The organism is Methanoculleus taiwanensis, from assembly GCF_004102725.1.
Classification (GTDB): Archaea; Halobacteriota; Methanomicrobia; order Methanomicrobiales; family Methanoculleaceae; genus Methanoculleus_A; species Methanoculleus_A taiwanensis.
Map to the genome: position 1 here is coordinate 1 of NZ_LHQS01000004.1, position 57,671 is coordinate 57,671.

General features: G+C 58.0%; 51 protein-coding genes (1 of these 51 running past the window's edge). 29 read left to right on the plus strand and 22 right to left on the minus strand.

Going from position 1 to position 57,671, the window contains the following annotated elements:
- The first annotated feature begins 51 nt into the window (after positions 1-51).
- From ABH15_RS12610 to ABH15_RS12620, 3 genes are all read left to right on the plus strand, one after another.
- Positions 52-1,290, plus strand: coding sequence for a Coenzyme F420 hydrogenase/dehydrogenase, beta subunit C-terminal domain (locus tag ABH15_RS12610; RefSeq protein WP_128694832.1), 1,239 nt, complete (start codon positions 52-54; stop codon positions 1,288-1,290).
- A 187-nt stretch (positions 1,291-1,477) separates the two neighbouring features.
- On the plus strand, positions 1,478-3,535 hold the full coding sequence (fdhF, locus tag ABH15_RS12615; protein ID WP_128694834.1) for a formate dehydrogenase subunit alpha: 2,058 nt from the start codon (positions 1,478-1,480) through the stop codon (positions 3,533-3,535).
- Between the two features lie 2 nt (positions 3,536-3,537).
- Entirely contained in the window at positions 3,538-4,809 is a 1,272-nt protein-coding gene (locus ABH15_RS12620) for a Coenzyme F420 hydrogenase/dehydrogenase, beta subunit C-terminal domain (RefSeq protein WP_128694836.1), read from the plus strand.
- A gap of 6 nt (positions 4,810-4,815) precedes the next feature.
- On the opposite strand, the gene ABH15_RS12625 is transcribed toward ABH15_RS12620, so the two are convergent.
- Positions 4,816-6,684 carry a chloride channel protein gene (locus ABH15_RS12625; protein ID WP_128694838.1) on the minus strand — a complete coding sequence of 623 codons (1,869 nt, stop codon included), beginning with the start codon at positions 6,682-6,684 and terminating at the stop codon, positions 4,816-4,818.
- Between the two features lie 374 nt (positions 6,685-7,058).
- On the opposite strand from ABH15_RS12625, the gene ABH15_RS12630 reads away from it, so the two are divergent.
- A complete protein-coding gene (locus ABH15_RS12630) occupies positions 7,059-7,928 on the plus strand; it encodes a formate/nitrite transporter family protein (RefSeq protein WP_128694839.1) in 870 nt (289 codons plus the stop codon).
- Between the two features lie 12 nt (positions 7,929-7,940).
- Positions 7,941-8,465 carry a nucleotide-binding protein gene (locus ABH15_RS12635; protein WP_128694842.1) on the plus strand — a complete coding sequence of 175 codons (525 nt, stop codon included), beginning with the start codon at positions 7,941-7,943 and terminating at the stop codon, positions 8,463-8,465.
- A gap of 96 nt (positions 8,466-8,561) precedes the next feature.
- Here the strand turns inward: ABH15_RS12635 and ABH15_RS12640 are convergent, their stop codons facing one another.
- From ABH15_RS12640 to ABH15_RS12655, 4 genes are read right to left on the minus strand one after another with little or no spacing between them, the layout of a single operon-like run.
- Entirely contained in the window at positions 8,562-10,175 is a 1,614-nt protein-coding gene (locus ABH15_RS12640; RefSeq protein ID WP_128694845.1) for an ATP-binding protein, read from the minus strand.
- Positions 10,153-11,190, minus strand: coding sequence for a DNA double-strand break repair nuclease NurA (locus ABH15_RS12645; RefSeq protein WP_128694848.1), 1,038 nt, complete (start codon positions 11,188-11,190; stop codon positions 10,153-10,155). The genes ABH15_RS12640 and ABH15_RS12645 overlap by 23 nt, the downstream gene beginning before the upstream one ends.
- Complete coding sequence (locus tag ABH15_RS12650) at positions 11,190-14,372, minus strand: AAA family ATPase (RefSeq protein WP_128694851.1); 3,183 nt, start codon at positions 14,370-14,372, stop codon at positions 11,190-11,192. The genes ABH15_RS12645 and ABH15_RS12650 overlap by 1 nt, the downstream gene beginning before the upstream one ends.
- Positions 14,359-15,507 (minus strand): metallophosphoesterase family protein, encoded by a 1,149-nt coding sequence (locus ABH15_RS12655; protein WP_128694854.1) that lies wholly within the window; start codon positions 15,505-15,507, stop codon positions 14,359-14,361. Before ABH15_RS12655 ends, ABH15_RS12650 begins: the two co-directional genes overlap by 14 nt.
- A gap of 126 nt (positions 15,508-15,633) precedes the next feature.
- Here ABH15_RS12655 and ABH15_RS12660 point away from each other — a divergent pair, with 126 nt between their 5' ends.
- Entirely contained in the window at positions 15,634-15,816 is a 183-nt protein-coding gene (locus ABH15_RS12660; RefSeq protein ID WP_128694856.1) for a hypothetical protein, read from the plus strand.
- Positions 15,813-16,991, plus strand: coding sequence for an O-phospho-L-seryl-tRNA:Cys-tRNA synthase (gene pscS, locus ABH15_RS12665; RefSeq protein WP_128694859.1), 1,179 nt, complete (start codon positions 15,813-15,815; stop codon positions 16,989-16,991). The genes ABH15_RS12660 and pscS overlap by 4 nt, the downstream gene beginning before the upstream one ends.
- On the opposite strand, the gene thiI is transcribed toward pscS, so the two are convergent.
- Both thiI and larE read right to left on the minus strand, forming a co-directional pair.
- Positions 16,984-18,162, minus strand: a complete 1,179-nt coding sequence (gene thiI / locus ABH15_RS12670) for a tRNA uracil 4-sulfurtransferase ThiI (RefSeq protein ID WP_128694862.1) — start codon at positions 18,160-18,162, stop codon at positions 16,984-16,986. The genes pscS and thiI overlap by 8 nt on opposite strands.
- Positions 18,150-18,920: an ATP-dependent sacrificial sulfur transferase LarE gene (larE, locus tag ABH15_RS12675; protein ID WP_128694865.1), complete on the minus strand. Its 771-nt coding sequence runs from the start codon at positions 18,918-18,920 to the stop codon at positions 18,150-18,152. The genes thiI and larE overlap by 13 nt, the downstream gene beginning before the upstream one ends.
- A 115-nt stretch (positions 18,921-19,035) precedes the next feature.
- Between larE and ABH15_RS12680 the strand changes: the two genes are divergently transcribed.
- The 3 genes from ABH15_RS12680 to ABH15_RS12690 all read left to right on the plus strand — a co-directional run bounded on the left by ABH15_RS12680 (position 19,036) and on the right by ABH15_RS12690 (position 20,752).
- A complete protein-coding gene (locus ABH15_RS12680) occupies positions 19,036-19,662 on the plus strand; it encodes a DUF2150 family protein (protein ID WP_164913757.1) in 627 nt (208 codons plus the stop codon).
- Positions 19,659-20,111: a DUF5814 domain-containing protein gene (locus ABH15_RS12685; protein WP_128694868.1), complete on the plus strand. Its 453-nt coding sequence runs from the start codon at positions 19,659-19,661 to the stop codon at positions 20,109-20,111. The genes ABH15_RS12680 and ABH15_RS12685 overlap by 4 nt, the downstream gene beginning before the upstream one ends.
- Before the next feature lie 122 nt (positions 20,112-20,233).
- Positions 20,234-20,752 (plus strand): aminotransferase class I/II-fold pyridoxal phosphate-dependent enzyme, encoded by a 519-nt coding sequence (locus tag ABH15_RS12690; protein ID WP_128694871.1) that lies wholly within the window; start codon positions 20,234-20,236, stop codon positions 20,750-20,752.
- On the opposite strand, the gene ABH15_RS12695 is transcribed toward ABH15_RS12690, so the two are convergent.
- Positions 20,703-22,181: a flippase gene (locus tag ABH15_RS12695; protein WP_128694874.1), complete on the minus strand. Its 1,479-nt coding sequence runs from the start codon at positions 22,179-22,181 to the stop codon at positions 20,703-20,705. The two genes, ABH15_RS12690 and ABH15_RS12695, sit on opposite strands and share 50 nt — an antisense overlap.
- A 448-nt stretch (positions 22,182-22,629) precedes the next feature.
- Here ABH15_RS12695 and ABH15_RS12700 point away from each other — a divergent pair, with 448 nt between their 5' ends.
- From ABH15_RS12700 to pseI, 9 genes are all read left to right on the plus strand, one after another.
- A complete protein-coding gene (locus ABH15_RS12700) occupies positions 22,630-23,481 on the plus strand; it encodes a glycosyltransferase family 4 protein (RefSeq protein ID WP_241648120.1) in 852 nt (283 codons plus the stop codon).
- The gene (locus ABH15_RS12705; protein ID WP_128694877.1) at positions 23,478-24,647 is read left to right on the plus strand and encodes a glycosyltransferase family 4 protein; all 1,170 of its coding nucleotides are present in this window, start codon (positions 23,478-23,480) and stop codon (positions 24,645-24,647) included. The genes ABH15_RS12700 and ABH15_RS12705 overlap by 4 nt, the downstream gene beginning before the upstream one ends.
- A gap of 272 nt (positions 24,648-24,919) precedes the next feature.
- Positions 24,920-26,035, plus strand: coding sequence for a glycosyltransferase family 4 protein (locus tag ABH15_RS12710; protein ID WP_241648121.1), 1,116 nt, complete (start codon positions 24,920-24,922; stop codon positions 26,033-26,035).
- A 443-nt stretch (positions 26,036-26,478) separates the two neighbouring features.
- The gene (gene pseB, locus ABH15_RS12715; protein WP_128694881.1) at positions 26,479-27,480 is read left to right on the plus strand and encodes a UDP-N-acetylglucosamine 4,6-dehydratase (inverting); all 1,002 of its coding nucleotides are present in this window, start codon (positions 26,479-26,481) and stop codon (positions 27,478-27,480) included.
- Positions 27,477-28,640 (plus strand): UDP-4-amino-4,6-dideoxy-N-acetyl-beta-L-altrosamine transaminase, encoded by a 1,164-nt coding sequence (gene pseC / locus ABH15_RS12720; protein WP_128694883.1) that lies wholly within the window; start codon positions 27,477-27,479, stop codon positions 28,638-28,640. The genes pseB and pseC overlap by 4 nt, the downstream gene beginning before the upstream one ends.
- On the plus strand, positions 28,633-29,508 hold the full coding sequence (locus tag ABH15_RS12725) for an aldo/keto reductase (RefSeq protein ID WP_277749835.1): 876 nt from the start codon (positions 28,633-28,635) through the stop codon (positions 29,506-29,508). The genes pseC and ABH15_RS12725 overlap by 8 nt, the downstream gene beginning before the upstream one ends.
- Positions 29,505-31,538: an aminotransferase class III-fold pyridoxal phosphate-dependent enzyme gene (locus ABH15_RS12730; protein ID WP_206633457.1), complete on the plus strand. Its 2,034-nt coding sequence runs from the start codon at positions 29,505-29,507 to the stop codon at positions 31,536-31,538. Before ABH15_RS12725 ends, ABH15_RS12730 begins: the two co-directional genes overlap by 4 nt.
- 15 nt (positions 31,539-31,553) lie before the next feature.
- Positions 31,554-33,104, plus strand: a complete 1,551-nt coding sequence (pseG, locus tag ABH15_RS12735; RefSeq protein ID WP_128694887.1) for a UDP-2,4-diacetamido-2,4,6-trideoxy-beta-L-altropyranose hydrolase — start codon at positions 31,554-31,556, stop codon at positions 33,102-33,104.
- A 74-nt stretch (positions 33,105-33,178) separates the two neighbouring features.
- The gene (pseI, locus tag ABH15_RS12740) at positions 33,179-34,222 is read left to right on the plus strand and encodes a pseudaminic acid synthase (RefSeq protein WP_128694889.1); all 1,044 of its coding nucleotides are present in this window, start codon (positions 33,179-33,181) and stop codon (positions 34,220-34,222) included.
- A 303-nt stretch (positions 34,223-34,525) separates the two neighbouring features.
- Here pseI and ABH15_RS12745 read toward each other — a convergent pair whose 3' ends face one another.
- The 9 genes from ABH15_RS12745 to ABH15_RS12785 all read right to left on the minus strand — a co-directional run bounded on the left by ABH15_RS12745 (position 34,526) and on the right by ABH15_RS12785 (position 44,183).
- On the minus strand, positions 34,526-35,998 hold the full coding sequence (locus ABH15_RS12745) for a flippase (protein WP_128694891.1): 1,473 nt from the start codon (positions 35,996-35,998) through the stop codon (positions 34,526-34,528).
- 30 nt (positions 35,999-36,028) lie between these two features.
- The gene (locus ABH15_RS13735) at positions 36,029-36,784 is read right to left on the minus strand and encodes a glycosyltransferase family 4 protein (protein ID WP_164913760.1); all 756 of its coding nucleotides are present in this window, start codon (positions 36,782-36,784) and stop codon (positions 36,029-36,031) included.
- Positions 36,785-37,320: 536 nt separating this feature from the next.
- Complete coding sequence (locus tag ABH15_RS12755) at positions 37,321-38,103, minus strand: class I SAM-dependent methyltransferase (RefSeq protein ID WP_164913761.1); 783 nt, start codon at positions 38,101-38,103, stop codon at positions 37,321-37,323.
- Positions 38,104-38,110: 7 nt separating this feature from the next.
- A complete protein-coding gene (locus ABH15_RS12760) occupies positions 38,111-39,934 on the minus strand; it encodes a hypothetical protein (protein WP_128694899.1) in 1,824 nt (607 codons plus the stop codon).
- 111 nt (positions 39,935-40,045) lie between these two features.
- A complete protein-coding gene (locus ABH15_RS12765) occupies positions 40,046-41,062 on the minus strand; it encodes a glycosyltransferase family 2 protein (RefSeq protein WP_128694902.1) in 1,017 nt (338 codons plus the stop codon).
- Positions 41,063-41,064: 2 nt separating this feature from the next.
- Positions 41,065-41,973: an SDR family oxidoreductase gene (locus ABH15_RS12770; protein ID WP_128694905.1), complete on the minus strand. Its 909-nt coding sequence runs from the start codon at positions 41,971-41,973 to the stop codon at positions 41,065-41,067.
- A complete protein-coding gene (locus ABH15_RS12775) occupies positions 41,966-42,415 on the minus strand; it encodes a dTDP-4-dehydrorhamnose 3,5-epimerase family protein (RefSeq protein ID WP_128694908.1) in 450 nt (149 codons plus the stop codon). Before ABH15_RS12775 ends, ABH15_RS12770 begins: the two co-directional genes overlap by 8 nt.
- The gene (locus tag ABH15_RS12780; RefSeq protein ID WP_128694911.1) at positions 42,412-43,413 is read right to left on the minus strand and encodes a GDP-mannose 4,6-dehydratase; all 1,002 of its coding nucleotides are present in this window, start codon (positions 43,411-43,413) and stop codon (positions 42,412-42,414) included. Before ABH15_RS12780 ends, ABH15_RS12775 begins: the two co-directional genes overlap by 4 nt.
- Positions 43,392-44,183, minus strand: coding sequence for a sugar phosphate nucleotidyltransferase (locus tag ABH15_RS12785; RefSeq protein WP_128694914.1), 792 nt, complete (start codon positions 44,181-44,183; stop codon positions 43,392-43,394). Before ABH15_RS12785 ends, ABH15_RS12780 begins: the two co-directional genes overlap by 22 nt.
- A 298-nt stretch (positions 44,184-44,481) precedes the next feature.
- Here ABH15_RS12785 and ABH15_RS12790 point away from each other — a divergent pair, with 298 nt between their 5' ends.
- From ABH15_RS12790 to ABH15_RS12815, 6 genes are read left to right on the plus strand one after another with little or no spacing between them, the layout of a single operon-like run.
- Complete coding sequence (locus ABH15_RS12790) at positions 44,482-45,636, plus strand: glycosyltransferase (RefSeq protein WP_128694917.1); 1,155 nt, start codon at positions 44,482-44,484, stop codon at positions 45,634-45,636.
- The gene (locus ABH15_RS12795) at positions 45,566-46,555 is read left to right on the plus strand and encodes a GDP-mannose 4,6-dehydratase (RefSeq protein ID WP_128694920.1); all 990 of its coding nucleotides are present in this window, start codon (positions 45,566-45,568) and stop codon (positions 46,553-46,555) included. The genes ABH15_RS12790 and ABH15_RS12795 overlap by 71 nt, the downstream gene beginning before the upstream one ends.
- Positions 46,556-46,567: 12 nt before the next feature.
- Entirely contained in the window at positions 46,568-47,272 is a 705-nt protein-coding gene (locus ABH15_RS12800) for a nucleotidyltransferase family protein (RefSeq protein ID WP_128694923.1), read from the plus strand.
- Entirely contained in the window at positions 47,269-48,219 is a 951-nt protein-coding gene (locus ABH15_RS12805; RefSeq protein ID WP_128694926.1) for an NAD-dependent epimerase/dehydratase family protein, read from the plus strand. The genes ABH15_RS12800 and ABH15_RS12805 overlap by 4 nt, the downstream gene beginning before the upstream one ends.
- Before the next feature lie 28 nt (positions 48,220-48,247).
- On the plus strand, positions 48,248-48,934 hold the full coding sequence (locus ABH15_RS12810; protein WP_128694928.1) for an HAD family hydrolase: 687 nt from the start codon (positions 48,248-48,250) through the stop codon (positions 48,932-48,934).
- 24 nt (positions 48,935-48,958) lie between these two features.
- Positions 48,959-49,276 carry a hypothetical protein gene (locus ABH15_RS12815; protein WP_128694932.1) on the plus strand — a complete coding sequence of 106 codons (318 nt, stop codon included), beginning with the start codon at positions 48,959-48,961 and terminating at the stop codon, positions 49,274-49,276.
- Between the two features lie 7 nt (positions 49,277-49,283).
- Here the strand turns inward: ABH15_RS12815 and ABH15_RS12820 are convergent, their stop codons facing one another.
- From ABH15_RS12820 to ABH15_RS12835, 4 genes are read right to left on the minus strand one after another with little or no spacing between them, the layout of a single operon-like run.
- Positions 49,284-50,372 carry a DNA topoisomerase IV subunit A gene (locus ABH15_RS12820; protein ID WP_128694935.1) on the minus strand — a complete coding sequence of 363 codons (1,089 nt, stop codon included), beginning with the start codon at positions 50,370-50,372 and terminating at the stop codon, positions 49,284-49,286.
- Positions 50,365-52,167 carry a DNA topoisomerase VI subunit B gene (locus tag ABH15_RS12825; protein WP_128694938.1) on the minus strand — a complete coding sequence of 601 codons (1,803 nt, stop codon included), beginning with the start codon at positions 52,165-52,167 and terminating at the stop codon, positions 50,365-50,367. Before ABH15_RS12825 ends, ABH15_RS12820 begins: the two co-directional genes overlap by 8 nt.
- Positions 52,154-53,386, minus strand: a complete 1,233-nt coding sequence (gene hisS / locus ABH15_RS12830) for a histidine--tRNA ligase (RefSeq protein ID WP_128694941.1) — start codon at positions 53,384-53,386, stop codon at positions 52,154-52,156. Before hisS ends, ABH15_RS12825 begins: the two co-directional genes overlap by 14 nt.
- Positions 53,387-53,408: 22 nt before the next feature.
- Positions 53,409-53,726, minus strand: a complete 318-nt coding sequence (locus ABH15_RS12835; RefSeq protein WP_128694944.1) for an ABC transporter permease — start codon at positions 53,724-53,726, stop codon at positions 53,409-53,411.
- 48 nt (positions 53,727-53,774) lie between these two features.
- On the opposite strand from ABH15_RS12835, the gene larB reads away from it, so the two are divergent.
- The 4 genes from larB (at position 53,775) to ABH15_RS12855 (ending at position 57,329) form a co-directional block, all read left to right on the plus strand.
- On the plus strand, positions 53,775-54,554 hold the full coding sequence (gene larB / locus ABH15_RS12840; protein ID WP_128694947.1) for a nickel pincer cofactor biosynthesis protein LarB: 780 nt from the start codon (positions 53,775-53,777) through the stop codon (positions 54,552-54,554).
- Positions 54,547-55,056, plus strand: a complete 510-nt coding sequence (locus ABH15_RS12845) for a nicotinamide-nucleotide adenylyltransferase (protein ID WP_128694950.1) — start codon at positions 54,547-54,549, stop codon at positions 55,054-55,056. The genes larB and ABH15_RS12845 overlap by 8 nt, the downstream gene beginning before the upstream one ends.
- Before the next feature lie 75 nt (positions 55,057-55,131).
- A complete protein-coding gene (locus ABH15_RS12850) occupies positions 55,132-56,433 on the plus strand; it encodes a hypothetical protein (protein ID WP_128694952.1) in 1,302 nt (433 codons plus the stop codon).
- A 56-nt stretch (positions 56,434-56,489) separates the two neighbouring features.
- The gene (locus tag ABH15_RS12855; protein ID WP_128694955.1) at positions 56,490-57,329 is read left to right on the plus strand and encodes a hypothetical protein; all 840 of its coding nucleotides are present in this window, start codon (positions 56,490-56,492) and stop codon (positions 57,327-57,329) included.
- 91 nt (positions 57,330-57,420) lie between these two features.
- On the opposite strand, the gene ABH15_RS12860 is transcribed toward ABH15_RS12855, so the two are convergent.
- Positions 57,421-57,671 carry the 3' portion of a hypothetical protein gene (locus ABH15_RS12860; RefSeq protein ID WP_128694958.1) on the minus strand. The gene runs 70 nt beyond the window's last position, so the window shows 251 of its 321 coding nt (coding positions 71-321); its start codon lies off the right edge, out of view; it ends in the stop codon at positions 57,421-57,423.

The following is a 57,671-nucleotide window of genomic DNA, read 5'->3' on the forward strand; positions in this document are numbered from 1 at the left end:
CGAGTTCAAGGCATGTGCCGTTAAGGTCGAGAAGATTACGGAGGCCTGAATATGGCAGCACAAGGCGACAAGATCTACGCATGGGCAGCCGACGCCGCCTGCCAGGAGAAGGGCGAGTGCGGAGGCGCAGTCTCCGCTCTCCTGAAGTACGCCCTCGAGAGCGGCACCGTCGACGCCGTCCTTGCCATCAAGAAGGGACAGGACATCTACGATGCCGTCCCCACGCTCATCACCGACCCCGCACAGATTGCAGAGACTTCCGGATCGCTCCACTGCGGAACGCTCCTGCTCTCAAAGCTCTTCAAGAAATACTTTGACGGAGCAAAGAACATGAAGATCGCCGTCCCGGTGAAGGGCTGCGATGCAATGGGTCTCTACGAGCTTGCAAAGCGCAACCAGGTCAACCTCGACAACGTCTACATGATCGGTCTCAACTGCGGCGGGTCGGTAAGCCCGGTCTCCGCCCGCAAGATGATCACCGAGAAGTTCGGCATCAGCCCCGACGACGTCGTCAAGGAAGAGATCGACAAGGGTCAGTTCATCGTCATCACCAAGGATGGCCAGCACAAGGGCATCTCGATCGACGAACTCGAAGAGGAAGGCTACGGCCGCCGTTCCAACTGCCGCCGCTGCAAGATGAAAGTCCCCCGCCAGGCAGATCTTGCCGCAGGCAACTGGGGTGTCATCGGCGACAAGGCCGGCAAGGCAACCTTCATCGAGGTCTGCTCCGAGAAGGGTGCGAACCTCCTCTCCGGCGCAGAGAAAGCAGGCGCTGTCAAGACCGAAGCGGCACCCGCAAAGGGTATCGAGATCCGCGGCAAGGTCGAGAACGCGATGCTCAAACTCGGCGACAAGTGGCGTGCACACGACTTTGGCGCCCTCGGCGAGGGACGCGACCGTCTCCAGACAATCATGGAGGCAACGAGCCGCTGCATCAAGTGCTACGCCTGTATCGAGAACTGCCCGATCTGCTACTGTGTGGAGTGCAGCACCAAGAAGGCCGACATGGTCGAGCCCGGCAAGGTGCCCCCGGACTTCATGTTCCACCTGATCCGGTTCGCTCACATCTCCGACTCCTGCGTCAACTGCGGCCAGTGCGAAGAACTCTGTGCGATGGACATCCCGAACGCACTCTTCATGCACGCCCTGCAGGTCGACCTCGAGGAGATGTTCGGCCAGAAGCCCGGTGTTGACATGACCCTGCCGATTCTGGCACTCGTCGATGAGAAGAGTGAGCGCAAGCGCTTAAACGACACCGGCGACGACCAGATCTTCAACATCTTCAAATAAACCAACCCATTTTCCCATCCTCGCGCTTTCGGGGATGGGGGCACATGGTATCACCGGCACCAGATCTGGCCGGGACCCCCTCCCGGCTTCCCCCGGTTAGTTTCCACTATTATTCATCGGATTTTTTGCAGAAACCACGGGTATTAAATATTACAAGACGGGTAGTTCCTCGCGTTGAGGAACAGCCATGGATATCAAGTACGTATCTACGACGTGCCCGTACTGCGGCACCGGGTGCGGCTTCAATCTTGTCGTCCGCAACGGCAGGGTCGTCGACACTGCACACTGGCAGCGTGCCCCGGTGAACGGAGGCAAACTCTGCCCGAAAGGCCGCTACGCCCACGAATTTATCAACAGCCCCGACCGGCTCACCAGGCCCCTCATCAAGAAGGACGGCCAGTTCGTCGAGGCAACCTGGGACGAGGCCTACGACCTGATCGCCCAGAAGTTCAAGTCCTACAAGCCCGAGGAGATGGCCTGCCTCTCGTCCGCCCGTGTCTCCAACGAAGAGAACTACCTGATGCAGAAGTTCGCCCGCAGCGTCCTGAAGACCCCGCATATCGACCACTGCGCCCGGCTCTGCCACGCATCCACCGTCGCCGGCCTTGCAATCGTCTTCGGTTCCGGTGCGATGACGAACTCGATCGGCGACATCGCCGAATCGAAGTGCCTCTTCATCATCGGCAGCAACACCTTCGAGCAGCACCCCCTGATCGGACGCAGTATCATCCGTGCGAAAGAGAACGGCGGAAAGGTTATCTATGCAGACCCGCGTGACACGGCGACGGCCAAACAGGCCGATCTCTACATGCCGTTCACCTCAGGTACGGACGTCGCTGTCCTGAACGGCCTGATGCAGGAGATCATCAGGAACGGATGGGAAGACAAGGAGTTCATCGAGAAACGGACGAAAGACTTCGATAAGATGAAAGAAGTCGTCATGAAGGAGGACTACAGCCTCGAGAACGTCTCGAAGATCTCCGGCATCCCGGTCGAGAGCCTCAAGACCGCTGCCGAGTGGATCGCAAAGGCCGAGGTGGCATCATTGATCTACTCGATGGGCATCACCCAACATACCGTCGGTGTCGACAACGTCAAATCCACCGCGAACCTGATGATGCTCACCGGCAACATGGGCAAAGCCGGCGGCGGCGTAAACCCGCTCCGTGGCCAGAACAACGTCCAGGGCGCCTGCGACATGGGCTGCCTCCCGAATGTCTACACAGGCTACCAGAAGGTCACCGAAGAAGCTGCCCAGAAGAAATTCGCGAGCGCCTGGTGCTGCGGCATCGCGGAGGGTAAAGTCGGCTATACCGTCACCGAGATGATAAACGTCCTTGCCGATGAACCCGGCAAACTCAAAGCCATGTACATCATGGGCGAAAACCCCATGCTATCCGACCCCGACCTTCACCACGTAGAGGAGGCCTTCGGGAACCTCGAGTTCCTCGTCGTCCAGGACATCTTCATGAGCGAGACGGCAGAGCTCGCCGACGTCGTCCTTCCGGCCTCCTGCTACGCCGAGAAGGACGGCACCCAGACCAACACCGAGCGGCGCGTCCAGCGGCTGCGGAAAGCCCAGGAACCGCCCGGCGAGGCGAAAGAGGACTGGAAGATCATCTGCGAACTCGCCGGGCGGATGGGCATGGGCGACCAGTTCGCCTTTGCAGATCCGGAAGAGGTCTTCAACGAGATTGCCGCCGTCACGCCGTCCTACCACGGGATGAACTACGCACGCCTCGACCCGGACGGCCTCCACTGGCCCTGCCCGAGCATTGACCACCCGGGAACCCCGATCCTGCACACCGAGAAGTTCGCCACCCCCGACGGCCTCGGCATCTTCTCACCCATAGAGTGGAAACCACCGGCGGAGGTTCCGGACGCGGAGTATCCGTTCGTCCTCACCACCGGCCGCATCATCTGGCAGTGGCACACCGGGACTATGACCCGGAGGTCGTGGAGCCTTGAGAAAGAGGCCCCGACCGGCTGGATCGAGATCAATCCCGAGGACGCAGAGCAACTCGGTATCAAGGACGGTGAACTGGTGACGGCGAGCACACGTCGCGGCAGCGTCGATGTGCCTGCGAAAGTGACCGGTGAGATCAAGAAAGGGGTGATGTTCATGCCGTTCCACTACAAGGAATGCGCGGCGAACGTCCTGACCAACAACGCGCTCGATCCCATCGCCAAGATCCCCGAATTCAAGGCGTGTGCCGTCAAGGTAGAGAAGATTACGGAGGCCTGAAGATGACGGCAAAAGGCGATTTACTCTATGCGTGGACGACCGACGACACCCTTCGGGAGAAGGCCGAGACCGGCGGCGCCGTCTCTGCTCTCCTGAAGTACGCCCTCGAAAGCGGCACCGTCGATGCGGTCTTCGCCGTCCGGAAAGGTGCCGACGTCTATGACGCGGTACCGACGCTCATCACCGATCCGGCGGAGATAGGGGGGGCGGCAGGATCGCTCCACTGCGGGACCCTCCTCCTCCCGAAACAGATGAGACGGTGTCTGCTCGCAGTCGAGCCCGATATGAAAGTGGCTGCGGTGCTGAAAGGCTGCGATGTAAAGGCGATGTACGAGATGGCCAAGCGCAACCAGATTAACCTCGACAACGTCATCATGATCGGTCTCAACTGCGGCGGGACAATCAGACCGGAAACGGCCAGAATCATCGTTCGGGAGAAACTCGGACTCGATCCCGACGACGTCGTCAAGGAGGAGATCGACAAAGGAAAGTTCATCGTCATCACGAAAGACGGCGAACACAAGGGCATCTCCATCGACGAACTCGAAGAGGGAGCCGAGAACCTGCTCGGTGACGAGGGGCTCGGCCGCCGTTCCAACTGCCGCCGCTGCAAGATCAAGATACCCCGGCAGGCCGATCTTGCCTGCGGAAACTGGGGTGTCATCGGCGACAAGGCAGGAAACGCTACGTTCGTCGAGATAGGCTCGGAAAAAGGTGCAAACCTCGTGAACGGAGCAGTGAACGCCGGTGCTCTTGCGACCGAAGCCCCACCTGAGAAAGGGATCGCGATCCGCGGCAAGGTCGAGAACGCAATGCTCAAACTCGGTGATGCGTGGCGTGAGCGCTACTTTGGTGCACTTGGGGAAGGGAAAGAGCGCCTCCAGACGATTATGGAGGAGACGAGCCGCTGCATCAAGTGTTACTCCTGCATTGAGAACTGTCCGGTCTGCTACTGCCAGGACTGCAGCACAAAGCAAGACTACTTTGTCGAACCAGGGAAGGTGCCGCCGCCGTTTATGTTCCACCTGATCCGGTTCACCCACATCTCCGACTCCTGCGTCAACTGCGGCCAGTGCGAGGAACTCTGCCCGGTGGAGATCTCAAACTCGGTCTTTATGCATGCCCTGCAGGTCGACCTCGAGGAACTCTTCGGGTTCCACCCCGGCGAAGATATGACGCCGCCTGTCCTCGCACTCGTTGACGAAAAAGCGGAAAGGAAGCGCCTTGACGCAACCGGCAGCGACCAGATCTTCGATATCTTCACCAAATCCTGACACTTTTTAGAGGCCGATCCGGCTGTGCCCGCCTCCATCCTCACGGGTGAACCGGCCGCCGGTCTGCTCCGGAAGATACTCCTGCCCGGCTATCTGCGCAGAACGCCTGACGTACGCCTTCATGATATCGGTTCTCGTGAGAAAGCCGACGAGTACCCGGCCGTCATCGGGAGAAACGACGGGGAGATGGTGGATCTCATGCCGAATCATCGTGCTCAGTGCCTCTTCAAGGGTAGCCGTCGGCTGTACGGCTACGACCGGCGACGTCATTATCTCCTCAACGCAAACAGCAGTGAGACCGTCCACCCCCCTGACATCCCGAGTAGCCACGATGCCGATGAGCGATCCTTCCTGATTCAGCACGGGAAAACCGGTGTGCAGGGTCTCATCGATCAGCCGGAGCACCCGTCCCACAGGATCGGCTGGTGAGACCGCCACAATCCGGTCACGCGCCACCATAACCTCCCCCACCCGGATATCACCGAGGATCTCTATCGTATACTCGTCCCGGTGCGCTGCAGACTCTGCCCGGGTTAAGACCTGTTCGCGGAAGATCGTTGATTCACCGATCAGGAGATGTGCAATCGAAACCGCCCCCATCGCAGGTACGAGCAGGGAGAAGTCGCCGGTCATCTCTACGACCATTATCATAACGGCAATCGGGGCATGTGAGATCGCACCGAAGAGAGCGATCATCCCGACGACGACGAATGCCGGTACCGATTCGAGTGGGACGAGGCCGGGGAGGAGAAGGTGGAGCAGCGAACCAAGAGCACCCCCGGTCGCTCCCCCGATCATCAGACCCGGGGCGAAGACACCACCACTCCCCCCGGAGCCGATGGTGAATGATGTCGTCAGGATCTTCGTGAACGGGAGGAAAAGGAGCACACTGAGCGGGAGCATATTGTAGAGCGCGAGCTGTGCAAAGCCATACCCGGTTCCAAGGCTGGCAAACCCGATGATCGCCGCATCCGGCGAGAGAGACGCAAGACCGATAACGAGTATGCCGGTCAGAAACGCCCCGATCAGGGGCTTTATGTGGTTCGGCAGGTTGTAGCGGGAGAAAACGTCTTTGAATACCCGCTGTGTGCCGTAGAAGAGAAAGATATACAGGAGGCCGACTGCGGTCGAGACCACGCCCAGGAGGAGGAAGAGGGGTATCTGGTAAACATTCCAGGTGATCGTCGCTGCACCGAATACCGGCTCAAACCCCTCCACAAGACCAAATATGGCATACCCGATGACGGAAGCGAGGAATGCAGGGATAATGGCCTCGGTCTCGAAATCCTGCTTATACAGAATTTCAGCGGCGAGGATTGCTCCGCCGAGGGGAGCCATGAAGATCGTGCCGATCCCGGCGCCGACACCGGTCGCGATGGCTATTCGCCGCTCCTGCGCCGAGAGCCCCAGGAGGTCGGCGGCGATTGAGCCAAAACCCGCGGAGATCTGGGCGGTGGGGCCTTCACGCCCGGCACTTCCGCCCGTGGAGATGGTCAGGATGGCAGTAACCGCCTTGAGGAGAGGAACGCGCCACCGCATTCTGCCTTTCCCATGGAATGCCCTGATGGCCGCATCGGTCCCATGTCCTTCAGCCTCCGGTGCCAGGGTATAGACAAGCAGACCGGAAACAAGGCCTCCGAAGCAGATGACGGGAAGAATCATCCAGAGATGATCCGGAGGCGCCCACTGCGCTATATCCGCAACGGTCTGCCCTTCTTCAGGCAGGTGGAACCCCACCACATCTCCCATAAAAAAAGCGGTTCCGATCTTTAGCCCCTCAAAAAAGAAGAGAGCCCCGATGCCGGATATAACACCAATGAGAACGGCAATGAGGATGATCTTCTTATACGGGGTGACGACGGTCTCAATCAGCATGCCTATGTACACATTTGCCCCTCCTCCACTTATGAACAGCGATTCCAGCCACGTTGCAGATGCAGAATACCCGCGTATCACCGCGAGAAAATACGGGCGCGCCTATCGATTCGTACGCATCAAACATCTTCAGAAATGAGCCGAATCTGCGTGTAGGAGAATACGCACCCAGGAACGTAATTAACCTTTCGATACTATTTATGAAAATAGGTTTACCACAAGTATACCGGGGGGCGGGAAACGGGGAAAATTCACGTTTCTGATGTGCACGATTCGAAAGATATTAATAGCATTCTCCATTTACTCTAATTTGAACCTATACAGATAAAATTACTCGCTGGTATAGGTAGGACGTTTAGAGAGGTGTAAAGAAAATGGTGTTCCATCCTCCAGTTGCTATTGTGGCAAAAGCCGCAGATGCCGGTAAGTACAAGACCGGTCTGCCGGCATGGAATATGCTCCTCCGTGGACTCATGGCAGGATCATACATCGCCATGGGCGGTGCTCTTGCAACGGTCTGTAGTACCGGTGTAGCGGCATTCCTTGGTGCAGGTTTCGCAAAGCTGATTCTCGGTGCGGTCTTCCCTGTTGGGCTTATTATGATCGTCCTGACCGGTGCGGAGCTCTTCACCGGTGACGCGATGCTCGCCCCGATGGCTGCATTTATTCACAAGATCAGCTGGGTAAGCGTGCTTAACCTGTGGGTCTGGGTATACATCGGAAACCTTATCGGTTCCCTCCTGTTCGCATACATCATGGCCTACGGCCCGCTCGTAGGCTTCGATGCAGCAGGCGCAGCAACCGTCAATGCCTTCGGCCTCGCCGCCGTGAACATCGCCATCGGCAAGGTCTCCTACGTAGGCTTAGTCGCACAGTGGTCGCTCTTCCTGAAGGCTATCGCCTGTAACTGGCTCGTCAACCTGGCAGTGCTGCTGGGTATCTGTGCCGACGACCTGATCGGCAAGTTCTTCGGAATCTGGTTCCCCATCATGGCCTTCGTTTCCACCGGATTCGAGCACTGTGTCGCCAACATGTACTTCATCCCCACCGGCATCATGGTCAGCGGAATGTTAAGCCCTGAGCAGATCGCCGACATCGGTGCCAAGCTTGCAAACCTGTCCTGGGTGACCATGTGGACGAACAACGTCATCATGGCAACCATCGGCAACATCGTCGGCGGTCTCTTCTTCGTCGGTGTCGTCTACTGGGTCGCCTTCCGGAAGGAGATTGCAGCACTGAAGTAAAAGAGATACCAGATGAAAATCGGAAACATCAATGTGAAGATATCGGTCATATCACTGGCCGTTTTTGGTATCTTCACCATTATTTTACTCGGTACGGTCATCACCACGGGAGAGACATCGCTCCTGATCTGGGGAGTCCCGATTCTCGCAATGCTTCTGATCATTCCCGCAGTACTCAACTACATGAGCCAGCAGCAGTATGCGTCGCTGGTTCCGATGTACGAACAGGAGGCGAGAGATGTCCGGATTAGGGAGATAAACCTGAACATGCTCAGCGAACCGGTTCGGATCGTCGGCATCGTGGAGCGGGTGCATTTCCAGTTCCTCAACCGGCCGCAGTACCTCGTTGCCGATCGTACCGGCGAGATATCGGTGAAGATGTTCACCAATCCGCAGGAAGACGTACAGGTGAACGATAAGGTCGAGGTGCTCGGAACAGTCGTGAAGCGATACCTCCTGAGCGGAGATGCGGTCATAAACTGCGTCTCGATACGGAAGACCACCGAAGTGACAGCTCCCGAAAAGAAAAAGAAATAATCCTGATCAGAATCAGGATCTCCGTGTTATCCGGGGAATGACCAGCGCGGATCAACCCGATCCCGACAGATTATCCCCCCTTCTACTGCCGACATCTCAGAAGCTGGTGTCGAGCCCGTCATCTATCGGCCTTCTGACCGGTTTTCTGCCAAGTTCGTCAATATACTCCTCGAAGAGATGGATGCGTGTACTCACCGGGAAGGGAATACGCAGCGTGCTGATAACCGCTTCACCGGGTTCGAGCGTCTGAATCTCCGTATCGAGGCGTGAGAGATCCTGTTTTGCGCTGCTGGCGATGGTATCGCGGTCGCCCCTGTCCGAGAGCCCCATAACGACGAATGTGTTCAGCTGGGCAAGCACACGGGCATCGATATTCTTCGGCTGCTGGGTCACGACGCAGATGCCGACACCAAACTTTCTCCCTTCCATCGCACATTCACGGAAGATACGGGTGCTCTGACCACCGGAACCGAGTACCCGCTGTGCCTCCTCGATCGCTATCAGCACCTGCTTCTGCTCGCCTGACCCGCCGCCGCTCCCGCACATTGCGTCTTCCCCCTGGTGGCGGCGCATAATCTCACGGGTGAGTATCGAGAGAACGAAGAGTTCGCTCTGTTCGCTCATCCGGGGGATATCAATCAGCACAACCTTGTTTTCATGGAGCGCTTTGATGATCTCGGGTATCGACGAACCCTTCGAACGGAGAAACGACCGGTTCCGGGAGACCATACTCTCGACATGCCGCTGCACCACCGGGAGCGTCTTCGTTGAAAAATTTCGAAGATCCCACGCAATATCCCGATACTCCCCCGTATAGGCGTTGGCATCGAAGTCGGAGAGATCCTCGTTCTCCTCAAAAAAGCCGATAACATCGGAGCCCGGATACTTCTCCAGTTTCTCGATGACGTCACGTTGGGCATCCGAGTGTTCGTACAGGAGCAGAAGATCCGGCGACCTGAAGTCATCGTACTCGAGCCAGAGGCGGTTGAGGCCGTACTTCTTCCGTCTCGATTCGTCTATCGTGAAGACCGCGAGACCCTCGCGCCCGGCCTGGTAGTGGACAAGACCCTTGGTGGGTAGTCCGCTCGACGACCGACCGCCCGCAACGTACTCGCCGTGGGGATCGACGATCAGGAGGCCGAACTGTCTGGCAGCCATACAGGATGCACAGAAGACTTTCATGAAATTACTCTTCCCCATACCGGTCGTTGCAAAAACGCCCATGTGCTGGCGCATGACGGCTGCGTGGAGAGAGACCTTCACATCCTGCAGGACACCCTGGCCGCTCTTCATCACGCCGACCTCGATCTCTCCCATCACCTGCCGCAGGAAGTGGAAGTCCTCTGCGCTCGGCCGTTCGACCCGCGCAAACTTCGCCGGGATCGTCCGGGGCTTTCGAAAGCGCTCGTCGTCTCCCACATAGCCAAGCGGCAGCGCCTCGACGAGAATGTAGACGTCCTCTCCAAGACCGTAGAAGTGTTCGGTATGGGGGCGTGTATCCCACCGCGGGTCGGAGAAGTTGCTGTCGTGAATGAGATCGCTCACTTTCGCAAAGAAGACCAGTCCCTTGACCGTATCGGTGATCTTCAGGATGTCCCCGATGTAGAACTCCTCATCGTGAGGAACTGCGAAGCGGTAGCTGAGCACCCGATCCCCGATCAGGCGGTACTTCGAGGTATCGTTCAGGTTAATATCGATCAAACTCGTCATGGTAATCTCCAAAGAGGCGTACATACTCGCGGTGGCTCATGCCCTGCTCGGCCATCCCCCGCATGAGATCCTGGCGTATCTGATCGACGGCATCCTTCCCTATCTTCGTCGTCAGATGTGCATCCAGGAGGGGGTAGGGGTATCCGGTGATCCTCCCGTCATCGGCATAGGCGGCAAGGCCCGAGAATACCGTCGCCACCGTCTCACAGCTGTCGTAGCGGGGGAGTTCGACCTTGAACGCTCTCTGGGAACGGTGATGGAGTCGTGCAATATACTGGTCGCCACGCTGCTTCCAGGGACGTGACTGCTGGCGGTCGAGGATGGCCTCGAGCCCCGATACACGGACGAACCATGGTTCGGGAACTCCATACTTCTTCGCCAGCCCCTCGGCCGCAGGGACGATCGGGTACCCGCCTCCCCAGGTAAGCGAGGTACGTTTCGTGACCGCAGCCAGGAGAATACCGCGGAGGTTGCAGAGGTTCATCAGCCGGACCAGGATCTCATCGTGGCTGGCATGGCTGACCCGCAAGGTACCGTCGATCAGAATCAGATCACCGGCATCGAGTGTCCCGGCCATCTCCAGCGCTACCCAGTACTCGAGGGTATCGCGCATCACGGCGGCGTTCTGGAGCGGGTCGTCGTGGTAAAGCAGCGCTTTCGGCGAAGATGCGAAACAGTCCGAGAAGAGCGCTTCAAACTCGTCGTTGCACCCATCCGGGTGTACGGCGACGAGGTGCATGGGTGTTGTCGCCCTCCCGTGCCGCACCCCGCCGCGGTACGAACTTGCCGATGCCCGAACCACCGCCGCCGAAAAACTTCCTGCGTCGAGGAGAAGGGCGTTGCTCCCGTCGACCGCGCAGACAGTTCCCTCAAACCCGGATGGGCAGGTCAGGAACGATGAAGGATCGAATCGGCTGACTCTCGCGAACCGGTCAATGATATCCGCCGGTGCATACTCCCTGATCCGTCCGGCGAGCCTCGCCACCGACTCCCGGTACTCCCCGTGCAGGTCCATCAACGTATCTCCCGGATACGGCTCGTCCTGTCGGCGCCCATCTCCACCATCAGCGTCGACGAGAACTCGTCCTGCACCTCGGTGATATGCGAGATGAGAAAGATCTGCGGGAAGTAGCTCTCCTGCGTCCTGAGAGCCCGCACCAGATTGCTCCGCCGCCCCTCGTCCTGGCTTGCAAAGATCTCGTCGAAGATCAGGAACGTACTGTCGTGCATCTCGTTGACCTCCGCAAGAAATCGTGAGAGAGCGATGCGGAGGGATATGGCGATATCGTCCTGCTCTCCTCCGCTGAACCTGTCGGCAGGGTAGTCCTCGCCCATATCATGCACCAGAACGGCAAAGTCATCGTCGAGCATCACCGTATCGTAGCGGCCGTCCGTGATCTCCCCGAGAATACGACCGGCCTCGTCCTCGATCCGATCCCTGACAACCTGCAGGAGATAGACGATGTAGTCGCCGATGACCTTGCGGGTCAGGCGCAAGAGCTCGATCTCCTCCCGGAGCCCCTGGCTTGACCGGACAAGTTCACCGATCCGGGAGAGAACCTGGCGGAACCGTTCGATATCCCGCTCGGTCTGCTGCATCCCGATTGCTATCCGGTTCTGCTCTTCGATGCAGGTCTGCAGCTCCTGCTCTGCCCTGGCAAGGGCTTCTTCAGCAGCCGCGACCTGCCGGTCGTCAAACCCGAGCAGAGCACGTTCCTGCCGGATCCGGAGGATTTCGGCTTCGCACTGGCGTGCTTCGGCCAGTCTCTTCTCGAGCCTGCTCCGGAGGCGGGGAATCTCCTCCATCCGCACCTCGAGCTCGAGCACCCGCCGGCGTGCATCCCCGGCACGGCGGTACAGCTCCAGCAAGAACTGGTGCCGGGCGGGATCATACGCCAGCTGCACTCGTTCCTCCTCGCGATCCCGTATCGCCCGCTTCAGGCTCTCGATCCGTGCGTCGAGCTCCTCACATTCCTCACAGTACTTCGGTTTCCGGGAAAGGAGTGCCTGATTGTGGGTATACTCCCGATGCAGCCCTTCGAGCTTCTCCCGTTCCTCCTCAAGCCGCTTCTTTTCGACCGGGTCGAAACCGAGTGACCGGAGTGCGGCTTCGAGCACTTCCTTTCGGGCAAGGTGCCCTTCAACCTCGGTGATCAATTCTTTGCGCTCTTTTCGGAGTGCCGGAAGAGAACTGCAGATACCCCGGAGCGTATCTGCACGCGACCGTTGCTGTTCGAGTGCTGCCCTTCGCTGCTTTACGATCTCGTGTTCATCGGCATCATACCGCAAAAGACCGAGTTCGCGAATGGCGGCATCGTGAATCGCATACTCACTCTGCCACTTCAGAAGGCGGCTCATCAGATCCTGCCGGCGAGAACTCTCGAGTGCCAGCGCGCTCAAGATCTCCTCATGCTGCCGGCGCTGCTCGTCGAGGTCTGCGAGATCCCTCTGTATGCACAACTGCTCGGCGGCAGCACCGGCACGGCTCTCTTCCACTGCCGCCAGAGAGGCCTTGAGCGACGTAGCAGTCTCTGCGAGCTCGCCGAGGAGATCCTCATACCGATCCCCGAGATGCTGGTAGCATGTCGGGCATCTCCCTTCCCTTCCGGCGAGGGTGAGTTCGTCACGGTTACGGGCAATCTTCTCAATTTCCCGACAGATAGCCTCTTTACGTGCAATGCACGACGAAACGACGGACAACAGTTCTTCCTTTCGACACGTGAGGGCGGAAACCTGACCTTCCAGGTCATCCAGAGCGGCACGACTGCCCGATAGCGCCCCAATCCGCTCATCGATCTCGCTCACCTGCGCCGCAAGGTCGTCCATCTCCCGCCGGCAAAGCATCTGCTGTCGGGCGAAGACGGCGGCCCGCGCGAGGAGATCATCGCGACTGCAGCAGTCGCCGTACTCCTCAAGTGCCGCTTCGAGTTCCTCGAGGCGCCGCTGCTGCTCCTCAACCACTTCGATCTCGCCCCTGATCTCGACGACACGCCGTTCCACCACGCAAAACCGCTCGTCCAGACGTGAAAGATCGTCCTGAAGGCGCACATACTCCGGCTCGATCGCCTTCAGATCGTCAAGGCGGTCAAGGAGAACCCGCCTTCTTGCGATCTCCTGCTCAAGGCTGTTCTGCCGCTCTTCACACTGCCGGAGCGATTCGAGATCCGAGACGATTCGTTGCCGCCGTGCCTCGTGCTGTCCGATAAGATCATGCCATTGTGCGCATTCGAGTTCGATCCGCTCTACGCATGCCTTCTTCTCCGCATATCCGGCAACACCCGCCTCCGCCTCCTCATAGCGGCCGGCGGTTTCGGCAAGACGGGCAATCTCCTCGCGGTGTGCTTCGTTTTCCGCGATCTCCTCTTCAATCTCACGGCACTCCAGAAGGATCCGCTCGAGCTCCCCTGCCTGCCGCGACTCTTCGGCACCGAACTGGAGATACTGCTCACGGACTTTGAGCAGGCGGCCCAGTTCTTCCCGCACCTCGTCCCGCCGCTCTCCTGCCGCTGTCCGCTCTTCACCGGCTCTCCGGATCGCACGCTCAGCCGCTTCGTAGTCGCTCTGCAACGAGAGCAATCTGTCCCGGACAGCCTCAGCATCGAGTTCTTCAAGCCTTCCGGTCAGATTGGAGAGCTTCTTTTCGCACCCGTCGATGAGCCTCCTGAGTTCTTCCATGCTGTCCCGTTTGAGGTACTCGATGCCGAGCACCTGCATGAACCAGTCCTTTCTCGACCCCGGGCGGCTCTCGAGGAGCGAGAGGAGATCCTTCTGGCCTGCATAGATAGTGTTCTTGAAGTCGGCAGGCCCCATGCCGATCACGCGCTGGACTCCGAGCAGAACATTCTGCACGCCGTCGGCGTACTCACCGAACGGTCTCCCATTCAGAAAAAGGCGCGCTTCATGCAACGTCGAAGACGGACGCTTCCGAAATCTGCGGACAACGCTATACTCATTCCCGGCTACGGAAAAGTCGAGCCTGACCTCGCATGGCTCCTGCCGGTCGACAAATGCGCTGACGATGTAACTCCCATCGAGACCCGTTCCCTGCAGCCCGTAGAGTGCGAAGAGGATAGCCTCTATGATGCTGCTCTTCCCGGCACCGTTATTCCCGACGATACCGGTTATCCCGTCGCAGAAGGTGATCTCCTGATCGCAATAGCGTTTGAAGTTGCGCATGACAAGCCTATGAAGAAGCATCGTTCGCCTCCCTCTGCCGGGCGATCACCGACCGCAGGATCCCGCCGCCCTTCTCTTTCACATACGCCTCCTGGGTCTCATTCAGGTGCTGCATCTCCACAAACCGCTGAAACTCCTCCACGTAGTCCACACCCGCGAGGCTCTGCTCACGAAAGACCGGTGAAGGATCTTCGGCAGCAATGGTCCGAAACTTCAGATCCAGAAGGCCGCTGCGCAGATCATTGAGTGCCCGCTGATCGAGTCCCCGCAACGTCTCCCGGAGCACCCCGTCGAGAGTGATCTGGCACATGCCCCCGTTCGGCATATGGCTCTTCGAGATGAGATCGACGATCTCCTCGAGGATATCCTTTGCAGCAAGCCCGTCGCAGTTTATCCTGCCGAGATCGACCATCGGGGTGCGTGCAAGATCAATATGCTGCACACTCCGATCATCAAGATCGACGAGCAGCCCACCTTTCGTATCCCGGATCTCACCGTAGGTGCAGTACTCGAGAGAGCCGCTGTACCAGGCGTTGTCGGCAACCTGGCTCTGGGCGTGGTAATGGCCGAGCGCTATGTAGTCGAACCGGTCAGAGAGGATCGTGGCATCGATCTCATGTTCCGCCACCGTCTGCAGCCGCCGGTCCTTGATAGCGCTTGCAAGGCCGTGCGTAACGAGGACGTTCTTTCCGGTTCCAAACTCAATCGCGTCGAACGCCTCCCGGTACCCGCTCGTCTGCAGCATATTGGGGATCAGGTGAAAGACCGTATCACCGATCTCGACCCGGTGGTACTGATGCCGGTACGCGGCATGGACCTCGGCGGTATGGTACTCCAGCACCTCGAGCGGGGATGTCGTGTGGCGGGTCTTCGCCATGCTGTGGTTCCCGGCGATGACGACAAAGGGAATTCCCGCCTCTTCGAGCCTCCTGAGCGCTTCAAGGACGGTCGTGTAGGCACGGGTCTTGGGCTTGACCTGGTGAAAGAGGTCGCCCGCATGCACGATTACGTCCGGCCGCTGCCGGACAATCTGATCGACCGAAGCAAGAAAATTATCGTATATCAGCTGTTCCCGTAAATTCATCCCGGTTTCAGGGTTTATCTTATTGAACGCCGAGAGCCCGAGGTGCGTATCCGCAATATGAACGATTCTCATGCCCGATCTATCACCTGTCTCCTGCAGTTAAAACCCTGACGACCGGAGGGCGAATGTATTGAGGTTTCGGCCGAGGTTCTGTCAGATCTATCTATATATCATAGCTGATATTAGTATGGTGATATTTTGTCCAGACGGGCCGTAGATGCAATTTTTCAGGCGCTGTTCAACCTATCGGATCTCCGGGCGCTCATGCGTGAGACCGCTCCGGATCACGCTATGGACGACGAGCAGAGACAGCGGGCCGCTACGTATATCGAAAAGACAAAGCGGCAGATCGCGATCGTCGAGGAGGAGTTGATCCGATGAAGTGCGCAATCGATATCGACGTACGCGACGTCGAAGAGCTGTTCATCAACATCGACCCGATCCAGGCAGGGGGCAGACTTACTCCCGATGCCATGAAGGCGGCGATCGCCTACGGAGACGGATATTCGGTCTGTGACGCCTGCCAGAAACCGTTCAGGTTGGACTATATCAAAAAACCCCCGATTGCACAGTTCCATACCGACCTTGCAGAATGGCTGAATATGGATCAGGTGCGCGTCGTGCCGGGAGCCCGTCGGGGATTCCAGGCGGTTGCAAGTACGTATGTCGAGAAAGGCGACCCCGTTCTCCTCACGTCTCTCGCCCACTATACGGAGTTTATAGCCGTAGAACAGGCCGGGGGCATTCCACGGGAGATCCCGAAGGACGAGAAGAACCACATCACCCCGGATGCCGTTGCAGCAAGAATCGAAGATGTGATCGACGAGTTCAAACGCGCACCCCCGCTCATGTTCCTCGACCACGTCGACTACCAGTACGGCAACGTCCACGATGCAAAAGCAATCGCGAAAGTCGCCCATCAGTACGACATCCCTATCCTTCTCAACGGGGCATACTCGGTCGGGATCATGCCGATCGACGGCAAAGACCTCGGTGTCGACTTCGTGATCGGCTCCGGGCACAAGAGCATGGCCGCACCCGCCCCGTCGGGTCTCGTCGCGACGACCGCCGAGCATGCAGAACGGGTCTTTCGGACTACCCGGTCAAAAGGCGACATCACCGCCAGAACGTTCGGGATAAAAGAGGTCGAGATGATGGGATGCACCCTCATGGGAGTCACCGTCATCGGGATGATGGCATCCTTCCCCCACGTCAGGGAACGGGTGAAACACTGGGATACGGAAGTAGCACGCTCCCGCCGCATCGTCGATGCGCTCCTCTCCATCGAGGGGACACGGGTCCTCTCCGACTATCCGCGCACCCACACGCTGACCCGTATCGATACCCGCAACTCCTTTGACAAAGTTGCAGAGGTGCATAAAAAACGGGGTTTCTTCCTCTCGAACGACTTAAAGAAGCGGGGAATCACCGGGGTCATACCCGGCTCGACCAAGGTCTGGAAGTTCAACACCTACGGGCTTACGGAGAAACAGGCAGACCACGTTGCGAACGCGTTCGTGGAGGTTGCCCGGGAGAACAACCTCTCCGTCAGCTGAGCTCCACGAGTTCGCCGTTCAGAGCACGCCTGCACCGAACCGTTTCGACGGCTCTTGCAACGTGCTCATCCATCCGAATCTCTTTTTCAATCCTTTCGATGATCTCAATCCGCGCCGCGGTCGACGGGTGTTTCGGAGCGAGACTGCACCCGAGATCTCCCTGGACGGAATCGAATGTCCCGATCATCTTTGCACGATCGACAATCTCCTCCTTGTCGAACCCAAGCAGCGGGCGGAGCACCGGTATCGTAGCGGCAGGCGCAACCACCGCCATGTTCGCAAGGGTCTGGGAGGCCACCTGCCCGAGGTTGTCACCGTTGACGATCGCATAGATTCCCCGCCTCTCCGCCACCTCGCTTGCTGCCTTCAGCATGAACCGCTTGCAGAGGATGCACCGGTACCGTGGCTCCTTCAGCTGCACGAGCGCCTCAAAGAACGGTTCCATATCAACGGTAAGAAGGTCGAGAGGGTGCCCCGGAGTCCATCGGGAGAGCTCCGCATGATGCCGGAAGACCGTCTCCTCCACGTCGCTGCCGCCGAACCGTCCGCTCCGCATATGGAGATGCACCATCGCACACCCTCTCCTCATCATCAGCCAGGACGCGACCGGCGAGTCGATCCCTTCGGAGAGCAGCGTCATGACCGTCCCCTGTGTTCCGAGAGGGAGTCCTCCCGGCCCATCCTGCCTTGAATCGTATACGAGCCCGCCGAACTCTTTCGCCTCTACAAAGATCTCGTAATCGGGGTCGGAGAGGTTCACCGACGCTTCGGGAAACCGCTGCCCGACGGCATAGCCGACCGCTCCTGCCAGTTCCTGGCTGGTGAATCCCTCCACGCCCGAGCGCCGGGCTCTGACGGCAAACGTCATACCGGGTTTGAGGCGCCCCTCCGCACGCTCGATTGCTGCACGCGAAATCCCTTCGATATCGGGGGTCGTCACCGAACAGATGCTGACGCCCACAACGCCGAAGATCCTGCTTGTGATGTCGGCAATGGCTCTCGCATCCTCCCCGAAGATCAGAACCCTGCCCCGGGGCGTCTCGATCCGGTGGGAGATCGACGCGGCCTCAAGGGCAAGGCGGATATTCTTCGCAAGAGCTGCAATAAACCGCCTTTTAACCGGTTCGCTCTTGAGAAAGAGCTCGCCGTAACGCACCATCACCGCTTCCATGCGTCGGCACCTCCCTGCCGGTAACCGCCGGGAACAAGGACGGCATCCGTAAAGCCGAGGCGCTTGATCTCCGGGAGAAGCGGCAGTATGAGCGGATGCTCCGCGGGGTCGGCCTCGATGAACGCCCGCCTGCCGACGCACCGCACCCGGAGCATGCCGGCCACCACGCCGCGGAGCAGTGTTTCAGCCCGTCCCACCATCTCGAGGCACTCCCGGGTGAGGGGACTGCCTGCCGGTATGCGGGTGGCGAGGCAGGACGAGGGTGGGTGTACCGGGATCTTGAGAACTGCAGCAAGAGTGACGATATCGTCCTTATCCATACCCACTTCCGCAAAGGGACTGACGATGCCGAGCTCCCGGAGCGCCGCCATACCCGGCCTATCTCCGGGGAGGTCGCCTGCATGGGTTCCGTCGGCGACGACCATATAGCCATAGCGTTTCGCTTCACGGATGATCGCCCGCATCATCTCCCGCTTGCATACGTAACAGCGGTTCGGGAGATTCTCCTGCACCTCCGGGATGCTCAGCATCTCCTGCCGGACGAGAGTGTACGGCACGCCGAGTCCGGCGGCGAGCCTCTCTGCGGCTTCAAGCTCTCCGGGTGGGCTCATTCCGGTATCGACGCTGATCCCCATGACCCGGAGCCCGAGGCCGTGTGCATACGCGAGGAGCACCGAACTATCGGTTCCGCCGGAGAGCGCGACCGCAAAGGGTCCGTAGGATTTCAGCACCTCATCAAGCCGTTCAAGCATCGCCATCTGCTCTCTGTATGCTCGCTCGATCTACATGAATGTTGGGAAAAATGCGGAAAACTCCCCGAACCGGTGCTATAGAAAATAATTTTAACAGAGGCAGACCGAAATGTGTACTAACATGGCTAGGAAGAAGAGCACCACTGAAGCAGAGCCGATGAAGCTCTTTTATATTTTTTACAATCAGGAACGCTGGAATAACTGGATACAATCACTCGAGCAGGCGAGCTTCGAGGCGCAGGAGGACGAAGACGTCTCCGAAGGGCTCCAGGTACTCTATAGTTTCACCGAAGATATCACCATCTCGGTGCTGAAGATCATCCGCCTCTACCAAAACGGGCGGTTCACGGCGGAGGAAGCGAAGGAGAAACTCGATGATGTAGAACTGATCGTCATGACCGGTCTTCCCGAAGGAGAACTCGAGGAGATCGTCGGCTCACTGCAGCTCACGCTGCTCGTGCTCTTCACCTCCTGCCGGAAATACCTCGATGGCGGCTACGAGACCGACATCAAGTCACTGGTCAAGAAAGGCAAGGCGCTCGGTGAGGATGACCTCGAGGAGGGGCTTGAGATCGCCGCCCAGATCGGAGCAAGCGTCATCGACGGGGCAACCTGCTGTGCACGCTACATCAAGGACGACATGGAGAACCCGACACTCTTTGAGGAATGGCTCATCGAGATCGACACGATGGCCAACGCTGTAAAATCGTTAAGCAAGTTCGACGAGGAGCCCGGAGAAGCGTCGTGATATCGGACAAAGCCAGATTTCGCGCCGCACGAAGGCTTGAGAGGGCAGCAGGGTTTCGCCTCCCGGACAAAGCCTTCTCCGGAGGCTTCCTCGAGGCGGTGGGGACGGCAATCAACTACGAGCATCTCGATCGGGCGCTCCGTACACAACTCCTCGCATTCTTCGAGGAGTTCCTCGGCTGCACCTGCAAAGGTTCGCCCCTCTGCGGCTGTCCTGAACGAAAGTTTGCCGAACATATCATCGAGCTTCGTGAGCTCGGCCTCGATCACCGGCAGATCAGCGCACACTTACTCGATGAGTACGGGATCGATCTCTATCCGGCGGACATCTTAAGTTACCTCGAGGACTCCGTCCACATGCTCGAAGCCATACGGGATATCGCCGAGCTGCAGGGCAGGGAGAAACTCGCAGAGAACGCATACGATCATATCCGCAAGATCGAACACTGATATACCTTTTTTTCAGGTCTTTCATCCCTCTCACCGCCAATCCCGAGCTGCAGCCCCTCTATCAAACCTTTATCATACACAAGTGCCGCCTGCCAAGGTAATGCTCGCCAGGGGAGAGCACCATGCCGGGGTACGAACTGATAGGAGAAGAAGAACTCGGCGCGGTTCGCGACGTCTTCGAACGGGGGAGTGTACTCGCCTGTTTCGGAGACGACGAGCAACGGAGGGGCATTTACCGTGTTGAGGAGTTCGAACAGGCATTTTCCCGAAAGATGGGCGTCCGCCATGCACTTGCAGTCACCTCGGGCACAGCGGCGCTCGCGGTCGCCCTCAAGGCGTTCGGCGTCGGAAGCGGGGACGAGGTGATCACGCAGAGCTACACGTTTGTTGCCACGGTCGAAGCGATCGTAGCCTGCGGGGCTGTTCCCGTCGTCACCGGGATCGATGAGACGCTGACGATGAGTCCGGACGACCTCGCAGCAAGGATCACCAAAAAGACAAAAGCAATCATCCCGGTGCGCGTCATGATGAACCAGGGGGAGATTGACGGAATCATTGCCGCCGTCCATGCGTGTCTCGAGGAGGACGGCATCAGAGCGAAGCCGGCCAGGGGAGGCCGAGTTTCAGCGTCAGATCTTTAAGTTCGTCGTGAATACTCCGATCCATGCGGAGCAGCACGACACTGTAGACCCCTCCGCCGAGGAGTACGGCTCCGAGGACAGTCAAGACGTTCGTCAGCGGGACGAACAGGGTATACAGGCCGATAACCCCGGCCATGACGAGGGTAGCCGCAACGATGTTTCCGACGGGGCGGCGTTCAACCCCGACCGGCATGACCCGTGAGAGGGCACGGTAGGCGAGACCTGCATTCAACACCATCGTGACGAGCGTGGCGACGGCAGCCCCGACGATCCCGAGCAGCGGTATGAAGGCGATATTTAAGCCGATGTTGACGACCGCAGCGACGGCCGTCACCCGGAAGGAGTCCTTCGGTCGGTCGAGGGCGTTCAGGGTCATCGTCTGGAGGAACATAAAGACGTTCGCCACCTGAACGACGAGCAGGATGGCGAGCGCCGGTGTCCCGGCGGCGAAGGATGCTCCGTAGAAGAAGTAGAGGAGCCGTTCGCCGAGCAGCCACCCCCCGGCGAGCACCGGGACGGCGAGGAGGAGCGAGTACGTGAACGCCCGGGTGAGCGAAGCGGCGATGGAGTCATGCTCTCCGTGCGACGCCCAGTGGCTCATCCGCGGAAAGAGCGTGATACGGAGCGCCATCGTGATGAAGGTTGCGATAGTGGTGAGCTGGAGAGCGACGCGGTAGATACCGACATCTGCGTCAGCCATGAAGTAGCCGATCAGGACGGTGTCAGCATAAGTGAAGACGAGATACCCGCTCGAGCTCAGAAATGTCCAGACTGAGAAGGAGAGAAGGCTTGAGAGGTGCCGCCACTCGAAGAGCGCCGGACGGAGATCGAGGAAGCGCAGGTTGAAGAGACCGGCCGCGAGCAGGCCGGCGACAAACCCGCCGACCAGCCCTGCAACCCCGAAACCGATGAAGACCGCGAGGACCTGCAGACCGATCCGGAGTACATTGTTGAAAAGCCCACTGAGCTGGTAGACCCCGACCTTTCCGCTCCCATAGACGCTGTAGGAGACCGTGCTCGTAAAGACACTGACAAAGAGAGCTGCAATCAGCCAGGAGAAGACTCCCGCCGAGGTGAGATCGACGAGAAACGGTTCGAGAAGCAGGAGCACTGCTACGGAGACGACAAGGAGAAGGATTCGCAGGACTCCGAAGGCCGAGAAGTACTCGTTCTGCTCCTTGCCCTCGCTGATCCGTTTTATGACGGCGCCGCCGAACCCTCCGTCCCCGACAAGGTCGAAGATGCCGAAGAAGGCGACGAAGATGAAGTACGCGCCGAGCACCGCCGGGCCGACCGCATGGGCAAAGTACATTGTCGAGAGGAAGCCCACAGCAGTGACTCCTATCGTCGAGCTGAAACTGATGAGGCTCTGCCGCTGGACGGTATCGATGCCCATGATCCGGGCGAGGTAGCGGGAGGGCTTGAACACAGATACAGGAGATGGACGCAGAACTGATAACTATTTCTAACGTCTGCAATTTCTACGGCACAGAAAGGGGAGGTATTCTGGTGCCGGGATAGCAGCGCCGCTGAAGGACGAGTTACCGTCCGTTCCGGCCGCACCCATCTCGGAAGATGGATATAATCGGCAACAGAATGAAACTGAGTTGCCCGGTTACATGATTTAGCCCCGCACCGAGAGAAAACTATATTTTTCAAAAGAGTGAGGAAGGCATCGGAGCAGAGCCAGGTCGCACCCCACGAATACGGGCGGAGGCGCCGGGATAACGATGATGACCAGAGTATGCCTCATATCCCCGTCGAGGTCTACATTTACCACGAGGGATCGCGACATTCTGCAAAGGCACTATCAGGTCAGAGAGATCGTTCTCGATGCCGAAACCGGTTCGCGGCAGGGCAACGCCGGATCTGCATTCTTGAAGATTGTCGGAGGTGCCCTCTGGGCCGATGTCGTCTTCTGCTGGTTCGCCCACAACCATGCCTATCTCGCGGTTCTTGCCTCACAGCTCCTCGGGAGGCGCTCGATCGTCGTCATCGGGGGGTACGAAGTGGCACGAGAACCCAAGATCGGATACGGTTCCCTCCTCGACCCGGTGCTCTCACGGAGAATCAGGTACATTCTCAACCACGCCGATAGCATCCTTGCCGTATCGGAGTTCAACCGCGTCGAGATCGAGCAGATAGCCCGCCCCCGTGCGCTTGAGACCGTCTACAACGGGATTGACTGCTCTGTTTTTTCCCCGAACGGAGGAAAAGAGGATCTGGTGCTGACAGTCTGCCTGGTCAACAGAGCCAATATCGCTATAAAGGGACTCGATACATTCGTCCGGGTCGCCCGATACTTTCCAGAAATCCGTTTCGTCGTCGCAGGCAGCATACAGGACGATTCCCTTAAGGTACTCGGTGAAGCCGTCCCCGGAAACGTCGAGTTTACGGGCGCGCTGTCCCAGGAAGAACTGCTCTCCTGGTACCGCAGAGCCAGAGTCTACTGCCAGCTCTCCTATCGTGAATCGTTCGGTGTCGCTCTCGCAGAGGCGATGGCATGCGAGTGTGTACCAGTGGCGACCGACAGGGGTGCGCTTCCTGAAGTGGTCGGAGATACAGGATTCATAGTGCCCTACGGCGACGTCGAAGCAACGGCAGATGCCGTCGCATGTGCACTCAATGCTGATACGGGCAGGATGGCCCGGGAGAGAGTGCAGCACCGGTTTTCACTCGAGTCGCGGGAAGAGAGACTGGTGCAGGCGATCGAGGGGCAGGCCGTATGATCCGGATATTCGCCGTATGCAACGGCACACTCCTCGAGAAGCTCGGAACCGGCGTATCGCCTACATATACCCGAATCCATTTTCTACTGAAGGAACTTGCGGAATATACGGATGTGACGATCGATGCCGTTTCTTACGATATTTCACCGGGCGGGGGCATACCCCGGAGGGTGGCAGACAATGTACGAAAAACCCTTGCCGCTCTCCGGTCGGCATACCGCATCCGCCGCGACCGCCCATGGGTATATTTTGCTTACCCGCACTCGATGACGACGGTGCAGAACCGACTCCTCTTCTCATTCTGTTCGTTTATCGGTGCCCGGACGATCCTTGACCTGCACGACACCCTGGAGCAGACCGGAGCGGTCGGAGACGGAAAAGAGCAGTTAAGCCGGCGGTTCGAGGCACACAGTCTCAAGAGCGCCTCGATGATCGTCGCATTAAATCAACCCATGTGGGACCACGTCAGCAGGATCTACGGCCTGAACGGAACACCGGTCGTCATCGCCCCGAATGCATTCGAGGACATCTTCATGCACCTGTATCCTGAGCCGTATCGTGCCGTCAACGGCAGGTGTAACGTCTGCTACATCGGTGCCCTGACGAGAAACCGGGGAATCGATCTTCTGGTCGAGGCCTGCACGGCTCTGCATGCAGCAAATCCCGACATTATGCTTCATCTCTACGGCCCTTACGGACCCGGGTTAGGACAGGAACTCCGGGATCGGATCGAGCATTCAGACTGTATCGTCCGGCGTGAACTACCACGGGAGAGTATTCCTGCCACCCTGAAGAGCATGGATCTGCTCGTCATGCCTTACAACCCGGAGGAGCCGTACCTGAACCTCTCATCCCCAACAAAACTCTACGAGTACATCGGAACGACCATCCCGATACTCTGCACGAAATGCGAGTCACTCATGGAGATCGGAAGCAACGGCGGGATCGTCTACGTCGACTATTCGACCGAGGCCTTCGTTGCAGCGATCGAGGATCTACTGAAAAACCCCGGGAAGCGGGAAGACCTGTCGCAGAGACTCTTTGCCGTGAGAGAGAACCACACCTGGAGAGAGCAGGCGGCACGGGTGCGCCGCGGGCTACTGGAGTACCAATCGGGGAGAGACGGCGAGAGATCAGAGGAAGAGCCGGGGAGTACAATCCGGTGAAAAATTCGAATAAATCTTCCTTTTTTTAAAATTTCCGTGATGAGGAGACTTTAATCAACGATACGAGACCCCATACTTGAGATGTATGCCCGGAGACTCGGACGGCCGAGTGCAGATAGAGTGGAACAGGGGCTGTTCACCATAAGAATTATATAATGAATATTATATTATTGCGTGCTGCCGGAGAGTCGCGAATCCGTGTCTGCGGATAGGAAGGGGGAAGGATGCAGGCGCGGATCTCCGGTCAGTCTCCGCGATTTATGAAAATATGCATGCTCACTACAACCCATCCGCCACATGACGGAAGGATCTTCCAGAAAGAGGCAAAAAGTCTCGTCAAAGAGCACGAGGTCACGCTTGTCGCACCATCGGGAGAGGAGGGCGTCGGTCAGATCGACGGTGTCCATGTCGTCACTATCAGGAGACAGAGATCACTCCTGCTCCACCCGATAACACTCCTGAGTATATTCAGAGCATCCCTCCGTCAGGATGCAGACGTCTACCACTGCCATGAGCCGGATGCGCTCCTGCTGGGAGTTTTTTTAAAAGCCCTGAAGGGGAAGAAACTGATCTACGACATCCACGAGCACTGGCCGAGCGAGATACCGTTCGATATGGGGCTTGCCGACAACACGCTATTCCACGCGGCGCTGCGAAGGCTCATCGAACCCCTCGAGATGATCCTCTCGCGGTGTTCCGACGGCACCATTGCGGTCAGCGAGAGCGTTGCTGCACGGTTCAACGCAATGAAGCACCGTCCGACTATTCTGCCGAATTTTTCACTGCAGAACGCTGACATTAACCGGCCAGCAGAGAGGGATCTGCATAAGCTCGTCTATATGGCAGGGAATATGCATGCATTCCACGGAATTAACGAGTGTATCCGTGCTCTTGAGATTCTCAGCGAACGCTACCCGGAGATCTCCCTCACCCTCATCGGAAATATCCGCGAAGATATCGCGGAGATGCCGGGCAGCCAGGATGTCCGAAAGCGGATCACCGCAACGGGTTACCTCCCCCCCGGCGAGATGTATGCAAAGATGACCGAGGGGGGCATCGGGCTTCTTGTCTTCCAGCCCCACTACTACAATGTCTATATCGGGCTACCAAACAAACTCTTCGATTACATGCACCTCGGTCTTCCCATCATCGCAAGTGACTTTCCGGAGATTCGAAAGATCGTCAACGAAGCGGACTGCGGGATTCTCGTCGATCCGACGGACGTCAGTGCCATTACTGCGAGCATGGCCTACCTGATCGACAATCCCGACGAAGCGCAGAGGCTGGGGGAGAACGGAAGGCGGGCGGTTGAAGAGCAGTATAACTGGAAGCGGGTGGAGGGTGAACTGCTCGGAGTCTACAGTGCCATAGCTGCCGATTGCAGATGAATGAATCGCTGTAGAATGGCGCCGCACTATAGGCAGTTCTGGCAGATTGAAATGCCATTTTCCCGGGCAGCAAATCCGCATCGCCGAGAGATGCTCACCCCTCATACCTGAGTGCGTCACAGTGGATGGAGAGCAGAGAGCAAAAGTCCGCCGATAACCTCCGCTCAAGAGATTTTCAACACGGCCGGCAACACCAGAATCAATAGCAAGCGGAGAGAATCCACCAGGTAAGAGTGGACAGAGCACTCGGGATCAGCACCCGGAGTTCTCCGATATTTTTGCAGGCTGAATGAAACCCTGATTGCTCCGGCTTGAGAGTGGAGCAGCAGCTCTCCGGCTGCATGATAGGAAATATTAATGCATTCGACTCATTGAGTATAATAGTGCAGTAATCCGAATTTGAGAGCATCCTTCTCCAATACAAAAATCAAGAAGTGTGTCCGATGTTCAACGACAAATCAATCCTTATCACCGGCGGAACCGGCTCCTTCGGAAAACAGTACGTCAGGACTATTCTGGAACGCTATACCCCGAAGAAGCTTATCATTTATTCCCGCGACGAGCTCAAGCAGTTTGAGATGGAGCAGCAGTTCAACCAGGACTGCATGCGCTATTTCATCGGCGATGTGCGTGACCGCGACCGCCTGATAATGGCCATGAAAGGCGTGGACTATGTGATCCATGCGGCGGCGCTGAAACAGGTACCGGCAGCGGAATACAATCCGATGGAGTGCATCAAGACCAATATTTACGGGGCGGAGAACGTGATTCATGCAGCGCTGGTCAACAATGTCCAAAAAGTCATCGCTCTCTCCACCGACAAAGCAGCGAACCCCATCAACCTGTATGGCGCCACCAAGCTCGCCTCGGATAAACTCTTCGTGGCAGCCAACAATATCGCCGGGGGGCAACCCACACGTTTCTCTGCCGTCCGGTACGGCAACGTAGTCGGGTCGCGCGGCTCAGTGGTGCCGTTCTTCAAGAAACTCATCGAACAGGGATGCGATCACCTTCCCATTACCGATGAGCGGATGACCCGCTTCTGGATTACCCTCCAGCAGGGAGTGGACTTCGTCCTTAAGGACTTCGAGCGGATGCAGGGCGGCGAGATCTTCGTGCCGAAGATCCCCTCGGTGAAGATTGTGGATCTCGCCAGGGCCATGGCACCCGAGCTCCCGCACAACATCATTGGTATTCGCCCCGGCGAGAAACTGCACGAAGTCATGTGCCCCGCCGACGACTCCCACCTGACGCTGGAGTTTGCCGATCACTACGTCATCCGCCCGACCATCCAGTTTAATGCCCCTATCGACTTCACCAGTAATGCACTGGGCGAGACCGGCCGTCCCGTGGACTCCGAATTTGAGTATAACTCCGGGAAGAACCCCCATTTCCTCTCTATTGCGGAGATAGTGGAACTCAATCACCTATCAGGAATCGTATGATCCCCTACGGAAAGCAGGATATCACAGAGGTCGATATCGACGCGGTGGTCGAGGTCCTCCGTTCAGATTTCATCACCCAGGGTCCGGCCGTTCCCCGCTTCGAGCAGGCCGTAGCAGCCAGGGTACAGGCAAAACATGCGGTCGCCGTGAACAGCGCCACATCGGCTCTGCATATCGCATGTCTTGCACTCGGCTTAGGGAGAGAAGATCGGCTCTGGACAGTGCCGAACACCTTTGTAGCCTCTGCCAACTGCGGCCGTTACTGTGGGGCGGATGTCGACTTCGTCGATATCGACCCGCTCACCTGGAACATGAGTCTGCCCCGGCTACGGGAGAAGTTACGGCAGGCCAGGCGGGACGGACGTCTGCCGAAGGTGCTGGTGCCGGTGCACTTTGCCGGTCAGCCAACCGAGCAGGAAGAGATCCGGGAACTCGCGGAGGAGTATGGATTTCGGGTGCTGGAAGATGCCTCTCACGCGATCGGCGCCGACCGAAACGGCGAGCCGGTAGGGAGCTGCCGCTGGTCGGATATAACCGTCTTCAGCTTTCACCCGGTGAAGATCATCACCACCGGCGAAGGGGGGATGGCGCTCACCAACGATGACGACCTTGCCCGGCGCATGGCCCTCCTGCGCACCCACGGCATCACTCGTGATACTGATCTGCTGCAGGCCTCCGCTCCCGCCCCCTGGTACTACGAACAGCAGATGCTCGGGTTTAACTACCGCATGACCGACATTCAGGCGGCGCTCGGTTTCAGCCAGTTGACGCGGCTGGACGCCTATATCACCCGCCGCAATGCCCTTGCAGAGCGGTACAACGAGAGCCTGCAGGATCTGCCCCTGGAACTTCCAACGGTGCTCTCCGGGAACCGATCTGCGTACCATCTGTACGTAGTGCGGCTCAAGCAGGACATGATCAATAAGACCCACCGCCAGGTCTTCGAAGACCTGCGCAGCCAGGGTATCGGCGTCAACCTGCACTACATGCCGGTGCACCTGCAGCCCTACTACCGCAAACTCGGGTTTACGGAAGGGTCGTATCCTGAAGCGGAGAGGCATGGGCAGGAAGCCATAACACTGCCGCTGTATCCAGGACTGACCGAACACGACCAGAACCTGGTGGTAAAGGCGCTGCAGGAGGCGCTTTCTGGTGAATAAATCCCGCATAGCTCTCGGGACGGTGCAGTTCGGCCTGCCGTACGGCGTGGCCAATACCTCCGGGCAGGTCAACCCGGGCGAGGCGGCGGCCATCCTTCAGCAGGCCCGGGCGGCAGGGATTGACACCCTTGATACGGCCATTGCCTACGGAGAGAGCGAACAGCGGCTCGGGGAGATTGGTGTCGAAGCGTGGCATGTCGTCTCCAAGCTGCCGGCGATGCCCGAGAGATGCACCAATGTGAACACGTGGGTACAGGAGGCCGTGGCGTGCTCACTGGAGCGGCTGAAGATCGATAGCCTGTACGGTCTGCTGCTGCATCGCTCAGAGCAGTTGCTGGAACCGTCGGGTGAAGAACTGTATTCTGCCCTCGTAGACCTCAAGGAGCAGGGCATGGTCAAAAAGATCGGTGTTTCCATCTACAACCCGGAAGAACTGGATCTCCTCTGGCCGGATTTCCGGTTGGATCTGGTGCAGGCACCGTTCAACATCCTGGACCGCCGCATACAGACCTCCGGCTGGCTGACCAGGATGCACCGGGCAGGCACGGAAGTGCACGCCCGGTCAGCCTTCCTGCAGGGACTCTTGCTGATGGAAACAGACCGCCGGCCGGAAAAGTTCAATCGCTGGAAACTTCTATGGGAGCAATGGGATAACTGGCTGAGCAGACAGGGGCTGACACCGGTTCAGGCATGCCTCGGATTCGTACTTTCGCAGCCTGAGATCGACCGTGTCGTTGTCGGCGTCGATAACCGCAGGCAATTGCAGGAGATTCTCGCCGCTACCGAAGCGGATCTGCCCGCACCGCCTGCCACACTTATGATCGAAGATACAGATCTCATCAATCCGTCCCGATGGGGAAGTCTATGACCATGAAAACCGTCGCTATTGTTCAGGCCCGCATGGGCTCGACCCGATTCCCGAACAAGGTGTTGCGACCGATCTGCGGCACGCCGATGATCGGGCTTCTCTTAGAGAGACTATCGAAAGCCAGGCATATCGACCAGATCGCTCTTGCCACCTCAAAGGATCCTCGAAATGAACCGCTTGCAGAGTACGTGCGGGCGTTGGGCTATGAGGTCTATCAGGGCAGTGAGGACGACGTGCTCGATCGCTACCACCAGGCAGCAAAGGCTGCAGAAGCCGACGTGGTGGTGCGCATCACCGGCGATTGTCCGCTGATTGATCCGGAGATCATCGATGCCGTCGTTGCCCGGTTCCGCGAGACAGGCGTGGATTACGCGACGAACACGATGCCCCCGACCTACCCCGACGGGCTCGACATTGAGGTCTTCACGTTCGAAGCGCTCGAAACCGCCTGGAGTCAGGCGAAAGATACCCGCCACCGGGAGCATGTCACGCCGTACATCCGCGAATCCGAGCAGTTTACCCGGGCTAACGTTGCCAACGAAACCGATCTCTCGGGCGAGCGCTGGACCGTCGACGAGCCGGAAGACTTTGACGTCGTCCGCATGGTATTCGACCACTTCCACCCCCGTCGGGACTTCTCTTGGCACAATGTACTTACCCTATGCCGGGAGCACCCGGAGCGGTTCACCGCCAACCGGCACCTGATCCGAAACGAGGGCACACACCTTGGAACCGGCCAGAAGCTCTGGAAACGTGCTAAACGGGTCATCCCTGGCGGCAACATGCTGCTCTCCAAACGTGCGGAGATGTTCCTGCCCGAGCGGTGGCCGGCCTATTTCAGCAAAGCAAAAGGCTGCCGGGTCTGGGACCTCGACGGAAATGGGTACATCGACACGTCCCTCATGGGCATCGGCACCAATATCCTGGGATACGGCCACCCGGAGGTGGATGAAGCGGTCTGCCGCACCGTGGCCGCAGGCAATATGTCCACCTTCAACTGCCCGGAGGAGGTCTACCTGGCAGAGCGGCTGGTCGATCTCCACCCCTGGGCCGACATGGTGCGGCTGGCACGCTCCGGCGGCGAAGCCAATGCCATAGCCATCCGGATTGCCCGCGCGGCTGCCGGCCGTGACAAGGTCGCCTTCTGCGGCTACCACGGCTGGCACGACTGGTATCTGTCTGCCAACTTAAGCGATGAGCAGAGCCTGGATGGCCACCTCCTGCCCGGCCTTGAGCCGAAGGGCGTGCCGCGGAACCTGAAAGGCAGTGTCCTGCCGTTCACCTACAACAACTTTGCAGAACTGGAGGCACTGGTGCAGAAGCACGAGATCGGCGTCATCAAGATGGAGGTCTCGCGCAACATGGGGCCGGAGAAAGGTTTTCTCGAGGCGGTGCGCGAGCTCGCAACGGACCGCGATATCGTGCTCATCTTTGACGAATGCACCTCCGGCTTCCGCCAGACCTTCGGCGGCCTGCACAAATACTACGGGGTCGAGCCGGATATGGCCGTCTTCGGCAAGGCGCTCGGTAACGGTTATGCCATCTCCGCGGTGGTCGGCCGGAAGGAGGTTATGGAGGCGGCTCAGAGCACGTTCATCAGCAGCACCTTCTGGACCGAACGTATCGGCCCCTCCGCCGCACTCAAGACCCTGGAAGTGATGGAGCGGGAGAGGTCCTGGGAGCGGATCACCGATACCGGGCGCGATATCAGCAGGCGATGGCAGAAACTTGCCAAAAAACATGATCTGCCAATCCGGATCACCGGCCTGCCGGCGCTGATCGGTTTTAGTTTCCCGGTGCCGGATATGCTCAAGTACAAGACCCTGATCACACAGGAGATGCTCAAGAAAGGGTTTCTGGCCGCCACTTCGATCTATGTCTGCATCGAACACACCCGGGAAGTGGTCGACGCATACTTTGAGGAACTGGATCCGATCTTTGCATTGATCAAAGAATGCGAGTCCGGGCGATCGGTAGACGACCTGCTCGAGGGACCGGTCTGTCATGCCGGATTCAAACGACTGAACTGAGGTGAGCGCACAGTCATGGTTTTAAGGGTCGTCTTTCGGGCAGATGCCTCACAGACCATCGGTACCGGCCACGTCATACGCTGCCTGACGCTGGCCGGGGCTCTGAGCGCGAAAGGTGCTGAGATTTTGTTCATCTGCCGCGAGCACGAAGGCCATCTCTGCGACCTGATTGAAGAACGGGGTTTTGCAGTCTACCGGCTCCCGGCACCGGCAGACGGGTTTACAGTTGAAGCAACACCAGCCCACGCGCCCTTGCTTGGTGCGACATGGCAGGAGGATGCCGGGGAGACCAGTGCCGCGATCACAACCTTGGGGACCGAACCCGACTGGCTGGTTGTGGATCACTATGCCCTCGACCATCGGTGGGAACGTGCGCTGCGTCCCCTGGTGGGACGCATCTTCGTGATCGACGACCTTGCCGACCGGACGCACGACTGTGACCTGCTGCTCGACCAGAACCTCGTCGCGGATCTGCACACCCGCTATACAGGCAGGGTGCCAGCAGACTGCAGCCTGTTGCTCGGACCTGAGTACGCCATGCTGCAGCCGATGTACGCAGAACTGCACGAGCGCGTCCCTCCACGGGAAGGCTTTATCCGGCGCATCCTCATCTCGTTTGGCGGGGCTGATTCCGACAACCTGACCGGCGTTGCGCTCGCGGCTTTCAGCAGCCTGAACCGACCGGATATCGAGGTCGATGTCGTCATCTCTGATGCCAGTCCTCATGCTCCGGCAATTCAAAATCACGTAGCGGGACATGCCAACATTCACGTGCACGGGAGTCTGCCGACCCTTGCACCGCTAATGGTAAAGGCAGATCTCGCCATCGGTGCGGCCGGAGCAACGACCTGGGAGCGGTTGTGTCTCGGGCTCCCGGCAGTCGTCGTAACGCTGGCTGAAAATCAGCGGCCAATTGCCGAGAAGCTGCACAAAGAGGGACTGGTACGCTGGCTCGGCCATACAGATACGGTTTCAGAACAGAGCATCAGGGACGTACTGGCCGAGCTAGTCGAGAGTGATTCAGATGGATCATGGTCTCTGCGGTGTCACAGAATAGTTGATGGGAAAGGAGCGGATCGTATCGCCACCGTGGTGACCATAACTCCGCGTACGCCGCTCAAGGTGCGCCATGCCCGCCTCTCCGATGAAGCGTTGATTCTGGCCTGGGCGAACGACCCGGAGACACGACGCTGTTCATTCTCACCTGATCCAATCACTGCAGAGACGCACCGAAGATGGTTCCACAGTCGGCTCAGAAATCCAGACGAGTGCCGCTTCTACATCGTGGAGACACAAGAAGGTATTCCCATAGGGCAGGTGCGGTTTGAGCGACACGATCATACCTGGGAAACGCACTACCTCCTTGCACCTCAGTTTCGCAGGCGGAGCCTGGGCCGGTCGCTGCTCAAGGCTGCTCTGGAAAAGCTGCAAACCGAATTCGGTAAAACACAGGTTTTCGGCAGGGTGAAGGAGAGCAATCTGCCTTCCTGCAAGGTGTTCGCATCCCTCGGCTTCGAGATCCTATCTTCCGAAAAAGGCGAGGTGATGTATCAGCGCCTTTTCTGATAGGTGCTTTCACCAGCTTTGAGAGCATGAAGACAAATCAAACAGAAATAAAGGCATAAACGGACAGAATGACCATGCAGATCGCACACCATACAATCAGTCGGGATGCACCGCCTTTCATTATCGCCGAGATGTCAGGCAATCATAACCAGTCGCTTGAGCGGGCGCTCGAGATTGTCGAGGCCGCTGCGAAGGCAGGTGCCCACGCTCTCAAACTCCAGACGTACACCGCCGACACCATCACGCTTGACGTGAGTGAGGGCGAGTTCTTCATCAGGGACGATCAGAACCTCTGGAAGGGAAACAGCCTTTACGACCTCTACAAACTCGCTTCAACGCCGTGGGAGTGGCATGCACCGATTATGGAGAGGGCACGGGAACTCGGGATGATCTGCTTCTCCACACCCTTCGACGAAACCGCTGTTGACTTCCTCGAAGGTCTGAACGTGCCGGCCTATAAGATCGCCTCCTTCGAGAATGTGCACCTTCCCCTGATCCGAAAAGTAGCGGCCACCGGCAAACCGATGATCATCTCCACCGGCATGGCCACACTCGCCGAACTCGATGAGGCGGTGCGCACCGCTCGCGAGGCCGGGTGCCGTGATCTGATACTGCTCAAGTGCACCAGCACCTATCCGGCCACGCCGAAGAACAGCAATGTGGCCACCATCCCCCACATGCGCACGCTCTTTAACTGCGAAGTAGGCCTCTCTGATCACACCATGGGTGTGGGGGCAGCGGTCGCGGCGGTAGCTCACGGCGCAACGGTGATCGAGAAGCACTTCACGCTTTGCCGGGCCGACGGCGGGGTGGACAGCGCATTCTCACTGGAACCGGAGGAACTGCGCACTCTTGTCGTGGAGACAGAACGTGCGTGGCAGTCGCTCGGAGAGGTGCGGTACGGACCGGGTGATGCGGAGAAGCGATCCCTGGTCTTCCGCAGGTCGTTGTATATTGCAGAGGATCTCGCAGCGGGAGATCTGCTCACCCGTGAGAACCTCCGCTGCGTACGCCCCGGCCTCGGCCTCGCACCAAAATATTACGATATGCTGCTTGGCCGGCGGGTGAACCGTGATGTCAAGAAGGGCACCCCGATGGCATGGGAACTGATCGGTTGATTGAAGGGATCTCGATATTGCTCCCGAAACCACCGATAAAACCATGATTGCCGCAGGCTCAACCGGTGAAAAACAATAAACGATCCCCACTCGATCACTACCTTTATGCGAATCCAATAGGCGCTGAGGTATGGATGCAGGCGCGGTGAGCGAAGGATGCTTCAACCAGAATCAAACGCTAACTCCAAACACTCGTAAGGCCCTCTCAAACAGAAGACGGCAATAATATCGCTTTGAGAGGTTCCAGCGCCATCATAACACCTATAAAGAGAGGATTAACCCTCTGTTTCCCAACAGAACTTTTTACAGGCATGAAGGCCAGGGAACCCCCATCTTCACGGCAATTCCCTGCAGTTCATCGTGGATCGTTCGATCGAGTCTCATCAGCACGATTGCATAGACCGCTGCCCCAAGAACCACTGCCGTCATGACCGATGCAATATGCATAAGGGGAAAGAAAAGACCGAAGAGCCCGGTTACGCCTGCCATTGCTCCGGTTGCTACAAGAATATTACGGACAGAGCCGGTCTCGAGCTTCACGCACATCACGTTGCTGAGTACGCGGCGTGCAAGCACCGCATTAAGGAGCATAGTCACAAAAGTCGCCAGCGCAGCGCCGATCAACCCGATAACGGGAATGAGCAGCAGGTTAAGAGCGATGTTAACCACGACAGCGACAGCGGTAACCCGGAACGAATCGCGCGGCCGATCCATTGCATTCAGGCTCATGGTCTGCAGATCCGTGAAGACAAAAGCCACCTGAACGGCAAGGAGAATGACGAGTGCCGAAGCACCCGCAGCAAAGGGAGCTCCATAGAGGAAGTACAAAAGCCTTTCGCCAAGTAGCCATCCACCGACACACACCGGGAGTGCGAGAAGCAGTGAATAGGTGAACGCCCGGGAAAGTGCGGATTCAATGAGTGAGATCTCATTATGTGCGCTCCAGTTGCTCACTCTCGGAAAGAGGGAACTGTGGAGCGCCAGCGAAACGAACGTCGCAAGCGAGGTCAGTTGAAAAGCTACCCGGTAGATACCCACGTCCGCCTCGGTCATGAAGTAGCCGATCAGGACGGTATCAGCGTAATTGAATACAAGTATTCCTCCGGAACTCAGGAATATCCAGAACGAAAAAGTAGATAGGCTTGAGATATGCTTCCGATTAAAGCGGACGAGGCGAAGATCCAGGTACCGCAGATTTACAAACATCCCGACAGCCATACCAGCGACGAACCCACCGATCAACCCTCCAGCACCAAAACCCAGAAAGACGGCTATAATCTGCATGACAATTTTTGAGACGTTGTTGATAAGGTTCGTGATCTGACTGATACCCACTTTACCGGATCCTGCCGTACCCGAGTTGACTGCTGTGTAGAGCGCGCCGACAAAGAGTGCAACGAGCAGCCACAGAGTAAGATCCGGTGAGAAGAGATCAGCGCCGAAATGATACACCACGACGAGGGCTACTGCAGTGACCAGGAACAGACCTACTTTGAGTGCAATGAGTGCGGTGAAGAATGCATTCTGATCCGTCCCTTCGGATATTCTCTTCACCGCAGCGGTTCCGAAACCTGCATCACCGATGAGCGTAAAGATCCCGAAATATGCAAGGAAGAGGAAGTAGGCACCGAGAGGAGCAGGGCCGACCGTATGCGAGAAGTACATTGTAGAAAGAAGACCGAACGCCGTCAGGCCAACCGTGGAGACAAGAGAGATGATACTCTGGCGCTGAATCGGGCTGACATCCATAACCTTTGAAAGCAGAAGACCGAACATTGTGAATACCCCGATAGAATGCGTAAATACCTAAATACCTCTCGAGAGCCTATCTTCCAATATACGGCCTCTTTTCTGAAGAATAACCTCTTCGAACAATTCCAGGAGTTGCTCAAAAACGACGTCGGGTTCGAACCGATCCGCATAAAGGCGCCGGCTATTCTCGGACATGGCCAGATAGCATTCCTTATCCGCCATTATCTCAACTAAGTGCTCTACAATCCCGGTCATGTCCGCCTTATCCACGAGATAGCCATTGTACCGATCGATGACCATATCCGGTATCGAACCGACTGCCGTGGCGAGTATCGGTTTGCCGTAACAGAGCGCTTCGAGGAGAGTCAGCGGCATGCCCTCCACGTCCGAAAGCAGAGTGACGATATCGATGCGATCAATGACCTCGTCAATCCGGTCGAACCGGGGGATAAACTCAATTGCATCAGATACACCGAGCTCTGCTGCAAGTGCTCGAAGCATACCTTCAGTCGGCCCCGCACCAACAAGAACGAGGCGTGCATCCGGAACCTTCCTCATCAATTCGGGGAGAAGACGGATGAGAACATCCTGATTCTTCTCCGGTGAGAGACGAGCAATGATGCCGAACGTTCGTGCAGGGCGATCCGGCGGGGAATACAATCGTGCCGGAAGATCCACAATAAACGGCACGACCCTCGCCGGGGAGGCGAGATGCTCATAGTAATGAAGTTCGTTCCCGATCGCGGAGGACGGGACAAAAATCCCGTCAAGTGCGTTGAGGTAAACACCCATACTGTCGTCCGGATCCATCTTCTGTCGCCATAACGGCGATGAGATCTCGGTGTAGCAGACGGGAACCCGCAACCAGCGCTTGATCAGGAAGAGTGCACGACAGATAGCACCGTGATACCCGGATACGAGGGAGTATGGCCTGGAACGGTGATCGATAGCGATTCTGACCGCTAAAAGGTACTGATACACTTGATCTACCCGCTTTCCGATAATCCGGTGATAAACCCGCCGGTAGAACGCCATGACCCGGTCGCGCCGGAATCCCACCATACATGGATACGCAACAAGCGCCGGAGCGCAGATGGCAAGCCCCACCGCTGTCAGCACGGGCTTAATCCAGATAGGACTCGTAATAACCGCAATCCCCCGCTCCTCAAAGGCAGGTTGAAGAGTGCCGTACCGCCCGTACCCAGGAGGCGGATAGGCTGCATAGAGAGTAATTCGGTATCCCGCATCTACCAGACGTGAACAGATAGACAGGAGAAGGTTATCAGACCCGCCGGTGAGGAGAAGAGCTGTGACGATGCATATTCGCTTTCCCTCCGGCGAGACACTCATGGCAGGGCTCCGTCTTTCCGGTAGATTGCCATAATGTAGCCTGAGCACCAGCCCAGATTCAGACATCGGACGATGGGATTTGCGAGACCCGCACTGAAAGCGTGGAATACGCCTTTGAACCAGAGAGGCGTTCGGGAGATGTCGAAGAGAGCCGGTTCGAATCCTCCGATGGTATCGATGAATACCGGTGCGAGAGGAAGAGTCCGGGGCAGACTGCAGAAGTAGTCCCGATCCATAATCGCGAGGTTATGGGCAGGAAGGAGCTTCCGGTCGAGTGTTTCATCGACAATCCTCGCTAAATGGTAGTTAAGGCCGGTGAACTTCGGAATCCCTATGGCCAGGTATCCCCCATCATTCAGAAGCGATAGTTTTCTCCGGATGACGTCTTCCGGATTGGAGAAGTGCTCTATAAAGCCCAGTGAGAGGATAAGATCGAACGTTCGCCCCTCAAAATCCATCGTAAGAAAATCTCCGTGATAGACCCGTGCATTCGGGATACAGCAGAGTTCCAGATTTTTCTCTGTGGTTCGAACTGCGGATTCGACATACTCGCATCCCGCAGGAACATACCCGAGATCCTCAGCGAGATAAACCATCCACTTTCCGGGAGCGCAGCCCACCTCAAGAGCGACCCTCTCTCCATCACCTGCAGGAATCCATCGCTTCAGAGTCTCGGCGATGACCCGATCGTTGGAAAACGACGGATTGATACGGCACGGAAGTGCTGTATTCTTCCAGAAGTGCTCCCAGAACTCCTTCTCCGTTTTTGCTTCAGTCATAGATACGTCACCTGCCCTGCCTGGCAGCAATGGCCTCCCGGATGATCGCAGCAGCACGCTCCGCACTCCGGCCATCCCCTCTGCAGGTTCCAAACCCGATCATGAACGTCTCATCAAGGACGTTCACGCTCGGATCATCCGGTTCTCCCGATAGATAGCGATTGATGGCACCCGAATACTCTTTAACGGTCTCATAGATAGAGACACGCTGTTTGAGTGGGAGCAGAGTATCCTCATCGACGCAGCTCAGGCCAGAATACAGAAATACCGGCAGGTCAGTTTGCAGCGCTTGAAGGATTCCCGTGCTGATGAGATCAAAGAGGAGGAGATCGGTCTCCTTGAGAAGAACGGGAAGAGATGGTGACCGGACGACGAGACGGACATTTCGTATCCGGTGGTGTTCGATGTACCGTTTCAACGGCTCCCGGGATGTGTGGCCGGGATGAAGTTTCACGATAAAGGCATGATCAGGATGCGCTCGTGCAAGATCGATGACCGCCTTCTGGACAGACCAGAGCTCTTCGTCGAATACGGTCGGGTCACGCACTGCCGAGATGGTATATTGATTGTGGAGGTACGCCGTGGTGACGTACAGTATTGTCTTGCATCCCGATGATCTCCGGGAGCGAAGGGCAGGCCTCGGATCCAGTCGATCAAGCGAGCTCGAACCGACTGCGACGATCTCTGGCGGCCGGGATATCTTCAGCCTTCTGTCAGTCTCACGGTATGCTTTGGCCACACTATCGCCGAAGACGAGGTGAATATCGGAATCAACAGACTCAATGAAAGGCATCAGAGGATGATAGCAGTACCCCGCCCCCCCGTGCTGCCAGGAGATAACAGGGATCTCACAGTCGTGCGCAGCACGAACAAGAGCATGACCGACTGCAGACTCCCGAACCGAGAGCAGAACCGCTCCGACACGACAATCCCTGATTATCCTGACCATCTTGGGATAAGTGGCAAGAGCCTCTGCCGTAGCCCGGGCGACGATCCAGGCAACCTTTTCGAAGAGAAGCGGAGACGTATCAATGCCTCCCCGCCTGCCGAGCTCACGGCATGCAGGGGCATTCAGGCAGGTATCGAGAATGGTCTCTCTGTATCGCTCCATATCGGAAAGTCGGATTTCGACCGAGGAGTCCCGGACTCGTGTGATCCGGGAAAAACCGTTCTGATAGAGCTCAAGCAACGCATCATCCCAGTTGTACCCGCTTTCGTACAGGAGCAGTGGAGTGTCTGCAATCCCGGTTAAACTCCGGAGAGCGGCAGGCAGCAGTGCACACACCCCTCTCCTTCGGACGATCGTGCCGAGGTTAAAGAGAGAGGAGTAATCTCCGAGCACACCCTGAAGAGACACGGCAAGGCCGCGAACAGGTCCGGCAGTTGAGATCGGCGTATCCTCGCCCACTGCTGTTTCAACCACCTCAACCTCAACCGGCCATCCTTCGAGCCGGAGGACGGCAGCGTAGACCGACTCATCGTTGCTGAAAGCATACGGGGAAGAGCCAATGTCCGCCGGGGCGTACACCCGGATCAGGTCAGGACACTCTTTCAGGAGGATCCCCTGAAGAACGGAGACGGTCGTAAAGAGTACATCCCAGAGAATCTTGAGATGGTAGAAAGCATAGGCTGCCGGCCGCAGCTGCTGCACGCCGTGGACGACAGCAAGCCGCTCGTCGAGATACGCACACAGTCTATGAATCTCATCGAAGGAAGCGAGCCCGTGCCGGTAAATCCGCTCTCCTTCGGTATATTCACCAGGTCTGCCATACTCGACCCCTGCCAGATCAAGGATCTGGGAGACCTCCGGACGTAGTGCAATATATCGCACATCTCCGGTTACGGTCTCTGACCAGGACAGTGCGTCCGGGACATCCCGGGCTCGCTCAAGCAAGACGACAGCCTTAATCGACTCATTCCTCCAAAGTCGGTCTCATCACGATCAGTACATCTCCGTCCGCGAGGCGAGTGCCCTCGCCGCCATCCTGCGCAGGAACGGCAGATGGATTACCACACCTGCCCCAAGAATTCCGAGGAAACCTCCTGCTTTCTTCAAAGAGCTGCCAAAAGACTTCGGAACTGCCAACCCCCATGAACTCAGTGCAACCCCGAGAAGAACGCTTGGAGAAAATCCCTCCATGCTCTCTGTCCGGGTGGCACCGGCAAAGAGGCAGTCTCTGGCGAAACGGGTAACCGCAGCATTGTACCCGTCGGTATAATCCGAAAGTTCGCCGGAAAGATCCCGTGCGAGCTGCACATATATCTTCAGCGTGTCGAGGTATCCGAGCGGACTTGCAAAGAGCAGGCGGTACGATTCCGAGTGTTCACCCTGCCTGTAGTGCACAGTCGCGTCATGCACATAGGCAATATCATACTGTCGGGAGACCTTCAGCCACTGATAGTAATCCGAGGAATAGGGGTACTCAAGCGAGTACTTCCCGATCGCATCGTAGACGCTCCGTCGGATCATCACCGACGGGCAGGTGATGAAGCATCGCTCAGAGAGGATCCGCCGAAACCCTTCAGGTGCGGGCATAATCACATCTGTCTCTGCATAACGCACCGTATGCGTACGAGACGGAGTATGCATCTCTGCTGAAGTGAACGTAAGAGAAACGGACGGATGCTCCTCAAAGAATCGAACGCATGCTTCCGTAAATTCGGGATCGATATAGTCGTCGGAGTGGAGGATGTGTACAAACTCCCCGCGCGAGAGCTCGACACACCGGTTAAAGTTCCCAAAGAGCCCGAGATTTACGGGATTTTTAATAAATTTCAGCCGTGGATCGGTGTAAGACGCCACGACATCCTCAATATTATCGTCCGAAGCATTATCGACGACGAGCACCTCGATGTTCCGGTAGGTCTGGCCGAGCGCGCTCTCGATGGCGCGTCCGACCATAGCCGCCCGGTTAAAAGTCGGAATGCAGATTGATACGGTTGGGCACTCTTCAATCATAGTTACTCTTGAGAGAGATATCGGGCAATGCTTCCCGCAGAGGCTGCATGAAGAGCGTTTATCATCCCGGCAAGCGGGGGAATCCGGTGCCCGAGTTCATCCTGAACTTTCGCCGATGAGATCGTTCCCATCGTCGGCCTCCTGACGTCAAGGGATGCGGAGTCAATTCCTTCAAGGAACCCGGAATCAAGCCCGAGACAATCCATGACCAGGCGGTTGAAGGCATACTTGCTGATATCTTCATTCGATCCGATGTTGTAGACGCCCCGGAGATCGGCATCGATAATACGGCAAAGGATCTCCACGACCACATCCACCCAGATTGGATTGAAGTATTGATCGCGGGGGGAACGAGTCACCTTCCCCTGTCTGATATTGTCAAGGAGCTGCATCACATAGTTCTTGCTTGCCTGCTCGTGTTCCAGGAAGCCAAATATTACGGAGGGACGCAGAATAACCGAATTCTTGAGCCGTCGAACACAGTCCTCACCCAGAAGTTTCGTCTGGATGTAGTAGTTTGCCGCCCGCGTCTCGCACCCCTCGCCGCACCCCCCATCGGGAGTGTCGTAGACCGCATAGGTGGAAAAGTACACGAATTTTGCATCGGAAAATACCTCTGCAAGGTTCCGGGTTGCGGCAACATTTGTCGCGTAGCAGAGATCCCGGTTCTTCTCGCAGACATCCGTCCGTGATACGGCCGCGGTGTGGATGACGACGTCAGGACTGTAGAGAGAGGCGAGCTCATCGACGGCAGCTCTGTCGGTGAGATCGACAGCAGCATCCACACAGGCACCGCTACTCCGACTTGTCCCGAGGACTGTCCACGGTGTCCCGGCGCGGAGGTACTCATACGCGCGAGAGCCCACAAGCCCCGTCGTTCCGGTAATGAGAACGGTCTTCTCCTCATCCATGCCGGATGCCCCAATCGTAACCTATGGCAGGATCGAACGGATCGAATCGCTCAATCTCCTCGGGATCGTGCGGTATTGTGGCGCAGTTCGCCACAATTGCCTTTTCATTGCCGATGGCCTTAAACCCGTTCACAACGTGCGGCGGCACCTTTGCAAGAATATAATTATCCTCGCCCATGAAGATCTCCTGCAGCTCTCCAAAGGTAGGAGAGTCTTTCCTGGCATCGTACAGAACCAGCTTGATGTTTCCGGAAACGACGGCATAGTTCAGTTCCATCTTCCGGTGGACGTGCCAACCTTTGATCGCCTCCGGGAAGATAACCGAGAAGTAGATCTCACCGAACCGGTCGAAGTGGGGATCCGTCGACCGCAGCATGTGCCGGACCAGGCCGCGTTCATCAAGGAATGTTTTGAGGGGAATTATCTGTACTCCTTCTATCACTGCAACACCTCCGTATACCAGCGGATAGTCGGCTTGAGGCCTTCCTCAAACGAATACCGGGGAGTCCAGCCCAGTGCCTGCCGTGCCTTCTCAATCGAGAGATACTGATCCTGGATCTCGTTTCTGCTTCTGTTGTGGATGATGGGTTCCATATCCGATCCCATGACTCCGATGATTGTCCTGATGGCGTCAATTACGGAGTACTTCTCACCGCTGCTGAAGTTGAACGCCTCTCCGGCCATATGCTTCGAACCCGCCTGCTCCGCCATCGTCAGGTACGCATCGACGGCATCCTCAACGTAGAAATACTCGCGAATAGGGGTGCCGTCGCTCCTTACTTCCGGCCTGCGCCCATCAAGGACACTCCGGATGGTTCCCGGAACAATACGGTTGAAATTGAGATCACCGGGTCCGTAAATGTTTCCCATCCGGGCAATGCCAACCGAAAGCCCGTAGGTCTTCCCGTAGCTCTGGGCGAGCAGATCCGTGCAGCTCTTTGAGACATCATAGGGGTGCTCTCCCCGAAGCGGCATATCCTCAACATATGGAAGGCATGGACTCGATCCGTATGCCTTATCCGATGAGGCAACACAAACAGCCTTCACGTCGGAGGAGTAGCCATTGAGGACCCTGACCGCCTCAAGAAGGTTCCATGTCCCCTCAATATTTGCGCGGAACGTCGTGAGCGGGGAGCGATTCCCGACATCGACGATCGTCTGTGCTCCAAGATGGAAGACGTACTCCACCTCATACTCGGCAAGTGTCCGCTCGAGGAGGGAGTAGTCTTCAAGCTCACCCCGGACAAGATTTACGGAGGAGTCGCCCTGCAGCCAGTCACCAAGCTTCCGGGTTCTCGGAACCCAGTCCCGGACTACGGCAACGACTTCAGCCTTGTACTGCTCAAGTCTGTTTACAAGGTTTAACCCGACCACACCGGTAGCCCCGGTGACGAGAACCCTTCTTCCATTCCAGAAGTTCAGTCTGTCCAGATCTTCCATCTCGGATTCTCCTTCCACATAGTATTGAGATCGGCGTAATCCTTGTACGTATCCATAGCATGCCAGAAACCGGGGTGGATGTAGAATCCAAGTTTCCCGTCGTTTGCCACATCCTGAAGGGTATCTTCGAACATAACATCCTCGTCCGGGCGGATATAGTCAAAGATCTCCGGTTCCAGCACCATGAATCCGACGTTGATGTACTCACTCATCTGCGGTTTCTCACTGAAACTTTCGACGATATCCCCCTCCATTCTGACGATCCCGTACTTCGAGTACGGGCGGGAGACGGTGATCGTAGCGATAATCCCATGTTTTTCCCGGAGATGCTGATGCCGCTCGAGGAGTTTCGTGATATCTATATCGGCAACACCGTCGCCGTAGGTGACCATAAACCGCCCCGAGGTGATATGGTCTCGGCAGAGGAGCAACCTCCGTGCTGTCCTGGATTCAAGGCCGGTCTGCACAAAGCAGAGTTCCCAGTCGTCTTTCGGAACGGGCATCCGGGGCTCTGCAAGGGTTACTGAGAAATTTTGCATCAGGGGATGCTGGTAGAGAAAATAGTTTGTTATCATCTCCCCTTTATACCCTAATGTCAGAATAAACCGATTACAGTCAAAATGCGAGTACAATTTCATGATATGCCAGAGAATAGGATACTGCCCGAGTTCGACGAGGGGTTTTGGGACCTCTTTTGTCTTTTCACTCAAGCGAGTGCCTCTACCGCCGCAAAAGATTATTACATCAAGTGGCTTTTCTGGCAATTGCATTATTTGCTATTTGAACATAATGGTATAAAACCATAGTTTCCTTCCGCATTCCGTCGCTTCCTTCCGGAGGATCACAAGGGTACGGCAGTAGGCGACTAAACTGCAGCATGCACAAAGCTTCATCTCCGGAATGGACATCTCACCATAGCGTGCAGAATCCTTTTCTGAAGAAATGGAGGGCGGGAGCCAGAGACAATCAAATATAACCACAGATCCGGAATAATCCGAATACCAGAACGTTATTGATTAGCGAGCCCACACACTAGAAGTACACAAAGAACAGAAGGAAGCGTCACCCGTGAAAATCTGCTTTATCGCCGACGGCAGGAGCATTCATACCCAGCGCTGGGTTGAATACTTCGCAAAACACCACGAAGTCCACCTGATCACCTACGATGCCATGAACACTACCATCGAAGGCGTCACGGAGCATGTGGTCGGGTCGTCGGTGCAGAGTCTCTATCTATCATTCTGGCCGAGGCACCTGGCGATCATGAGACTGATCCGGCAGATTGACCCTGACCTCATCCATGCCCACTTCATTGCGAAGTACGGCTTTCACCTTCCCTTCCTGACCGGGAAGCCCGCGATCGTCTCGGCATGGGGAGACGACATCCTCATCCTCCCGAAGAAAAGCAGACTGATCCGTGCATTCACACAACGCGTTCTCGACCATGCCGATCTCATCTATGCGGTCTCGCGGGATATCCAACACCACATCATCGACGACTTCAGAATTCCTCCGGAAAAGACCGCGTATATGCCCTTTGGGATCGACACCGGGATGTTTTCACCGGTACCACGGGCCGAAGGCAAAGCAGGAGATATCGTTCTCTTCTCAAACAGGGGGTTCTACCCGGTCTACAACACGGAGACGCTCATCCGGGGATTTTCCATTGCATATACAAACGATAAGAGGTTGCGGCTCATCCTGAAGGGCGAAGGACCCGAGAAAGAAAAGATGCAGGGACTCGTCCGCTCCCTCGGGCTTGACGGAGCGGTGGAATTCATGGGGAAGACCACGTATGCCGATGTCCCGCAGGACTACCGCTCTGCCGACATCTTCATCACGGCATCCGTCTCGGACGGAACGCCGGTCTCGCTCCTCGAGGCGATGGCATCGGGTCTTCCCTGCATCGCAACGGCCGTCGGCGGGATACCGGAGTGGATAACCGACGGTGAGAACGGCGTCCTGATCCCGCCGCAGAACCCGGAGGCTCTCGCCGGCAGCATTGCCAGGCTCGCGACATCGCCGGAACTCCGGAGTGCCCTTGGCGCCCGTGCACGAAAGACGGTTGTCGAGGCCGCCGACTGGCAGGCATACATGGCAAAAGCAGAACACGATTATACGACACTTGCGAATACTACTACCAGGTTCAAGCATGACGTGGCAGGGGAAACAGGTACTGGTGACCGGAGCGGGTGGCTTTATCGGAAGCCATCTCGTCGATGAACTGATCCGTCGCGGAGCAGAGGTTACGGCCTTCGTTCACTACAACGCGCGGAACGACTGGGGGATGCTCGAAGGCCGCTACGAGGCGGGCAGTCCAAACCTGACCGTGCTCGCCGGCGACATTACCGACGGGTTCGCCGTTCGGGAGGCCGTCCGGGGAAAAGAGGTCGTCTTTCACCTTGCGGCGCTCATCGGCATCCCGTATTCGTACCTCGCTCCGGAGTCGTACGTCAATACCAACGTGAAGGGCACCCTGAACGTCATGGAGGCCTGCCGCAGAGGCGATGTCGACCGGGTCGTACATACCTCGACGAGCGAGGTCTACGGAACGGCACAGTATACCCCCATCGATGAGACGCACCCCTTGCAGGGTCAATCACCCTACTCTGCGAGCAAGATCGGCGGGGATAAGATTGCCGAATCCTACTTCTGCTCCTTCGGGCTGCCGGTGGCGACCCTGCGCCCATTCAATACGTTCGGCCCCAGGCAGTCGACGAGAGCCGTCATCCCGACCATCATCACGCAGGCGCTGACGTCCGATACGGTTCGCCTCGGTTCGCTCACGCCAGTGCGCGACCTCACCTACGTCGGCGACACGGTGCGCGCCTTCATACGGATGGCGGAGTGCGAGGAGGCGATCGGCCGGACGATCAATGCCGGCAGAGGGAGCGGCGTCACGATAGGCGAGCTTGCGGAGATCATTCTCGGGAAGATCAACCCCGACGCCCGGATCGTCTGCGAAGACCTCCGGGTCAGGCCGGAGAAGAGCGAAGTAATGAAGCTCATCTGCGACAACTCCCTCGCCCGCGAGGTGCTCGGGTGGAAGCCGTCGGTGACGCTCGAAGACGGCCTCGATCTGACGATCGCGTGGATGCGGGAGCAGATTGATGCATACAAACCGGGGATCTATACCGTATAGGAGGAATGAACAATGCAGGCAATTATTCTCGCAGGGGGAAAAGGGCGGCGGCTCCACCCCTATACAACCGTTCTCCCAAAGCCCCTGATGCCCATCGGCGACTACCCGATCCTCGAGGTGATCCTCCGCCAGCTTGGAAAGTGCGGCTTTGACGATATCATCATCAGCACCGGCTACCTCGGAGAACTCATCCACGCATACCTGCAGGGCCGAAATCGCCCCGAGACCCCCGTCCGGTTCAGCCACGAGAGCGAACCGCTCGGCACCATCGGCCCGCTTCACCTTATCCCCGATCTTGAGGATACGTTCCTCGTGATGAACGGGGATATCCTGACCGATCTCAACTACAGAAAGCTCCTCGACTACCACTGGGAGCGGAAAGCGCTTGCCACCATCGCCACCTACCAGCGGGATACAAAGATCGATTTCGGGGTGCTCGAACGTGACGGCCAGAATAAGATCTGCGGCTTTCGGGAAAAGCCGGTCTACCACTTCGACGTTAGCATGGGGATTTATGTCTTCCAGAGGGAGATGCTGGAGTTTGTCCCGAAGGATACGCCCTTTGGATTCGACGATCTGATGTACGCACTGACCGCGCGCGGCGAACCGGTCTACAGTTACCCTCACGACGGCTACTGGCTCGATGTCGGCAGGCCGGATGACTACGAGCGGGCGGTGGAGGAGTTCGAGAAAAACCCGGGCAAATTCCTGGAATGAAGATCCTGGTAACCGGTGCCTCGGGCTTTACCGGACACCACATGATCAGCCATCTCCTCTCCCTGCCGGGAACGCGAGCAGAGGTCTTCGGACTCTACAATGCAACTGCTCCGCACCCTCTTACCGGGTGCACGTATCTGCAGGGCGATCTCCGTAACCGTGACGAAACGAGAGCGCTTGTCAGATCCATCTCGCCGGATGCAGTTATCCATCTTGCCGGACTGAATAAGGGCACGCTCGACGATCTCCTGCAGGTCAACGTCGTCGCCACGCAGAACCTCCTCGATGCGGTAGTACAGGAGAGGCCTGACTCCCGGGTACTTGTTACCGGGTCGTCGGCGGAGTACGGCTATGCCGGCACGGCTCCAATCCGGGAGGACGCACCGCTTCGGCCGGTCGGTTCGTATGGCATCAGCAAGGTAGCCGAAGATCTCCTGGCACGGAGCTTCGCATTCACGCACAGCCTCGCTGTGGCCGTCGTCAGGCCGTTTAATCTCATCGGCCCCGGACAGCCGCCGTCGTTCGTCTGTGGCCGGATCGTCGCACAGGCGCTTGAGATCGAGGCGGGCATCCGGGATACGATGCTCCTTGGCAATACCGATTCCCGACGGGACTTTCTCGACGTCCGCGATACCGTCTCCGGATACCGGCAGATACTCTTCCACGAACGATTCGAGGAGCACTTTTCAGGGAAGGCCGTCAACATCGGCTCCGGAACCGCCACGTCGATACGTGAGGTTCTCACGTGCGTCGAGAGAGTTACAAAGAGAAACTACACGGTCGAAACCCCGGACAATCCGGGAACGGATCTCATCCCGACGCAGAGAAGCGACAACACCCGGATCACGACCGCCACCGGGTGGAGACCGTCTATCCCGATATGCCGCTCCATAGAGGATATGCTGGATCACGGAAGAGCAGCGGGCACCGGGGGCATACGATACTGATAAGTGAGTATATGCCGGTCTGGATATGATGAAGGATCGACCTATCCGCCTGCTTATCCTCGACTTCGACGGCGTCGTCGCAGAATCCATCGCCATGAAGGCGGAGGCATTCCGAAAGACCTTCTCGTTCGTCCCCGAGCACCTCGAGGAGATCGTCGCATACCACCTCGAGAACGGCGGCATGTCCCGCTACAAGAAGTTCCGGTACATCTACGAGAAGATCCTGCACGAAGAACTGACTCCCGAGCAGGAAGAGCGGCTTGCAGGCCGGTACGCCGGGCTGATATTCGATAAGATGCTCACCGTCCCCCTCGTTCCCGGCGCGGAGGAGCTCCTCCAGGAATGCTCGCGGGTGCTCCCGCTCTACATCGTCTCCGCAACCCCGGAAGAAGAGATGCAGGAGATCGCCCGCCGCCGGGACCTTGCGAAGTATTTCGTCCGGGTATACGGCTCGCCGAGGACGAAAGGCGAGTGCATCAGGGAGATCCTCGCCGCGACAGAAAGCTCTCCGGGAGAGACCCTCTTCGTCGGCGATGCCCCGCAGGACTGGGAGGCGGCAGGGGAGACCGGCGTCCGGTTCGTTGCCCGGGTCAAACCGGGCGACCCCGACCGATTCTCAGGGAGATCCGGAGTAGAGGCGGTCGTCGGCAACCTTCATGAGCTCCGGTCGTATATACGGGACGACATATGCTCATCCCGATCGCATACCCCCTGAACCAGCATCTCCCGGTTCCGGGGCGTGAGTCCGGAAGTCTACGCATCGGCACATCCCTGGGTTCACCCCAATCTCTCGAAGCTCCTCCGGCAGGAATGCCCGTGCCTCCACCTCTTCGGGGTCGACACCATCTCGATCGCCTCGACCGCATACGGTGCCGAGGCGGCGGCAGCACACCGGCTCTTTCTCTGCGAATCACCGCCGATCTTCGTCATGAAGGATGTCGACCTCTCATACGGGAGGCTCACCGAATGTTCCTGGGTCCTTCGCCTCTACCCGATCCTCTTCGACGACCTCGACGGTGTCCCGGTCATCGCGCTCGCCGAGATACGCGAACCATGAAAAAAGGTCAGATGATACCCATCTCTGATAGGCGGTTTGGGAGGTACTCCTTCGTCACGAAGTCAAGCCCGCGGCTTGCGAATGCCTGCTGTTCAGACTTTAGCTTCATCTCGAGCTGCAGGTTGATCTGCTCGCGCCAGTAGTCGGTCGCAAACCGGGGATCGGTCAGCTCCGATTTCAGCGCGGCCACGTCCTGCTCGGTGAGCTTGTCGGAGGGAAGGTTGTAATCCGAGATATCGCTCGGCTGCACACCGATGAACTGCGCCTGCGGCGTGGCCAGGCGTTCGGACATATGGGCGCTCTTGATCGAACCGTAGGCGACGCTGGCATATATCCGGTACGACCAGGGGTCACCATCGGTGAAGACCACGACCGGCAGGTCCATCGCCTCATTGAGCCGTCGGAGAACCCGCCGGGTCGACCGGGCAGGCTGCCCCTTGAGGTTCACCAGAATAGCACCGTATTCCTCGTCGAATCCGTTCTCCATGAGACGGGCATACATACCACCCGTCTCGATCGCGATGACGAACTTCGCATCGTGGTCGATGAAGTCGAGCGTGTCCACGTTATTCGGGATGGGGTAGCCCGCCTCGCCGACATTCTCCTGACAGTGGATCTCGCGAACACCCCGCTGAGTAGACTCACGGATCTGCAAGGGTCCGAAGATCGCCGCGCCGTCCTCTTCCGGCCGGAGGTGGAAGGCCTCCCGCTGCAGGTCGGTGAGGATCTCGAGGTCTTCGATAAGGCGGTTGCTCTCGTCCTGCGCCCCGAACTTCGCCCGCTTCCAGCCTTCAGAGATGTAATAGAGTTCTCTCAAGGTCGACGAGCGGCCTTCGGCGAGCTGCTGCTTTAAAAAGCCGATGACGTATGCCATCTTCAGGAGGTGGATAGCGCTTTTTTCGGAGTTCGCCGAGCGCATGCTCTCCTTCTCGCCATAGGTCCAGACCTCGCTTTCGTCGTTGTATTCGATATTCTGCTTCGTCCGCGTCGGCAGCCGGATGAACGGCACGAGACCGTCACGCATCTGGTCGTACCAGCCGTGGGCGATATGCACCAGTTGCTCTCGTGCACGAGCATCCATCTCTTTCCTAGACATCGAGATCCACCACCACTTTGACGTTGTCTTCCACACCGCGGAGATCGATGCTCCCGTCCCCGGTGCCGGAGTAGGTCACCTGCCAGACCGTCCCAGGTTCGAGACGGCACTTCCAGACCTTGTTGTACTCACCGTCGAAATCATCGACGAAATCGGGTTTTGGAACGGCGTCGCTTGCACTGTCCCGCGAGAGGTTGTAGAGGGTGAAGACGAGCTCGCGCGCCGTATAATTATGCACGTCGATACTGACCTTCCCATCGCACGTCCGTTTTTTGGCGACGAGCTTACGCATGATCTTTCCCTCGATCGGGGAGGTGTCGACAAGCGGCAGCTCCACGATATCGCTCACCTTCCGGGCGATCTCAGGGATGATCGAGCAGATCGCCCGGGCGCGATCATCCTGCAGTTTATTCCGGTCACGCCGGTTGATGTATGCCTTCAGCTCGCGCCCGAGTTCCTGGAGGACAAGGATGATCTCACGCTCGATCTCGGGGATCGATGCTATCGCATCCTTGCTCTCACTCGTGAAGGGGACGTTCGTCGAGGCCACATGCACCATGATGAGCGCCGGGCCGACGGGAAGACCCTGTTGCGAGAGCCCGTAGGACTTCCAGTTCACCTGCGAGATGCAGTTCGTGATCGCGCAGGCGCCCTGCTGGTAGAGCAGGGGGACACGGTTTGCGAACCGGAGGATCTGGGCGCTGCCCTCGGCCGGGAGTTTGCCGCCGTAGCCGATCGCCGCCTCGATGATGAACGAGTGGCCGGAGAAGACCGCGCTCGGGCGGGTGCGGGCCTTGATGAAATCGAGCTGGACTTCTTTCTCGAGGCCCTTCCTGATCAGGTCTTCACTGATCGGCGAGAGGCACTGCTGTGCGGGCGGAGCCGGGATCTTCACCTGCTGCATCGCCTCGAGGAGCCGCTTGAGCTCGTCGGAGTCGAGTGTCTTTGCCTTCCGCCTCGGCTTTATCTGTGCGAGTCCGAGTATCTCGTCTGCGGTCTTCCTGCCGACACGGGAGAAACAGTTCACCAGAAACTCATCGAGAGTATCGCTGTTCGTCGCCGCGATCCGCTTGAGCGCACCGAACTCGATCCCGTGGGGGTGCGGGAGAATCGCCTTCGGGCAGGGCGGAACCTCGCTGCTCACCCGCTCAAAGACAGTGATCTCGCCGTCGATATCGGCGGTGATGCGTGCGTGCGGGTTGACGACGGCGGTATAGCGGAGGTACTCGAGGAGCTTTTTCTTCGCCGCGAGCGTGCTCTTAAACTCGATCTCGATACGTGTACCGTGCGTCCTGTCCCAGTCGATCTCCTCGTCGACAAGGATGTCCGGCTCATTCGTCTCGGTCTTGATCATCAGCTCGAACCGGTGCGCCCGCACATCTGCTCCCGTCCGGGAGATGACGAGCGCCGGAACACCGGTCGTGAGCTGTGCGTAGAGCACCGCCGCGCTTATCCCGATACCCTGCTGCCCCCGACTCTGCCTTATCTGGTGGAACCGGGAACCGTAGAGGAGCTTGCCGAAGACGTAGGGGACGTTCTTCGGAACGATCCCGGGTCCGTTATCCTCGACGGTTATCCGGTAGACATCGCTATTGGTCTTCCTGATGGCGACAAAGATGTCGGGAAGGACTTCGGCCTCTTCACAGGCATCGAGCGCGTTGTCGACCGCTTCCTTGACGGTGGTGATGATTCCGCGCGTCGGGGAGTCAAACCCGAGGAGGTGTTTGTTCTTCTCGAAGAACTCCGCAACGCTGATGCTCCGCTGCTGCTTGGCGAGATCTTCAGCGATGACCAAGCCGGTTCACCTCGGAGACGGCATCCGCAAGCGTCATCTCCTGCTGCTCCCCGGAGTGGAGATTCTTGAGCGTGACGGTTCCCGACTCGGCCTCGCGCTTCCCGAGGACCACGGCATAGTCCGCAACCTTCGCCACGTGGGAGAGCTGAGCCCCAAGCCCCCGCTGCATCAGGTCGACCTCGGTTCTGATGCCGGCGTCCCGGAAGGCGGCGGCAACCTCGAACGCCCGGATGCGGGCTTCCGGGGTGCAGACAACGCCGACAACAGGCTCGTGCTCTACCGGGAACTCGCCGAGCGAGACCATGACGCGATCGAATCCTATGGCAAAGCCGCAGGAGGCCGCATCGTCGCCGCCGAAGAGGTGGGCGAGCCGATAGGTGCCTCCGCCGAGGATCTGGTTTTCGGCGCCGAGATTCGGCGCGAAAGCCTCAAAGACCATGCCGGTGTAGTAGTCAAGACCCCGCGCAATCCCGAAGTCGGGCGTGTAGGCAATATGCTGGGCATCGAGGATGGCAAACGTCTCCTCGATCCGCGCCCGCTCGGGGAGGTCGCCCGTCACGGCAAAGACCTCCGCCGGCGTTCTGCACGACGTCAGCGCGACGAGCGACTCGAGGAGATCGTGCTGCCCCTTCTCGGTGAGCCGCTCTTCAAGCCCGGCAATATTGTGCTTATCGAGGAATGCCATGATCGCCCGCTGCTCTTCCGCGGGGAGATCTCTGACAAGGTGTTTCATCGGTGCGAGGTGGCCGACATGGAGGTCGAACCGGACACCCGCGGCACGGAGGACAGCATCGGAGAGCATGATCGCTTCGGCATCGGCGGCCGCCGTATCGGCACCGATCAGCTCCACACCGAACTGCCAGAACTGGCGATACCGACCCTTCTGGGGGCGCTCGTAGCGGAAACAGTCGGCAAAGTAACACCACCGGAGGGGTTTTGGAAGCACCTTTGCCTCGTTCACGTACATCCGCAGTACCGCTGCCGTGATCTCGGGTCTGAGCGTCAGCTCCCGGCCGCCTTTGTCCTCGAAGACGTACATCTCCTGGATGATACCCTCGCCCGATTTCATCGTGAAGAGCTCGAGATGCTCGAATATCGGTGTGCAGACCTCACGGTACCCCCAGGCACGCGCCGTGCTGCGCATCCGCCCCTCGATCAGTCTGCGGCGTTCCATCTCTTCGGGTAAAAAGTCCCGTGTACCCCGTGGTTTCTGAAGCATTCCCTAAACTCCTGAATAATCTCTATTTCGAACCCTTATCTTTTCTGTGCTCCGCCTCTCCGAGGAATCGCTGCATCGTGCTTTCGCTCCGCCACACCCGTTCCCGCGAGGCGCGCCCCTGCAGAAAGAGAGCGGCGAGAACGAGACCGAGGCCCAGGATCTCCGCCCCATACAACGTCACGAAGAAGCCGGCAAGGCCAAGAGCGGAGAAAAGGACCCCCTGGTAAGCCGCGGTACGGTATCCGGCAAGTCCTGTGCGGGAATAGATCCGGAGATCGCGCAGCCACAGGAAAAAAACAACGGCAACACCGAATCCGGCGACATAAACAAGATAGGACATACGATGAAGTAATTATTATACCCGAACCCCTATTTTTGTTACTGACTCATGTCCCCGAATGCCACCCTGCGAGATCTCTTAAAGCAGTACAGAAACGGAACGATCACGGAAGACGAGGCCCTTGGCGCGATCGAAGGGCTTCGTATCGCGGCGGTCGAAGGAATGGCCCGGATAGATACCGGGCGGGCGGTCCGGTGCGGCATGCCCGAAGTGGTGCTGGCCGAGGGAAAAGACCCGGACGTCTTTGCCGAGATTATGATAACGCACACCACGGCCGCCGGCAGGTGCATTGCCACAAGAGTCTCGCCCGAGCAGGTCACCGCTCTCCGGGAACGTATTGGAGCGACCGCTCTCTCTCTCGATTACCGGGAGCCTGCGCGGGCACTCGTCCTGGCGCGAAAACCGGCTCCCGAAAAGAGCGGCGGTATCGTGGCCATTCTTACGGCCGGGACATCGGATATCAGGGTTGCAGAGGAGGCCCGCCTGATAGCGGAGGAGATGGGGTGCGAGGTTCGGACAGCGTACGACGTCGGGGTGGCGGGGATTCACCGCCTCTTCTCCGCCCTCAAAGGTCTTATCGGTGCTCATGTCTTCGTCGTCGCCGCAGGGCGCGAAGGGACGCTGCCTGCCATCGTCTCCGGTCTCGTCGACCGCCCGGTGATCGGGGTGCCGGTCAGCACGGGGTACGGCTACATGGGCGCCGGCGAAGCGGCACTCGCGAGTATGCTCCAGTCCTGCTCGGTACTCAGCGTGGTGAACATCGATGCCGGATTCACCGCGGGTGCGTTCGCCGCCCAGATCGCAAATATGGTGGCGGACGATGCGTAGGGGATTTTACATCGGCCGATTCCAGCCGTACCACAACGGACACCAGGCGGTTCTCGAAGAGATCGCGAAATGGTCGGACGAGATCGTCATCGGTATCGGCAGCGCACAACTCTCCCATACCCTTGAGAATCCCTTTACAGCAGGTGAACGGGTGCTGATGATCACGCGGGCGCTGCAGAGCCTTGACTGCCCGTTTTACGTCATCCCCATCGAGGATATCAGGCGGAACGCCATATGGGTCGCCCATGTCAGATCGATGACACCCCCCTTCGACGTCGTCTACTCGAGTAACCCTCTTGTGATGCAGCTCTTCCACGAGGCCGGCATGACCGTAACATCCCCGGACATGTATGAGCGGGCAACGCATAGCGGCCGGGAGATACGCCGGAGAATGCTCTCCGGGGATGAGTGGCAGAACCTCGTACCGCATGCCGTCACCGACGTCATCGATGAGATTGGCGGCGTCCGGCGCCTCCAGCAGATAGCGGGAACGGACGAATGAACGTATACGATAAAGGATATGGACGATGAGAACAACGCAACACTACCAGAATGAGTAACCTACACTGAGGATACGATGTTTCGGACACTACGCGATCTCTTCAGACGAGAAGAGGCGCCTTTGGAAGCTATCGAGATACGGCTCGAGGATATCCCGGCATGGCTCGATGCACGGGAAGCGACGCTCGATGAGGAACTCACCGGGAAGGTCGCCCCGAACCGGCAACGGATCGAGGCAGCCCTCTCGAGCATCAGGACGGCGATCGAGCCGCTCAGGACGGCAGGCGAGACCGCTGTGCCGCACCAGCGCCTCAAAGCGATATCCCGATCAGCGCTTCCGGAGTTTGTGAAGTCCGTCGACCAGATGCTCGAAAAACAACCTGCCGGCGATACGGAGGCATTCTACGCAGCGGCGGCCGGAGTCCTGAAGGGCTGCCTGCGGGCACTCAAGGGACAGGGAAAGTACATCGCCGCAGCGTATCCCGAAGAGATGCGCGACTTTCGTGCCGCCGTAAAAGATCTCGGCACCGAGATCAACCTCATGACGCAGGCGATCGCCGATTTTCGCGCACGGCATGCCGGAGTTGACGAAGCGCGCAAGAGCTATGAGCAGCTGATCCGGGTGCGAAGCGAGTACGCATCGGTTCGCGAAGAGTCGATCACGCACGCAGAAGAGACCCGGAGGGATGCCGCCCGGATCCGGCAGCTGGAGGATGCGCTCCGGGAGCTTGAGGGGAGCCCCCATCATGCCGCGGCACGGGAACTCGATCTTCGAATCCGTGCGGTTGGCGAGCGAAAAGAAGAGGTCGCACGAGAGTACGCCTCTATCAGGACACACGCCCTGCATGTATTCCGAAAGGCGGAGAAGGTTCTCGAGAAGCACCTCGACCACGACACGGCGGAGGAACTGCGCCGGGCGGAAGACGCACTCTCGGTCGCCCCCCCGGAGCATCCCGATGCCATCATCGGGTTGCTCACGCGGGTGATGCCGACAGTGATGGATCTCATAGGCCGGGGTGAGGTGGCACTGAAGAACCGGGAGGAGCAGCACCTCTTCTCGGATGCCGCCATCCTCCGAATAGAGCTCGTCCGCACAATTGCAGAGCATCGAAACCTCGATGCAGACATCGGGACTGCCGAGGCAGAGCAAAGAGCGCTCGCCGGTTACGCCGAAGAGCAGGCGGTTTCGGAAGACCTCGAGTACCTGCGCCGCCAGGCAGCAGAGAGAGAGGCCGGTGCCGCCACCCGGAAGGAACATCTTGCGGTGCTGCGTGCGTCCGCAGGAACACTCCTGGAGGATCTGAAGAGCAGGATGGCGACCATTGCAGGGAGGAACGTGACCGTCCGTGCAGGCGAGCTCCCGCGGATACCGGAGTGAAGAGAAAGGGAACCTTGTTTACGGTTTCCGCTCCATAGGGAATATGGGAAGGGTCAATGATCACAGAGAATACTCTACCGCGCTCGCCACCCGGGCCTCATGCATGGCTTACAGTCCCCGCCGTCTCCATCGGCGGAGTCCTGATCGGCATCCTGCTCACCTATCTTCAGGTGCCCTCTGCGATACTCATCGGGGTCGCCGGGTGCGTGATCGCATCGTTCATACTCGGCTATATAGCCTACTCGAAACCGAAAAGGGATATCGTCTCACTGTTCGCCCCGCTCTACGCGGTGATCATATTCCTTATCCCGAACGACTTTTCAAACGGTCCGGTTATGCAGACACTCTATGCCGTGAGTATCAGCATCCTTGCACTCCGGGTTGAGAAAAGGTTTAGTAAACCAATGCATCAGGAGAAGACGATGAAGCAGTTCTTGAATGAGTATATCGCACGTATCGAACCGATCACGAAGAGCATCGACGAGGAGACCGGGCACCGTTTGGCATCCTCGCTTCTGACGTTCAAGTTCGGCCTCTATAAAAACGCGATTGTGAGATGCGACGAGGCGCTCGGGCGACTGCGCGAGACCGGTACGATGCCGGGAGCCCTTGAGGCGGCACTGATGATCGTGCGCGAGCGTTCGGAAGACCTGGCCGAGTCGCGGGTAACTCCGGCACCGCACTATACCTTTGCCGAGTCCGACGCAGAAGCGCTCGCCATCAGGCTTCGACCGGAGGATATGCAGGACAAGGCGGCACTCGACCTTGATAACGCCCTAGTTCTCCTGTATGCCGTGAGCATCGAGACCTCTCCGGAGGATGAGCAGGCGCTCGAAGAGCACCAGCGATTCGTTATCCAGATACTGGAAGCCTACAAAGAGCAGCTTGCCGAATAACCCTCCGGCAGAGAAACCCTGCGCACCACCTTTTTTCAGGGAACGATCGGGAGAGCAGAGGCCGGGACACAAAAAGGGAAGAGCGGGATCGTCAGAGCGAGTCGTAACTGACCGAACCGAACTCGTCGGCAAGCGCGCTGATCTCCTTGACGCCGAACGCGGTCTGGACGGTCGTCATGTCGAGGTCACGGGCCGCATCGCAGACATAGTCAAGGATATCGATGGAAAGTTCCCGCTTCTGCTTGCTCTTTCTCATCTGGTCGAGCAGGAACGTCATCTGTTCGGGAGGCTCCATCCTGAGTTTGGCGAGGCTAATGACGCACATATAGATGCGGGTGAGGT

Excerpts from the sequence above, each read along its gene's own strand:
- ABH15_RS12845 (WP_128694950.1), top strand. The coding sequence starts at position 54,547 with ATGCGTAGGGGATTTTACATCGGCCGATTCCAGCCGTACCACAACGGA.
- ABH15_RS13735 (WP_164913760.1), bottom strand. The coding sequence starts at position 36,784 with ATGGATCCGGACGACAGTATGGGTGTTTACCTCAACGCACTTGACGGG.
- ABH15_RS12635 (WP_128694842.1), top strand. The coding sequence starts at position 7,941 with ATGAAAATCGGAAACATCAATGTGAAGATATCGGTCATATCACTGGCC.
- ABH15_RS12680 (WP_164913757.1), top strand. The coding sequence starts at position 19,036 with ATGGCTAGGAAGAAGAGCACCACTGAAGCAGAGCCGATGAAGCTCTTT.
- pseC (WP_128694883.1), top strand. The coding sequence starts at position 27,477 with ATGATCCCCTACGGAAAGCAGGATATCACAGAGGTCGATATCGACGCG.
- ABH15_RS12765 (WP_128694902.1), bottom strand. The coding sequence starts at position 41,062 with ATGATTGAAGAGTGCCCAACCGTATCAATCTGCATTCCGACTTTTAAC.
- ABH15_RS12800 (WP_128694923.1), top strand. The coding sequence starts at position 46,568 with ATGCAGGCAATTATTCTCGCAGGGGGAAAAGGGCGGCGGCTCCACCCC.
- ABH15_RS12650 (WP_128694851.1), bottom strand. The coding sequence starts at position 14,372 with ATGCTTCTTCATAGGCTTGTCATGCGCAACTTCAAACGCTATTGCGAT.
- thiI (WP_128694862.1), bottom strand. The coding sequence starts at position 18,162 with ATGGAAGCGGTGATGGTGCGTTACGGCGAGCTCTTTCTCAAGAGCGAA.
- ABH15_RS12785 (WP_128694914.1), bottom strand. The coding sequence starts at position 44,183 with ATGCAATTGCCAGAAAAGCCACTTGATGTAATAATCTTTTGCGGCGGT.
- ABH15_RS12755 (WP_164913761.1), bottom strand. The coding sequence starts at position 38,103 with ATGACTGAAGCAAAAACGGAGAAGGAGTTCTGGGAGCACTTCTGGAAG.
- ABH15_RS12620 (WP_128694836.1), top strand. The coding sequence starts at position 3,538 with ATGACGGCAAAAGGCGATTTACTCTATGCGTGGACGACCGACGACACC.
- ABH15_RS12810 (WP_128694928.1), top strand. The coding sequence starts at position 48,248 with ATGAAGGATCGACCTATCCGCCTGCTTATCCTCGACTTCGACGGCGTC.
- larB (WP_128694947.1), top strand. The coding sequence starts at position 53,775 with ATGTCCCCGAATGCCACCCTGCGAGATCTCTTAAAGCAGTACAGAAAC.
- pseI (WP_128694889.1), top strand. The coding sequence starts at position 33,179 with ATGCAGATCGCACACCATACAATCAGTCGGGATGCACCGCCTTTCATT.
- ABH15_RS12835 (WP_128694944.1), bottom strand. The coding sequence starts at position 53,726 with ATGTCCTATCTTGTTTATGTCGCCGGATTCGGTGTTGCCGTTGTTTTT.
- ABH15_RS12630 (WP_128694839.1), top strand. The coding sequence starts at position 7,059 with ATGGTGTTCCATCCTCCAGTTGCTATTGTGGCAAAAGCCGCAGATGCC.
- pseG (WP_128694887.1), top strand. The coding sequence starts at position 31,554 with ATGGTTTTAAGGGTCGTCTTTCGGGCAGATGCCTCACAGACCATCGGT.
- fdhF (WP_128694834.1), top strand. The coding sequence starts at position 1,478 with ATGGATATCAAGTACGTATCTACGACGTGCCCGTACTGCGGCACCGGG.
- ABH15_RS12850 (WP_128694952.1), top strand. The coding sequence starts at position 55,132 with ATGTTTCGGACACTACGCGATCTCTTCAGACGAGAAGAGGCGCCTTTG.
- ABH15_RS12610 (WP_128694832.1), top strand. The coding sequence starts at position 52 with ATGGCAGCACAAGGCGACAAGATCTACGCATGGGCAGCCGACGCCGCC.
- pseB (WP_128694881.1), top strand. The coding sequence starts at position 26,479 with ATGTTCAACGACAAATCAATCCTTATCACCGGCGGAACCGGCTCCTTC.
- ABH15_RS12645 (WP_128694848.1), bottom strand. The coding sequence starts at position 11,190 with ATGGACCTGCACGGGGAGTACCGGGAGTCGGTGGCGAGGCTCGCCGGA.
- hisS (WP_128694941.1), bottom strand. The coding sequence starts at position 53,386 with ATGCTTCAGAAACCACGGGGTACACGGGACTTTTTACCCGAAGAGATG.
- ABH15_RS12770 (WP_128694905.1), bottom strand. The coding sequence starts at position 41,973 with ATGGATGAGGAGAAGACCGTTCTCATTACCGGAACGACGGGGCTTGTG.
- larE (WP_128694865.1), bottom strand. The coding sequence starts at position 18,920 with ATGGCGATGCTTGAACGGCTTGATGAGGTGCTGAAATCCTACGGACCC.
- ABH15_RS12855 (WP_128694955.1), top strand. The coding sequence starts at position 56,490 with ATGATCACAGAGAATACTCTACCGCGCTCGCCACCCGGGCCTCATGCA.
- ABH15_RS12730 (WP_206633457.1), top strand. The coding sequence starts at position 29,505 with ATGACCATGAAAACCGTCGCTATTGTTCAGGCCCGCATGGGCTCGACC.
- ABH15_RS12710 (WP_241648121.1), top strand. The coding sequence starts at position 24,920 with ATGCTCACTACAACCCATCCGCCACATGACGGAAGGATCTTCCAGAAA.
- ABH15_RS12655 (WP_128694854.1), bottom strand. The coding sequence starts at position 15,507 with ATGAGAATCGTTCATATTGCGGATACGCACCTCGGGCTCTCGGCGTTC.
- ABH15_RS12625 (WP_128694838.1), bottom strand. The coding sequence starts at position 6,684 with ATGCTGATTGAGACCGTCGTCACCCCGTATAAGAAGATCATCCTCATT.
- ABH15_RS12820 (WP_128694935.1), bottom strand. The coding sequence starts at position 50,372 with ATGTCTAGGAAAGAGATGGATGCTCGTGCACGAGAGCAACTGGTGCAT.
- ABH15_RS12640 (WP_128694845.1), bottom strand. The coding sequence starts at position 10,175 with ATGACGAGTTTGATCGATATTAACCTGAACGATACCTCGAAGTACCGC.
- ABH15_RS12705 (WP_128694877.1), top strand. The coding sequence starts at position 23,478 with ATGATCCGGATATTCGCCGTATGCAACGGCACACTCCTCGAGAAGCTC.
- ABH15_RS12690 (WP_128694871.1), top strand. The coding sequence starts at position 20,234 with ATGCCGGGGTACGAACTGATAGGAGAAGAAGAACTCGGCGCGGTTCGC.
- ABH15_RS12780 (WP_128694911.1), bottom strand. The coding sequence starts at position 43,413 with ATGGAAGATCTGGACAGACTGAACTTCTGGAATGGAAGAAGGGTTCTC.
- ABH15_RS12745 (WP_128694891.1), bottom strand. The coding sequence starts at position 35,998 with ATGTTCGGTCTTCTGCTTTCAAAGGTTATGGATGTCAGCCCGATTCAG.
- ABH15_RS12805 (WP_128694926.1), top strand. The coding sequence starts at position 47,269 with ATGAAGATCCTGGTAACCGGTGCCTCGGGCTTTACCGGACACCACATG.
- ABH15_RS12795 (WP_128694920.1), top strand. The coding sequence starts at position 45,566 with ATGACGTGGCAGGGGAAACAGGTACTGGTGACCGGAGCGGGTGGCTTT.
- pscS (WP_128694859.1), top strand. The coding sequence starts at position 15,813 with ATGAAGTGCGCAATCGATATCGACGTACGCGACGTCGAAGAGCTGTTC.